At 34.1% G+C, this 50,968-nt stretch carries 61 protein-coding genes and 1 riboswitch; of the genes, 54 read left to right on the top strand and 7 right to left on the bottom strand.

The features are described from left to right. Positions 1–479: 479 nt before the first annotated feature. From AC1VAQ_RS12615 to AC1VAQ_RS12645, 7 genes are all read left to right on the top strand, one after another. Positions 480–1,019, top strand: coding sequence for a helix-turn-helix domain-containing protein (locus tag AC1VAQ_RS12615; RefSeq protein WP_302597595.1), 540 nt, complete (start codon positions 480–482; stop codon positions 1,017–1,019). A gap of 15 nt (positions 1,020–1,034) precedes the next feature. Then, complete coding sequence (gene potA, locus AC1VAQ_RS12620) at positions 1,035–2,090, top strand: spermidine/putrescine ABC transporter ATP-binding protein (protein WP_302597596.1); 1,056 nt, start codon at positions 1,035–1,037, stop codon at positions 2,088–2,090. Positions 2,091–2,093: 3 nt separating this feature from the next. Next, positions 2,094–2,906, top strand: coding sequence for an ABC transporter permease (locus AC1VAQ_RS12625; RefSeq protein ID WP_302597597.1), 813 nt, complete (start codon positions 2,094–2,096; stop codon positions 2,904–2,906). After that, positions 2,906–3,685: an ABC transporter permease gene (locus tag AC1VAQ_RS12630; protein ID WP_302597598.1), complete on the top strand. Its 780-nt coding sequence runs from the start codon at positions 2,906–2,908 to the stop codon at positions 3,683–3,685. Before AC1VAQ_RS12625 ends, AC1VAQ_RS12630 begins: the two co-directional genes overlap by 1 nt. A gap of 55 nt (positions 3,686–3,740) precedes the next feature. Further along, the gene (locus tag AC1VAQ_RS12635; RefSeq protein ID WP_302597600.1) at positions 3,741–4,802 is read left to right on the top strand and encodes an ABC transporter substrate-binding protein; all 1,062 of its coding nucleotides are present in this window, start codon (positions 3,741–3,743) and stop codon (positions 4,800–4,802) included. A gap of 591 nt (positions 4,803–5,393) precedes the next feature. Then, positions 5,394–5,774 carry a hypothetical protein gene (locus AC1VAQ_RS12640; protein ID WP_302597601.1) on the top strand — a complete coding sequence of 127 codons (381 nt, stop codon included), beginning with the start codon at positions 5,394–5,396 and terminating at the stop codon, positions 5,772–5,774. A gap of 128 nt (positions 5,775–5,902) precedes the next feature. Further along, the gene (locus tag AC1VAQ_RS12645) at positions 5,903–6,241 is read left to right on the top strand and encodes a DsrE family protein (protein WP_302597603.1); all 339 of its coding nucleotides are present in this window, start codon (positions 5,903–5,905) and stop codon (positions 6,239–6,241) included. Between the two features lie 113 nt (positions 6,242–6,354). Here the strand turns inward: AC1VAQ_RS12645 and AC1VAQ_RS12650 are convergent, their stop codons facing one another. Further along, positions 6,355–7,359: an alpha/beta fold hydrolase gene (locus tag AC1VAQ_RS12650; protein WP_303244013.1), complete on the bottom strand. Its 1,005-nt coding sequence runs from the start codon at positions 7,357–7,359 to the stop codon at positions 6,355–6,357. A 196-nt stretch (positions 7,360–7,555) separates the two neighbouring features. Between AC1VAQ_RS12650 and AC1VAQ_RS12655 the strand changes: the two genes are divergently transcribed. The 15 genes from AC1VAQ_RS12655 to AC1VAQ_RS12725 all read left to right on the top strand — a co-directional run bounded on the left by AC1VAQ_RS12655 (position 7,556) and on the right by AC1VAQ_RS12725 (position 25,525). Further along, complete coding sequence (locus tag AC1VAQ_RS12655; protein WP_302597605.1) at positions 7,556–8,725, top strand: exonuclease SbcCD subunit D; 1,170 nt, start codon at positions 7,556–7,558, stop codon at positions 8,723–8,725. After that, the gene (locus AC1VAQ_RS12660) at positions 8,715–11,813 is read left to right on the top strand and encodes an SbcC/MukB-like Walker B domain-containing protein (protein WP_302597607.1); all 3,099 of its coding nucleotides are present in this window, start codon (positions 8,715–8,717) and stop codon (positions 11,811–11,813) included. Before AC1VAQ_RS12655 ends, AC1VAQ_RS12660 begins: the two co-directional genes overlap by 11 nt. 104 nt (positions 11,814–11,917) lie before the next feature. Next, positions 11,918–12,856, top strand: coding sequence for a UDP-N-acetylmuramate dehydrogenase (murB, locus tag AC1VAQ_RS12665; protein ID WP_302597609.1), 939 nt, complete (start codon positions 11,918–11,920; stop codon positions 12,854–12,856). Between the two features lie 17 nt (positions 12,857–12,873). Beyond that, entirely contained in the window at positions 12,874–13,746 is an 873-nt protein-coding gene (rapZ, locus tag AC1VAQ_RS12670; RefSeq protein WP_302597610.1) for an RNase adapter RapZ, read from the top strand. A gap of 3 nt (positions 13,747–13,749) precedes the next feature. After that, on the top strand, positions 13,750–14,736 hold the full coding sequence (locus AC1VAQ_RS12675; protein WP_302597611.1) for a gluconeogenesis factor YvcK family protein: 987 nt from the start codon (positions 13,750–13,752) through the stop codon (positions 14,734–14,736). Between the two features lie 15 nt (positions 14,737–14,751). Then, complete coding sequence (whiA, locus tag AC1VAQ_RS12680; protein ID WP_302597613.1) at positions 14,752–15,714, top strand: DNA-binding protein WhiA; 963 nt, start codon at positions 14,752–14,754, stop codon at positions 15,712–15,714. Beyond that, positions 15,711–15,974 carry an HPr family phosphocarrier protein gene (locus tag AC1VAQ_RS12685; protein WP_302597614.1) on the top strand — a complete coding sequence of 88 codons (264 nt, stop codon included), beginning with the start codon at positions 15,711–15,713 and terminating at the stop codon, positions 15,972–15,974. The genes whiA and AC1VAQ_RS12685 overlap by 4 nt, the downstream gene beginning before the upstream one ends. A 505-nt stretch (positions 15,975–16,479) precedes the next feature. Further along, the gene (locus AC1VAQ_RS12690; RefSeq protein ID WP_302597615.1) at positions 16,480–17,457 is read left to right on the top strand and encodes a hypothetical protein; all 978 of its coding nucleotides are present in this window, start codon (positions 16,480–16,482) and stop codon (positions 17,455–17,457) included. Positions 17,458–17,530: 73 nt separating this feature from the next. Beyond that, the gene (locus AC1VAQ_RS12695; protein WP_479903981.1) at positions 17,531–19,117 is read left to right on the top strand and encodes a SpoIID/LytB domain-containing protein; all 1,587 of its coding nucleotides are present in this window, start codon (positions 17,531–17,533) and stop codon (positions 19,115–19,117) included. 414 nt (positions 19,118–19,531) lie between these two features. Continuing rightward, entirely contained in the window at positions 19,532–20,248 is a 717-nt protein-coding gene (locus tag AC1VAQ_RS12700) for a DUF5058 family protein (RefSeq protein WP_302597618.1), read from the top strand. 9 nt (positions 20,249–20,257) lie between these two features. Continuing rightward, positions 20,258–21,013 carry a hypothetical protein gene (locus AC1VAQ_RS12705; protein WP_302597619.1) on the top strand — a complete coding sequence of 252 codons (756 nt, stop codon included), beginning with the start codon at positions 20,258–20,260 and terminating at the stop codon, positions 21,011–21,013. A 196-nt stretch (positions 21,014–21,209) separates the two neighbouring features. After that, positions 21,210–23,018 carry a pyruvate formate lyase family protein gene (locus AC1VAQ_RS12710; protein ID WP_302597620.1) on the top strand — a complete coding sequence of 603 codons (1,809 nt, stop codon included), beginning with the start codon at positions 21,210–21,212 and terminating at the stop codon, positions 23,016–23,018. 19 nt (positions 23,019–23,037) lie between these two features. Further along, positions 23,038–23,475 (top strand): hypothetical protein, encoded by a 438-nt coding sequence (locus AC1VAQ_RS12715; RefSeq protein ID WP_302597622.1) that lies wholly within the window; start codon positions 23,038–23,040, stop codon positions 23,473–23,475. Between the two features lie 241 nt (positions 23,476–23,716). Next, a complete protein-coding gene (gene queA, locus AC1VAQ_RS12720; protein WP_302597623.1) occupies positions 23,717–24,739 on the top strand; it encodes a tRNA preQ1(34) S-adenosylmethionine ribosyltransferase-isomerase QueA in 1,023 nt (340 codons plus the stop codon). Positions 24,740–24,778: 39 nt separating this feature from the next. Further along, positions 24,779–25,525, top strand: coding sequence for an acyl-[acyl-carrier-protein] thioesterase (locus AC1VAQ_RS12725; protein ID WP_302597625.1), 747 nt, complete (start codon positions 24,779–24,781; stop codon positions 25,523–25,525). A 16-nt stretch (positions 25,526–25,541) separates the two neighbouring features. Here the strand turns inward: AC1VAQ_RS12725 and AC1VAQ_RS12730 are convergent, their stop codons facing one another. Both AC1VAQ_RS12730 and AC1VAQ_RS12735 read right to left on the bottom strand, forming a co-directional pair. Then, complete coding sequence (locus AC1VAQ_RS12730) at positions 25,542–26,354, bottom strand: hypothetical protein (RefSeq protein WP_302597627.1); 813 nt, start codon at positions 26,352–26,354, stop codon at positions 25,542–25,544. A 267-nt stretch (positions 26,355–26,621) separates the two neighbouring features. Then, positions 26,622–27,443, bottom strand: a complete 822-nt coding sequence (locus AC1VAQ_RS12735; RefSeq protein WP_302597628.1) for a hypothetical protein — start codon at positions 27,441–27,443, stop codon at positions 26,622–26,624. Between the two features lie 136 nt (positions 27,444–27,579). Between AC1VAQ_RS12735 and AC1VAQ_RS12740 the strand changes: the two genes are divergently transcribed. The 4 genes from AC1VAQ_RS12740 to AC1VAQ_RS12755 all read left to right on the top strand — a co-directional run bounded on the left by AC1VAQ_RS12740 (position 27,580) and on the right by AC1VAQ_RS12755 (position 30,088). Further along, positions 27,580–27,786 carry a hypothetical protein gene (locus tag AC1VAQ_RS12740; RefSeq protein ID WP_302597629.1) on the top strand — a complete coding sequence of 69 codons (207 nt, stop codon included), beginning with the start codon at positions 27,580–27,582 and terminating at the stop codon, positions 27,784–27,786. Between the two features lie 61 nt (positions 27,787–27,847). Further along, complete coding sequence (gene fliB, locus AC1VAQ_RS12745; RefSeq protein ID WP_302597630.1) at positions 27,848–29,020, top strand: flagellin lysine-N-methylase; 1,173 nt, start codon at positions 27,848–27,850, stop codon at positions 29,018–29,020. Between the two features lie 53 nt (positions 29,021–29,073). Next, on the top strand, positions 29,074–29,679 hold the full coding sequence (locus AC1VAQ_RS12750; protein WP_302597631.1) for a hypothetical protein: 606 nt from the start codon (positions 29,074–29,076) through the stop codon (positions 29,677–29,679). 79 nt (positions 29,680–29,758) lie between these two features. Continuing rightward, positions 29,759–30,088, top strand: coding sequence for a hypothetical protein (locus tag AC1VAQ_RS12755; protein ID WP_479903982.1), 330 nt, complete (start codon positions 29,759–29,761; stop codon positions 30,086–30,088). A 212-nt stretch (positions 30,089–30,300) separates the two neighbouring features. On the opposite strand, the gene AC1VAQ_RS12760 is transcribed toward AC1VAQ_RS12755, so the two are convergent. Both AC1VAQ_RS12760 and aroC read right to left on the bottom strand, forming a co-directional pair. Next, positions 30,301–30,876 (bottom strand): folate family ECF transporter S component, encoded by a 576-nt coding sequence (locus AC1VAQ_RS12760; RefSeq protein ID WP_302597632.1) that lies wholly within the window; start codon positions 30,874–30,876, stop codon positions 30,301–30,303. Between the two features lie 71 nt (positions 30,877–30,947). Further along, positions 30,948–31,048: riboswitch (THF riboswitch) on the bottom strand. 340 nt (positions 31,049–31,388) lie between these two features. After that, complete coding sequence (aroC, locus tag AC1VAQ_RS12765) at positions 31,389–32,483, bottom strand: chorismate synthase (RefSeq protein WP_302597633.1); 1,095 nt, start codon at positions 32,481–32,483, stop codon at positions 31,389–31,391. A gap of 247 nt (positions 32,484–32,730) precedes the next feature. Here aroC and tgt point away from each other — a divergent pair, with 247 nt between their 5' ends. From tgt to AC1VAQ_RS12780, 3 genes are all read left to right on the top strand, one after another. Further along, on the top strand, positions 32,731–33,861 hold the full coding sequence (gene tgt / locus AC1VAQ_RS12770; protein WP_302597634.1) for a tRNA guanosine(34) transglycosylase Tgt: 1,131 nt from the start codon (positions 32,731–32,733) through the stop codon (positions 33,859–33,861). Between the two features lie 18 nt (positions 33,862–33,879). Next, complete coding sequence (yajC, locus tag AC1VAQ_RS12775) at positions 33,880–34,284, top strand: preprotein translocase subunit YajC (protein ID WP_302597635.1); 405 nt, start codon at positions 33,880–33,882, stop codon at positions 34,282–34,284. A 148-nt stretch (positions 34,285–34,432) separates the two neighbouring features. Further along, on the top strand, positions 34,433–36,391 hold the full coding sequence (locus AC1VAQ_RS12780) for a GGDEF domain-containing protein (RefSeq protein ID WP_302597636.1): 1,959 nt from the start codon (positions 34,433–34,435) through the stop codon (positions 36,389–36,391). Between the two features lie 404 nt (positions 36,392–36,795). Here AC1VAQ_RS12780 and AC1VAQ_RS12785 read toward each other — a convergent pair whose 3' ends face one another. Together AC1VAQ_RS12785 and AC1VAQ_RS12790 are read right to left on the bottom strand one after the other, a co-directional pair. Next, positions 36,796–37,818, bottom strand: a complete 1,023-nt coding sequence (locus AC1VAQ_RS12785) for a tyrosine-type recombinase/integrase (RefSeq protein ID WP_479903983.1) — start codon at positions 37,816–37,818, stop codon at positions 36,796–36,798. A gap of 284 nt (positions 37,819–38,102) precedes the next feature. Further along, the gene (locus tag AC1VAQ_RS12790) at positions 38,103–38,423 is read right to left on the bottom strand and encodes a helix-turn-helix domain-containing protein (protein WP_479903984.1); all 321 of its coding nucleotides are present in this window, start codon (positions 38,421–38,423) and stop codon (positions 38,103–38,105) included. Positions 38,424–38,636: 213 nt separating this feature from the next. Between AC1VAQ_RS12790 and AC1VAQ_RS12795 the strand changes: the two genes are divergently transcribed. The 25 genes from AC1VAQ_RS12795 to AC1VAQ_RS12915 all read left to right on the top strand — a co-directional run bounded on the left by AC1VAQ_RS12795 (position 38,637) and on the right by AC1VAQ_RS12915 (position 50,906). Continuing rightward, a complete protein-coding gene (locus AC1VAQ_RS12795; protein ID WP_479903985.1) occupies positions 38,637–38,837 on the top strand; it encodes a helix-turn-helix domain-containing protein in 201 nt (66 codons plus the stop codon). A 1-nt stretch (position 38,838) separates the two neighbouring features. Then, positions 38,839–39,036 (top strand): helix-turn-helix domain-containing protein, encoded by a 198-nt coding sequence (locus AC1VAQ_RS12800; protein ID WP_479903986.1) that lies wholly within the window; start codon positions 38,839–38,841, stop codon positions 39,034–39,036. Between the two features lie 26 nt (positions 39,037–39,062). Then, complete coding sequence (locus AC1VAQ_RS12805) at positions 39,063–39,251, top strand: hypothetical protein (protein WP_479903987.1); 189 nt, start codon at positions 39,063–39,065, stop codon at positions 39,249–39,251. Next, positions 39,244–40,020, top strand: a complete 777-nt coding sequence (locus AC1VAQ_RS12810; RefSeq protein ID WP_479903988.1) for a Rha family transcriptional regulator — start codon at positions 39,244–39,246, stop codon at positions 40,018–40,020. The genes AC1VAQ_RS12805 and AC1VAQ_RS12810 overlap by 8 nt, the downstream gene beginning before the upstream one ends. Before the next feature lie 190 nt (positions 40,021–40,210). Beyond that, entirely contained in the window at positions 40,211–40,381 is a 171-nt protein-coding gene (locus AC1VAQ_RS12815) for a hypothetical protein (protein WP_479903989.1), read from the top strand. A gap of 1 nt (position 40,382) precedes the next feature. Next, positions 40,383–40,742 (top strand): hypothetical protein, encoded by a 360-nt coding sequence (locus AC1VAQ_RS12820; protein ID WP_479903990.1) that lies wholly within the window; start codon positions 40,383–40,385, stop codon positions 40,740–40,742. Then, positions 40,735–40,959: a hypothetical protein gene (locus AC1VAQ_RS12825; RefSeq protein WP_479903991.1), complete on the top strand. Its 225-nt coding sequence runs from the start codon at positions 40,735–40,737 to the stop codon at positions 40,957–40,959. Before AC1VAQ_RS12820 ends, AC1VAQ_RS12825 begins: the two co-directional genes overlap by 8 nt. Positions 40,960–40,997: 38 nt before the next feature. Then, a complete protein-coding gene (locus AC1VAQ_RS12830; protein WP_479903992.1) occupies positions 40,998–41,171 on the top strand; it encodes a hypothetical protein in 174 nt (57 codons plus the stop codon). Continuing rightward, positions 41,161–42,777: a hypothetical protein gene (locus AC1VAQ_RS12835; RefSeq protein ID WP_479903993.1), complete on the top strand. Its 1,617-nt coding sequence runs from the start codon at positions 41,161–41,163 to the stop codon at positions 42,775–42,777. The genes AC1VAQ_RS12830 and AC1VAQ_RS12835 overlap by 11 nt, the downstream gene beginning before the upstream one ends. 2 nt (positions 42,778–42,779) lie before the next feature. Further along, positions 42,780–43,607 (top strand): recombinase RecT, encoded by an 828-nt coding sequence (locus AC1VAQ_RS12840; RefSeq protein ID WP_479903994.1) that lies wholly within the window; start codon positions 42,780–42,782, stop codon positions 43,605–43,607. Continuing rightward, on the top strand, positions 43,594–44,415 hold the full coding sequence (locus AC1VAQ_RS12845; protein WP_479903995.1) for a PD-(D/E)XK nuclease-like domain-containing protein: 822 nt from the start codon (positions 43,594–43,596) through the stop codon (positions 44,413–44,415). Before AC1VAQ_RS12840 ends, AC1VAQ_RS12845 begins: the two co-directional genes overlap by 14 nt. Before the next feature lie 9 nt (positions 44,416–44,424). Next, complete coding sequence (locus AC1VAQ_RS12850) at positions 44,425–44,562, top strand: hypothetical protein (RefSeq protein ID WP_479903996.1); 138 nt, start codon at positions 44,425–44,427, stop codon at positions 44,560–44,562. A 30-nt stretch (positions 44,563–44,592) separates the two neighbouring features. Next, on the top strand, positions 44,593–45,348 hold the full coding sequence (locus AC1VAQ_RS12855) for a DnaD domain protein (protein ID WP_479903997.1): 756 nt from the start codon (positions 44,593–44,595) through the stop codon (positions 45,346–45,348). An 11-nt stretch (positions 45,349–45,359) separates the two neighbouring features. Beyond that, positions 45,360–46,151 carry an ATP-binding protein gene (locus AC1VAQ_RS12860; protein WP_479903998.1) on the top strand — a complete coding sequence of 264 codons (792 nt, stop codon included), beginning with the start codon at positions 45,360–45,362 and terminating at the stop codon, positions 46,149–46,151. 11 nt (positions 46,152–46,162) lie between these two features. Next, a complete protein-coding gene (locus AC1VAQ_RS12865; RefSeq protein WP_479903999.1) occupies positions 46,163–46,579 on the top strand; it encodes a RusA family crossover junction endodeoxyribonuclease in 417 nt (138 codons plus the stop codon). Positions 46,580–46,602: 23 nt separating this feature from the next. After that, positions 46,603–47,214 carry a hypothetical protein gene (locus AC1VAQ_RS12870; protein ID WP_479904000.1) on the top strand — a complete coding sequence of 204 codons (612 nt, stop codon included), beginning with the start codon at positions 46,603–46,605 and terminating at the stop codon, positions 47,212–47,214. A gap of 25 nt (positions 47,215–47,239) precedes the next feature. Continuing rightward, positions 47,240–47,533, top strand: a complete 294-nt coding sequence (locus AC1VAQ_RS12875) for a hypothetical protein (RefSeq protein WP_479904001.1) — start codon at positions 47,240–47,242, stop codon at positions 47,531–47,533. Beyond that, complete coding sequence (locus AC1VAQ_RS12880) at positions 47,530–47,745, top strand: hypothetical protein (RefSeq protein ID WP_479904002.1); 216 nt, start codon at positions 47,530–47,532, stop codon at positions 47,743–47,745. The genes AC1VAQ_RS12875 and AC1VAQ_RS12880 overlap by 4 nt, the downstream gene beginning before the upstream one ends. Before the next feature lie 26 nt (positions 47,746–47,771). After that, positions 47,772–47,990, top strand: coding sequence for a hypothetical protein (locus tag AC1VAQ_RS12885; protein WP_479904003.1), 219 nt, complete (start codon positions 47,772–47,774; stop codon positions 47,988–47,990). Positions 47,991–48,016: 26 nt separating this feature from the next. Next, complete coding sequence (locus AC1VAQ_RS12890; protein ID WP_479904004.1) at positions 48,017–48,361, top strand: hypothetical protein; 345 nt, start codon at positions 48,017–48,019, stop codon at positions 48,359–48,361. 32 nt (positions 48,362–48,393) lie between these two features. Further along, positions 48,394–48,552, top strand: coding sequence for a hypothetical protein (locus tag AC1VAQ_RS12895; RefSeq protein ID WP_479904005.1), 159 nt, complete (start codon positions 48,394–48,396; stop codon positions 48,550–48,552). Positions 48,553–48,802: 250 nt separating this feature from the next. Then, positions 48,803–49,108 carry a hypothetical protein gene (locus AC1VAQ_RS12900; protein ID WP_479904006.1) on the top strand — a complete coding sequence of 102 codons (306 nt, stop codon included), beginning with the start codon at positions 48,803–48,805 and terminating at the stop codon, positions 49,106–49,108. A gap of 31 nt (positions 49,109–49,139) precedes the next feature. Further along, positions 49,140–49,742 carry a hypothetical protein gene (locus tag AC1VAQ_RS12905; RefSeq protein WP_479904007.1) on the top strand — a complete coding sequence of 201 codons (603 nt, stop codon included), beginning with the start codon at positions 49,140–49,142 and terminating at the stop codon, positions 49,740–49,742. A gap of 29 nt (positions 49,743–49,771) precedes the next feature. Next, entirely contained in the window at positions 49,772–50,011 is a 240-nt protein-coding gene (locus AC1VAQ_RS12910; RefSeq protein WP_479904008.1) for a hypothetical protein, read from the top strand. Positions 50,012–50,165: 154 nt separating this feature from the next. Then, the gene (locus AC1VAQ_RS12915; RefSeq protein ID WP_479904009.1) at positions 50,166–50,906 is read left to right on the top strand and encodes a hypothetical protein; all 741 of its coding nucleotides are present in this window, start codon (positions 50,166–50,168) and stop codon (positions 50,904–50,906) included. Positions 50,907–50,968: the final 62 nt, after the last annotated feature.

Here is a 50,968-nt window from a genome sequence, read left to right on the forward strand (position 1 = left end):
CACTTAATTTGTGAGTTTATTTTGGGAAAATTCATTTGTCAACAATCTGAAAAGATATAACATATAAAGTGTTATATCTTTTTTTTGATATTGGATATGAATCTTTACCTTATTTTGGAGATAAGAAAGTCTGTTTTAGCTGTTTATTTATAAAAGAGGTATAACTAAACTTTTCATTTACACAAAGGAGATAAATTTAAGTGCATTAATTCTACATAAATACATATGCTACTAGATAAGAAAGCTAGAAAATCAATAAAAACAATGCAACTTATTACTAAACAAAATGTTTGGTATCCATAAATTTTACCGCATTTTATATTGACCTTTTCTGCATAAATATGTATAATCTTTAAGTATGTGTTTAATGTCTGTAAACAAAAAGTTTATTTATATACAGTGTAAACGCTAAAAATAAGATATAAACATACTTAATATATTTTACATATGAGATAAAAGTTAAAGAAGGAGGCAAAAAGATGGATATTGGTGCGAAAATTAACCAATTACGCAAAAAGAATGCGTTGACTCAAGAGGAGCTTGCAGACCGTTGTGAGCTTTCAAAAGGATTTATTTCACAAGTTGAACGTGGACTGACATCTCCCTCAATTGCAACGCTTATTGACATTCTTGAATGTTTAGGCACAAATCTTAAAGACTTCTTCAATGAATCCAGTCAAGAGAAGATTGTGTTTACAAAACAAGATGTTTTTGAAAAAGAAGATAAAGAAACAGGAAATATGATTACATGGCTCATTCCCAATGCACAGAAGAATGATATGGAGCCGATACTTATTAATATAGAACCTGGAGGAAAATCTAGCTTGCAGGCTCCTCATGAAGGTGAAGAATTTGGGTATGTACTTGCTGGAAATATTTATGTGCACTTAGGAAATAAGAAGTTTAAAGCTAAAAAAGGTGATAGCTTTTACTTTAGACCAACGGGTGATCATTATTTACAAAATACAGGTAAGACGAGGGCAACAGTGCTTTGGGTTGCTACCCCACCAAGTTTTTAAAGGAGTAGACGGAAAATGGCAGAACATAAATTAGAAAATGACTATATTATTGATTTAAAAAATATAAGCAAATCCTTTGGAGATACAATTGTACTTGATAAAATTAATATGTATATTAGACGTAATGAGTTTTTGACATTACTAGGGCCTAGTGGTTGTGGCAAAACGACATTACTTCGTATTATTGGTGGTTTTGAGGAAAGTACAGAAGGTGAAGTACTTTTCGAAGGACAAAATATTGCTAAATTACCACCTTATAAAAGAAAGATTAATACAGTTTTCCAAAAGTATGCATTGTTTCCACATATGAATGTAGGTGAAAATATTGCTTTTGGGCTTAATATAAAAAAGATGGACAAGAAGCTTATCGAGGAAAAAGTGAAGGAAATGCTTGAACTTGTGGGACTTAAGGGCTTTGAAAAAAGAAAAATCGATTCTTTAAGTGGTGGACAGCAACAACGTATCGCTATTGCGAGAGCCCTTGTTAATGAACCAGAAGTATTACTTCTTGATGAACCGCTTGGAGCACTTGACCTAAAACTTCGAAAAGGCATGCAAACAGAGCTTAAACGTATTCAGCAAAAGGTAGGTATTACATTTATTTATGTAACACACGATCAAGAAGAAGCTTTAAGTATGTCAGATACAATTGCTATTATGAATGCAGGAAAAGTACAGCAAATCGGTTCGCCAGTAGATATTTATAATGAACCCAAAAATGCTTTTGTAGCAGATTTCATTGGTGAAAGTAATATTTTACATGGCACAATGATTGATGATTTCCGTGTAAACTTCCACAATACAGAATTCAAATGTGTAGATGCTGGATTTGGGACAAATACGCCAGTAGATGTGGTTGTAAGACCAGAAGATATCCGCATTATTGAAGCAGAAAAGGGTATGATAAAAGGTGTAGTAGAATCTGTTACATTTAAAGGTGTACATTACGAAATGGTAATTGCAAGTAGCGATTTTAAATGGCTTGTACATTCTACAGCAATGTCACCAGTTGGCGAAACAGTAGGCATGGTTATTACACCAGAAGATATTCATATCATGAGAAGGAGATAAACGATGAATAAGAAGTCATTAGCGTATCCATATGTAATATGGGCAGGGATTTTTATCATCGTGCCTTTGTTACTTATTGTATACTTTAGTTTCTTTGTAGACGGACAATTTACATTCCAAAACTATACAAAGTTTATGGAAGACTATTATATTAAAGCAATGGTTAAATCAGTAAACTTTGCCTTTGTAAGTACAGTAATTTGCTTATTACTTGCTTATCCATTGGCAATGGTTTTAAATGGTAAAGACTTAAAAAACCGTAATGTGATTTTATTACTTATTATTTTGCCAATGTGGATGAATTCTTTACTTAGAACTTATGCATGGGCAAATTTACTTGAAAATAATGGTGTAATTAATAATATTCTTTCAGCACTTAACTTGCCAACAGTGAAGTTTTTATATGGAAGTGGTGGTGTAATCTTTGGAATGGTATATAATTTCTTCCCATTTATGGTACTGCCAATCTATAACTCACTTGCAAAGATTGATAAGGGCTTAATTGAAGCAGCTCATGACTTAGGAGCAAACAATGTAACAACATTTAGAAAAGTTATTTTACCACTTAGTATGCCAGGTGTTGTAACGGGTATTATTATGGTATTTATGCCAGCACTTACAACTTTCCTTATTACACGTTTATTAGGTGGTGGAAAGATTATGCTTGTGGGGAATATTATTGAAGAGCAATTTACAAGAACAGGAGACTTCGGATTTGGTTCAGCAGTTTCTATGATTCTTATGATTATTGTACTTATTACATTAGCCTTTATGTCACGTAAAGGTGCACTTGATGAAGAAGGAGGCTTATTCTAATGAAGAAATTTTTTAAGCGCTTCTACATCGCAATTATTTTACTGGTAATGTATGCACCAGTTGCTGTACTTATGGTGTTTTCATTTAATGATTCAAAGCTTCCTATTTGGAAAGGGTTTACAGTTAGATGGTATGAAAACTTAGCAAGTGATACAAGCATTCAGCAAAGTTTTATGTATACAATTATTATTGCACTTGTATCTTCTATTATTGCTACAATTATTGGAACATTAGCTGCTATGGGGATTCATCAAATGAAAGGGTATAAACGTAATCTCATGATGAATATTACGTATATTCCACTTTTGAGTCCAGATATCGTAATTGGTATTTCATTAATGATGCTATTTAATGTACTGCATATACCGTTTGGGTTACCAACGCTTATTATTTCGCATATTACATTTAGCATCCCATATGTGATTTTATCGGTTATGCCAAAGCTTAAACAAATGAACTTTAATATTTATGAGGCAGCCCTAGATTTAGGGGCAACACCTTGGTATGCGTTTAGACGTGTTATTTTACCTGAAATTATGTCAGGTGTAGTAGCAGGTGGTTTCATTGCATTTACATTGTCTATTGATGATTTCGTAGTGAGCTTCTTTAATACAGGAGCAGGTGTAGATACACTGCCTATTAAAATTTATGCAATGGCACGAAAAGGAGTTAATCCAACAATTAATGCCATTTCAACTATTATGTTTGCAACAATTATCATTATATTACTTGTAAGTAATATAAAAGCAAATCGTAAAGAAAAAGAACAAAGTATATAAACTATATAACAAACTTAACGCAGGCAAATTTAATTTAGCTAGAAAGGAAATGTTCATGAAAAAGACATTTAAGAAATTTTTAAGTGCCGGCCTTGTAGGTATGTTAGCATTATCTATGGCTGGATGTGGTAATACAGCAACAAATGGGCAAGTTGTTGTTTATAACTGGGGTGAATATATCGACCCACAAGTAAATAAAATGTTTACACAAGAAACAGGGATTAAAGTTGTTTACTCTGAATATGCCAACAATGAAGAAATGTATGCTAAAGTAGAACAAGGAAATGTATCATATGATGTGATTTTCCCATCTGATTATATGGTAGAAAAAATGATTAATAATGATCTTTTAGAGAAACTTGATTTAGCACAAATTCCAAACTATGAAAATATTGATGCAAGATTTAAAGATTTACCATATGATGCAAATAATGAATACTCAATTCCTTATATGTGGGGAACAGTAGGTATTGTTTACAATAAAACAATGGTTGATGAGCCAGTAGATAGCTGGGATATCTTATGGAACGAAAAATATAAAGATCAAATCTTTATGTATGATAGTGAAAGAGATTCTATCATGGTAGCCCTTAAGAAACTTGGTTACTCTATGAATACAAGAGATAAAGCTCAGCTTGAAGAAGCAAAAAATCTTCTTATTGAGCAAGCACCACTCGTACTTTCTTATGTAGGTGATGAAGGTAAAAATAAAATGGTAAATGAAGAAGCAGCACTTATGGTTGCTTGGGCTGGCGATGCAATGGTTATGTTACAAGAAAATCCAGACCTTGAATTCGTTATTCCAAAAGAAGGTTCTAATTACTTCGTAGATGCAATGGTTATGCCAAAGAATGCGAGCAATAAAGAACAAGCTTATGCATATATGAACTTTTTATGCAGACCAGATATTGCAGCAATGAATGCAGAGTACATTGGTTACTCTACACCAATTAGCGCAGCAAGAGAACTTTTACCAGATGAAATTAAAAACAGTGAAGTTGCTTATCCATCAGAAGAAGTAACTGGCGCTGACAACATGGAGATGTTTAACGATCCATCAGATATTATTGGGGAATACAGTAGTATTTGGACACAGGTAAAGGCATCTAATAATTAAGGATAGATATAGGGCTCTGGCACTAAGGTGGTGCTAGAGTCCTTTTTTGAATGTTGTGGTGGGTGTGGATAACATTGCGTATTTATTTTTCCTTCACCCTCACTGCGTTTGAAGGTGAGATAAAAATAAATACGCAATGTTACCCACGCCCGAATAGGTTGACGTAAAGGGCTCTAGCAACCTTCATGCCAGAGATATCTACCCCGACTAAGGTGGTGAATATTAGTTGGGAGCTGTGAATAATAGCCCTCACTGCGTGGACGGGGAAACAGAGAGGAGTATAGATGAGGAGGCGAATATTAGTTGGTGGCTGTAAATAATGGCCTTCACTGTGTGGACGGGGAAACAGAGGGGAGTAGAGATGAGATGGTAAATGTTAGTTAGAGCTGTGAATGAGTGCCCTTCCTGCGTGGACGGAGAAGTGGTGGTGAGAATAGATGAGATGGATTGTGGGAAGAATGTTGGTAAGATGGCGTTTTGATTTAGATTGTTTTTGTGATAGATATATGGATAGAAATGGGATATAATATGTAGTAAAGGTAAAGATTACACTTTGATGAAGTTAATTAAAGTAAGGTGGAGGCGAGTTGGATGAAAAATAAAGAAAAAGATGAAGTTCTTTTAGGTGAGGAACTACTAGATAAAAGTACATTGGCAGCATGTTTAGATGATGACTTATTAGAGGAAGAAGAGATTGCCACAGAGGGGCAAATTTATATTAGAAAGAAAAAGAATCCGGGTGCGTGGCCTTCTTTAATTTTAGGGATTTTAGGCTCTGTAGGGTGGATTGTGCCTATTATTGGATTACCTATTACTGTGGTTGGAACAGTACTTGGTGCCATGGGAATGGGCAAAAAGAGAGAATATAGAGGCGTGTCTATAGCTGGTTTTGTAGTAAATACTGTATTTTTAACAGCTGCTATTGCCAAAGGGATTGTAGATGTAGTGCTTTATTGCAAAAGACGTCGTTAAAAATAAAATAATCATATAAAAAAAGTTGCCTTAGGCAACTTTTTTTATATTGTGACATTATTATCACCTAAATTTTGCAACTAGCATACACTAGTATTAAAGAGCGACTATTTGAAGGAGGAGACAAGGTGTATAATGAGGTTGTTATTATTAATAGTGATACACTTGGGCGCGGTGATGAAGAGGTTGGTAGGACCTTACTAGGAACCTTTTTAAGAAAAGTGTTAGCTAGTTTAGATAAACCAGATGCAATTATTTTTTATAATTCAGGCGTTAAACTTGTGACAAGAGACTCTCATTTTAGAGATATACTAGAGGCTCTTGAATCAGGTGGCGTAGAACTTTTAGCATGCGGTACCTGTGTTTATAGTGTGTGTGGCAAACGTTCCCTAGCAGTAGGACGTATTACAGACATGGAAGAAATAGCAGACATTGTTTTAAAGGCGCAAAAAGTCGTTACCCTATAACAAACTTAAACTAAATGAACTTATGGCTAAATTTATTTGATTTAAGTTAGTAAAGAAATTAAGAAGCTCTTGAAAAAAATGGCTACTTGCACGAGATGTGCTGTAGCCATTTTTTAATAATTTTCTCTAGCTTCGCGAATAGAAGCTAAAAGTTCATTGATAACGGATAGTATTTGTGGAACATCTTGATTTTCAATGTAATCTACTGAACCAGTCATATAATACTGGGCAAAGTCTGTAGTTAAAGAACGCATAGAGTTTTGAGATTTGCCCCAGTTACTGTATGGACTAGCTTCAGAGGTGATAATACGAAGTGGAATATCTCCTAAGTCCCCATCATCTAAAATAGTTTGTGCATTTTCAGGTACTTTAAGTTTTTCTGAAATAATATTGCGATTCCAGAGTTTTTCTAAGTTAATACCTCTGCTAAGTAACTTGAGATGCTCAGGGAGTTCATTGTTCATACAAAGTAGTCTACTCACATAGTCTGTATTTTGGCCTAGTCGTAGAAGTCCTACGTTACGTGCGCCATTAATCATAAAAGATTCTACAATCATAATGTTATTGAATTCAGCACCAAAGCTAGGAGAAGCCCCGTCTATAAGAACAATACCAGCTACATCATCCGGATAAAGTTGGGCGTATCTTATGGCTTCAAATGACCCCATACCATGTGCCACATAAATAAATGGTTTAGAAAGTTCAGATTCCTCAAAGAGGGTGTGGATTTCATCTACAATGGTGTCAATATCTCGAGGGGCGGAAGTGTAATCACTCCAACCATAGCCTGGTTTGTCATATACAGCAACGCTAGTTTCGTTAGCAAGTGAACTATGAAGATTATAAGTGTCTATATAAGGCATTGTCTGCCCAATATCAGAAGTAAAGACAATGGGTAAGTCTCCATTACCAGCCGTATAAAGGTGCATGTTAACACCATTTACCTCGATAAGCGAGCCTACTCTCCCAAGCTTATCGGCATTATTATAAATGCCTAGGTTTTGATAAATGATGCCTACTAAAAGCAGTGATGCTATGATAATGTAGACTAAACGTTTTCTGATTTTTTCGTGTCTGCGGCTATACTTTTTTACAACCATTTTTTTACGTCTAATCATGGCGTAATCTCCTAATCTACTCCTTGATAGTTTGTTTAAGCACATTATATCACATTCGTGACATATGCCCAACGGGTTAAACAAAAAAATTACCAACAGTCTAATAAAAATTTTGTACAAAAAGCTTAAGTCTAGCATATAAAGGGAAAATAGTATAGTATGTAAATAAGAAAATAACAATAGGAGAGGTAAGAAAATGAGGATTTTGCATACTTCTGATTGGCATTTAGGTAGAAGTTTAGGTGGTTTTTCATTACTAGAAGACCAGAAATATATACTTGAGCAGATATTAGAGACTATAGAAAATGAAAAAATTGATATTCTGATTATTGCAGGGGATATTTATGATAAGAGTATTCCAAGTGAAGGTGCGGTAGAACTATTTAATGAATTTTTAAGCAAAGTTGTATTAGAGCATAAGATTTATACGATTGCCATAGCAGGAAATCATGATAGTGAAGAACGTATTGATTTTGGTAGTAAGTTATTTGAAAGCCAAAATCTTTATATCGTGGGGAAAAGTCCTAAAGGCTATGAAAAAATAGAGGTGAAGGTAGGTGAAGAAACAGCAGATGTCTTCCTTGTACCTTATATTGAGCCTTCTAAAGTAAGAGAAATAGCTGGCAATGAAGCAATCAAAAGACATGATGAAGCAATGGCTTATTTGGTAGAAGAGATGGAGAAGGAAAAGTCACAGCACCCAAGCATATTAGTAGCCCATGCTTTTGTAACAGGGGGCGAGGTTTCTGATTCAGAAAGAAGACTTAGCGTTGTAGGTGGGGCAGAGCTCGTAAATGCAGAGCACTTCAAAGATTTTAATTATACAGCATTAGGTCATTTACACAAGAGACAGGCTATGGGAAGAAATTATATTCGATATAGCGGTTCGCTTCTTAAATATTCTATTTCAGAAGCAACACAAGCTAAGGGTTATGTTTTAGTAAATCTTGCACAAGATGGCGGCGTAGAAATTGAGGAGAGAAGTTTTAAGGTACTGCGAGATGTGCGTATTTTAAAAGGTAACGTAGAAGAAATTATTGCAGCTTCTGAAAATGATACGCATAAAGAAGATTATGTATATGCCAAACTGACAGGAAACTATGTGCAAGATGTAACAGCAAGGTTGCGTCATATTTATCCTAATATCCTAGGCAGCGAATGGGTTATTGAAGAAGGTAGCAATAATAATGGAGAAGAAGTAGCACCAAAGCAAAGTGCAGATTTCCTAAAGACGAAAGAGCGTACCATTACAGAAGTGTTTATGGAATTTCTAGAGTTTATTGGTGAAACGGATTTTGAAGCAGATGAAATTGAAATGATTGAAGAAATCGTGAAAGAAATAGAGGAGGGTAAAAATGAGGCCTAAATTATTAAAGATGACAGCCTTTGGTCCTTATGGCGGAGAGCAGGTAATAGATTTTACGCAGCTAGAAGATGCAAATATGTTTTTAATCTATGGTCCCACAGGTGGCGGAAAAACGACTATTTTAGATGCCATATGCTATGCCCTTTACGGAGAAACTAATGGGGGAGAACGTAGTGGGGAAAATATGCGTAGTAAGTTTGCAAAAGAAGGGACTATTACAGAGGTAGAGCTTTTCTTTGAATTACGTGGACAAGATTATCGAATTGTAAGACGCCCACAGTATGAACGCGCGCCTAAAAAAGGGAAAAGTGATAAGCTGGTAAAGGTAGCACCAGAAGTAGAGCTTTATAAGAAAGAAGAGGACGAATATAAAATTATAACCTCTAAATATAATGAAGCAGCTGAAAAGATTAATGAGCTTCTTCACTTTAATATTGGGCAATTTAGACAAGTTATTATGATTGCTCAAAATAAGTTTAGAGAGCTTCTTACTGTAAGTAGTAAAGAAAGACAGCAAATCTTGCAAGATATATTTGAGACAGGTGTTTATCAAAATGTAGAGAAGGCACTAGATGTTTTATCTGGGAGTGCAAAGGAAAAATTACATGATAAAGAAGCAGACTATAAGGCTATTTTAAATACCATTGATCCTTTAGGAAATGAGATGCTGCTAACTTATATGCAGACTAAGGTTATTTATAATGCACCTGAGGTATGTGAAATCTTAGAGATAAGTTGTAAAGAAAAGCATAATGAAAACGAAAAGTTAGAAGCGCAGCTTTTAGAAATTAATAATGCAATTACTGTAGCACGTGAGAAGCTTGGAAAGCTGACACAAATGAGTGAAGATGCAGCAGAGAAAGTTAAGATGCAGAAAGAGTTAGAAATCTTAGAAGCACAAAGTGAGCAGTATACAGCCTTAAGAGGCCGTATTGAACGTGCAGAAAAGGCAATGGGTATTGAGCGCACAGAACAGATTGTACAAAAGTTAAGTAGCAGTGTTAAAGACAAACAAAAGCAAAAAGAAGACTATAAAAATGCATTAGAAGTGACAACAGCCAACTTAGAAGAAAAAGATAAGCTTCTAAAGCGTGAAGAAAAGTTAGTAGATGAAGTGGACAGTCTTAAGAAGGAATATAGTATTTTAGAAACTTATGTGCCTAAGGTAAGTACTTTAAATACAGCTTACAAAGAAAAAACAAGGCTAGAAGAACTGCTTCAAAAAGGTGAAACAAGGTATGCTCAAATTGAGGAGGCCTTAGAAAGTATTCAAAAAGGATTTACAGCTAAAGAAGAGGCTTTAAAAGAAAAAACACCTTTACAAAAAGCTTTAACCAATGATTATATTGTGCAAAAAGAAATGGAAACAGTTTTAAAACTTAAAGCAGAAAAGGAAAGAAAAGAAAAAGAAGCACAGACATTATTTACTTCTTTAGAAACATTATATAGTCAAATTGAGGCACAAAATAAAGTTTATGGTGAAAAAGAGGTAGCTTATAAAAATGCTTTTGCTATATGGTTTAATGGGCAAGCCGCAGAACTGGCACAAAATCTAAAAGAAGATAGTCCTTGTCCAGTATGTGGTGCATTGCATCACCCTCAAAAAGCTGTACTGACTAAAAATCATGTTACAAAAGAAGAACTAGAAAGCATGGAAGTTGCTAAAAAGAATGCAGAGGAAGCACTTAATAAATTAAAACAAGAGTGCAGTGCAAAGGAGCAGCAATGTAAATTACTAAAAGACCTTATTGCCGAAGATGAAAAACAATTAACTGGTAAAGAAGAGATTACAGCAGAGGCTAAACTTAAGCTAGATGAAGCACTTAAGCTTAAAGAAGCAAAGCTAGAGCAGCTAGAAACTTTACAACAGACGTTAGAAGAAGAACAGAAGCTATTAAAGGATTATGAGGAACGAAAAACAAAAGGCAAGAAATTCATTGATGATACAAAGATAGAGATAAGTGAAAATACAGCTTATATTAAGAGTATCGAAAGCGATGTACCAGAAGCACTGCGCCAAAAAGAAGCCTTAGAAGAAAAACTAAGTACGCTTAAAGCAAGTTATGAAAGTAAAGAAAAGTATTATAAAGACTTAATAGCAGAAGTAGAGAAGTTAAAACAAGAACAGAGGGAATCAGCAACTAGGCTGCAAGAAACTGAAAAACATATGGCGGAGCTTATAAAACAAGGAGCAGAGCAAAAGCAAGTTTTAAATGTGGCAATTAAAGAAGCTGGTTTTGTGGATATGGCAGATTATAAGGCAAGTAAGATGGGGGCAGAAGAAATAAAGTCTGCTAAAGAATCTGTGGAAAACTATGGGAATAAAAAGATAGTTTTGACTAATAAATGTAAGGAGCTTGAAGAAAAGACTAAGGACTTTAAAAAAGAAGACTTAGAAAAAGCACAAGAGACATACGATGAAATCTTCAAGCAAAATACAGATTTAAGCGTAGAAAAAACAAAGCTTACCCAGTATCTTCAAACGCATGAAAAGATTATTGTTGGTTTAAAAGCTATTTATGAGGAAGCGACAGCGCTTTTAAAACGTCAACGTGTTCTTGATAAGATTAGCAGCTTTGCAAAAGGGAAAAATAGCAAGGGGCTTTCATTTGAACGTTATATTCAAAGTAGTATTTTTGAAGAAGTGCTAGCAAGTGCTAATAAAAAACTTAAACCAATGACATTGAATCGTTATGAGCTTTATCGTACAGATGACCTCTCTAGAGCAAATGCACAGGTAGGGCTTGATATTGGCATTAGAGATTATTACAGCAATGAGACAAGGCCTGTAAATACCCTTTCAGGGGGAGAAAGTTTCATGGCAGCACTTGCTTTAGCCCTAGGACTTTCAGAAGTGATTCAAAGACTTGCAGGTGCTACGCCGCTGGATACATTGTTTATCGATGAAGGATTTGGCAGTTTAGATGAAGAAGCGTTAGAAATGGCTATTAAGACGCTACTGAGTATTCAAGATACTGGGCGACTCATTGGTATTATTTCCCATGTAAGAGAGCTACGTGAACAAATTCCTGTAGGCCTTGAAGTAAGTACAGGACCAACAGGAAGTAAGGCAGTTTTTCGCCTTTAAAAATCAAGGGCTAAAAATACTATCATTATAAACGAAAATATTGTATATTATTAATTATAATAAGGCGTAGAATCGAGGTGGGATTCACGCAAGGAGTTGAAATGATGGACATAAATTTAATAACAGAGATTTTATCGAATAAGATATCGAAAGAAAATATATTACAAAAGCAACTAATGAAGGATTATACAACATTTAGAGTGGGAGGCCCTGCAGATCTTATTGTAAAGCCTAGTACAATTGAAGAAGTACAATTTGTTGTAACAACATGTAAAGAAAATAATGTACCGTTTTATGTAATAGGAAATGGCAGTAATCTACTTGTAGATGATTTAGGTTTTCGTGGTGTAATCATTCAGATTTACAAAAACTTAGCGGATGTAACAGTATCAGGAAACGTAGTAACAGCTCAGGCTGGCGCACTACTTTCAAAAATTGCAACTAAGGCAGCGGCGGAAGAACTTACAGGCTTTGAATTTGCTCATGGCATTCCTGGAACACTAGGGGGCGCTGTGACGATGAATGCAGGTGCATATGGCGGTGAAATTAAAGATGTCATCGTAAGCAGCAAAGTTATGGACCAAGATGGCAATGTATTTGAACTAAATCGCCAGCAGCTAGAGTTAGGATATCGTAAAAGCATTATTGAAGCTAAAGGTCTTATAGTTTTAGAAGCTACGCTTAATTTACAAAAAGGCAATAAAGAAGAAATTTTAGCAGCAATGAAAGACTTTAATGGCCGCAGAAGGGATAAACAGCCACTTGATAAACCAAGTGCAGGAAGTACGTTTAAAAGACCTATCCCTAAAGAAGGCGAAGGACAGCTTTATGCTGGCAAGCTCATTGAAGATGCAGGACTTAGAGGCTTCCGTATAGGTGGTGCTGCTGTATCCGATAAACATTGTGGCTTTGTTGTGAATGAAGGCGGAGCCACATTTGAAGACCTTACTAAGCTGATTAAACATGTACAAAGTACAGTAAACACTAAATTTGGTGTATACTTAGAGACAGAAGTTAAAATTATTAAAAACCAAGACAGATAAATATTAAGGAGGCTACTATGAATTTTATTATTGTAACTGGAATGTCAGGTGCTGGCAAAAGTAGTGCCATAAACTTTTTCGAAGACATGGGTTATTACTGTGTGGATAACCTTCCGCCTACATTAATTAAAAATTTTGCACAGTTGATTGTAGCCCAACAAGAGAAATTAGACAAAGTGGTATTAGGGATTGATATACGAGGTGGTAGTTTATTTGCAGACCTTTTTAGTAGCCTGAATGAATTAGCAGTTCTCGGTCATACTTATGAAATCTTATTCTTTGATTGTAGTGATGCAGAACTTATTAAACGTTTCAAAGAAACAAGGAGACTTCATCCACTTGCTCGAAGTGAACGAATTGAAGAGGGCATTGAAAAAGAAAGAAAGATTTTAAAAGAAATCAAAGAAAAAGCAAATCATATTATTGATACATCTTATATGTTACCTAAGGATACAAAAGAAGTACTCTTTAAAATTTATAGCGAGAAAAAAGATTTCAATAGCTTAATGGTAACGATTGTATCCTTTGGCTTTAAATATGGTATTCCAATTGATGCAGATCTTGTGTTTGACGTAAGATTTGCACCAAACCCATATTATAATCCTGAAATGCGTCCCTTTACAGGCAATGATGCGATTGTAAGAGATTATGTGCTAAGTTTTGATGTGACACAAAAATTTCTTGCTAAATTAGAGGATATGATTGACTTTTTAATACCAAACTATAAACAAGAAGGTAAGAATCAAGTTGTGATTGCTATTGGATGTACAGGTGGTAAACATCGCTCTGTCACAGTTGCCAATGCATTATACGAATTTTTACAAAAAGAGGGGCATACAGTACTTAAACAGCATAGAGATATAGAGAAAGATAGTAAAAGAGGAAAATAAACAATGAAAATAAGGCAGCAAGACCTAAAAGTTGTTGTAATAGGTGGTGGCACTGGATTATCAACTATGCTTAAGGGACTAAAAAAGTATACTTCTCATATTACAGCAGTTGTAACAGTATCTGATAATGGTGGCGGTTCAGGAAGATTAAGAGCTGAAATGGGTATGATACCACCAGGTGATATTCGTAATTGCTTGGTAGCTCTAGCAAATACCGAACCTATTATGGAAAAGTTATTACAGCATCGCTTCAAAGAAGGTGGTTTATGTGGGCAAAGCTTTGGTAATCTGTTTTTAGCAGCACTTACAGAAATCACTGGAAGCTTTGAAGAAGCTGTGAAGGTTACAAGTAATGTTTTAGCCATTACAGGTAAAGTGCTTCCTGTTACTTATGAAGATGTACATTTACAAGCAGTTTTTGAAAATGATAAAAAGGTGATTGGAGAAACACAAATTGTTGATTATGGCAAAGAGAATCTTGTTGATATAAAGGAGATTTCTCTTCAGCCTAAATCTCCACAACCTGCAAAGGAAGTAATGACAGCAATTGAAGAGGCTGACCTTATTGTGTTTGGACCTGGAAGTCTTTATACAAGTATTATCTCAAACCTATTGGTAGAAAAGGTGACAGCACAAATTGCAAAGTCTAAGGCTGATAAAATTTATGTGGCAAATGTCATGACACAACCAGGTGAGACAACAAACTTAAGTTTGGAAGATCATATTACTGTTTTAGAAAATTATATGGGAAAAGGTATTATTAATCTCGTTATTGCGAATAATGCCACTATACCAGAAAAATATTTGAAGCAGTATAATGAAGATGGTGCGAAGGTTTTAAAAGTAAATGAAAAGCATGAAATATGGACGCGTATCTTAAAAGTTGAAGCACCCCTTGTATCGATTAATGAAGAAAAAGGGCTTGTTAGGCATGACTCTACAAAGCTAGCCCAATGTATATTTGAATCAGCACTCACTAAAATTACATAAGATGAGGTGAACAATATGTCTTTTTCCTCCAATGTAAAGAAAGAGCTCACATGTGTACCATTAGGTGCTAGACATTGTATGATTGCGGAAATAGCAGCAATGCTCATTATGGCGGGAGAAATTAAGTATGAAAGTCAGCAGTTTTCTATAAAATTTCAAACTGAAAACGCAGCCATTGCAAGAAAATACTTTACAATGGTTAAAAAAACTTTTAATATAAATACTGAGGTAGTTCTTAAGACGAATAAAAAGTTTCACAAAAAACAAATATATGTACTGAGGCTTAATGATACAAAAGCAGCAGAAAAAATATTACGTGCAACCACATTACTTAAAGAGGAGCATGGAAGAGACACATTAAGAGATTATGTGGATTTAAATGTGATTCAAAGTACGTGTTGCAAAAGAGCTTATCTTAGAGGTGCCTTCTTAGGAGCAGGTTCAGTAAGTGATCCGGAAAAAGGTTATCATTTGGAATTTGTAAATCCTTCCCTTAGGCACGCAGAATTTTTACAAGAAGTAATGACGCTTTTAGAAATGGAACCTAAAGTTGTCCCTCGTAAAAACAACTATGTATTGTACTTAAAAGAGGGAACACAAATTGTTGACTTACTCAACATTATGGGTGCACATATAGCCCTTATGGAGCTTGAGAATGTGCGCATTGTAAAAGAAGTAAGAAATAATGTCAATCGCATTGTAAACTGCGAGACGGCAAATCTAAAAAAAACTGTATCAGCTGCTGTAAGGCAAATGCAAGATATAGAATATGTACAAAATACAATAGGCATCTCAGCATTACCTGAGAACTTACAGCAAGTAGCTACTTATAGATTAGAATACCCAAGTAGTACATTAAAGGAGTTAGGTGAACTGCTTAACCCACCTGTAGGAAAATCAGGCGTTAATCATAGACTTAAAAAAATAAGTGAAATCGCGGAACAATTAAGGGAAACCAGAGGAGGAAATGTAAAATGATTAAAGAAGTACTTAAATTAGAATTAAAGAATGGGTTAGAGGCTAGACCTGCCGCATTATTTGTTCAAATTGCAAGTAAATACGAAAGTCATATTGCAGTAATCGTTAATGAAAAACAAGTTAACGCAAAAAGTATTATGGGTATGATGTCACTTGGTGCTATTAAAGGTCAAGAAATTGAAATCAGAGCTGAAGGTGAAGATGAGAAAGAAGCTGTTGAAGCTTTAATTAAATTCTTAACTACACACGAAGTTGAATAAAAGATAAAAGATAATTTTAAATACATGGTAGTAGAAGAGGACCGCCGGTAATGCGGTCACTACTAGCTGCACTCTACAGAATTTGTGAGCATCTAAAGCTAAAAATTCAAAGAAACGGTGTGAACTCGCTTACGCTCGAACAGCACACCTAAAACCTCTTTGAATTTTTAGCTAAGATGCTCATCAAATTCTTCCGAAGGCAGACTAGCAGTGACCGCATTACCGGCTTTTCTACTATCATCCTATTTTAAATAGAGCGGAGGAGGGCAGAGAAAGAGAATGTCTTCTGCTTGAGAAGAAAATATAGTGTGGTAGCGGCCGCATTACCGGCTTTTCTACTATCATCCTATTTTAAATAAAGTGGAGAAGAGCAGAGAAAGAGAATGTTTTCTGCTTGAGACTTGCGGGGATGAGGTGGAGGCATAGTTTGGGAGAATGGGCATATAGTAGAGATAGAGAGGAGATTTTTGGTAAGTTGTGGCTAGGAGAAGAAGGGGAATGAGATATGGGGAACATAAATATTCTTATGTACGGAGGAGGAAATTGTGAAATAGGTGGGCAGCTAGGTGAAGCATTTGAGAAGATAGATTACATTGCAGATGGTAAGAATGTTAGGGTGTTTGGAAGAGCTCATGTGTTTAATAAGAGCTGTCTTAATATATATGGACGTTTTGAGGAAATTAAAAAATACATAGGCCTTGGTAATAATAGTGGACAAGGAGGAATCTATGAATATTTTTATAATGGAAATCAAACAATTAAGATGTGTGAAATGAAAATACAGCCTGTGACCAATGAGAGCTTTGAAGCGTTTTTAGCTATGGGTAATGAGCGGCTAGAATCAGAAGAAATTGTTTTAATATTGATGGGACAAGGAAATCTGAAGGGGATGTTTATGGATTTTGCCTTAGAGGCACCTGGCGTATTAGGATATGAAAAGATTTTTAAATGCATTGGAGAAGTGCTGTACCCTAGAGTGCCTAGAATTCATTTGGTGATTGATATGGCATGCTGGCATTATATGCAGTTGCCACTTTTATTATTAAGGTATCCATTTTTCAAAAGTGTTTTCATTTATAAAAGACCACAGACTTACGACCTTTTTCCAATCGAGATATTTATTCAAGGCCTAGAATCATTGGGTGTATACGGTAGCTTAAGGCAAAAGGAGATAAGTGGCTATTGGATAGACCTAAGTTCTAGAAAAGCATTTGAGCAAGTTTATATGCTTTGGCGGGCCTATAAGAAAAAGAAGATAGATGTAAGTATACTCGTTCAGTACTATGCCCAGATTGTAATGGCAATTCATACGGGAAATATAGGTGAAAGAGCATTTAAAGAATTAAGTCAGCTGGATGGAAGAGAGGTATTTAACGAGGTTGAGGATTATTTTAGATTAGAATATGGCATAATAGTAGATGAACAAAATTTAAATGAATGGCTAGAGAGTTTAAAAATATGCACAGATTATCATAAGTTGTAGATTTTTGGTAAACATTTCTATATAATAAAATCAGTAAACGAGTTTATTCAAAAGAGGAGGAGTGTAAGAGAACATGAGAACGGCACTAAAGAAAAGCCTAATAAGTTTTGTAGGTTTGATGTTTGTTTGCTGTTTTTATACATTGGCCTATTCTAAGGCACCTGCAACGATTAAAGTAGGCTTAGAATCAGTTTATAAAAACGTAGCAAGCGTGAGCTTGTCAAGTGATTCTAATATACAGATTGGATATTATGATGAGACAGGATTTGATGTAGAAGGCGTTTTAAATGCAAGTGAGGTCACCATTCGCTTAAATAAAAATAACTATTATGATTTAGGTGTGACATTTAGTGAGTTTGATGAGGCAAAGAGTTTTGCGAAGGAACATGGAAATGGCGCAGTACCAGTTTATATCAATGAAGGTGTATATGGTGTATATACTACAAATAATGAAGGTGGCCTAAAAAATGGGCAGAACTTTAATCGCAGTATTGCAGTATATGATAATGCTGGAACATTGCTTTTAATTAGTAATGAGGATATTAAACCACTTGTGATGAGAGGTTATGATATAGCCAGTGGTTTATCATTAACAACAGTAGGTGGTACGAAGAAATATCGTGGTGCCATTGGAATGGGTGGTACATCAGGGCTGACACCATATAATATTCTAGATTTAGAAGAGTATTTATATGGGGTGGTGCCTAAGGAGATGCCAGCTTCATGGCCAGAGGAAGCCTTAAAGGCACAAGCTGTAGCTGCTAGGTCTATTGCAACCTTCCAGTACAATCGTTACGCAAGTAGTGGTTATAATGTAGTAGACACGACGACAACACAAGTTTATGGTGGCTATCTTGCAGAAATGCCATCTACAAATAAAGCCGTTAATGCCACAAGCGGAGAAGTAATTCGTTATAACGGTGCGGTAGCAGAAGCTGTATATTTCTCAACTAGTGGAGGGACGACAGAAGATGCTAAAAATGTGTGGGGCAGTGATGTAGCCTATTTAAAATCAGTAAAAGATACTTATGAGACAGAACCTTCACAAAAACCTTGGACACGTACGATTACCCTTAGTGAGTTAGATAGATGTCTTGCAAACTATGGTGCGAATATAGGTAGCGCAAAAGGCGTGCAAATTGTAAGTCGTACAAATTCGGGGCGTGTACAGGAACTGAATATATTAGGTTCAAATGGCAATTACACTGTAAAGGGTGAAACAATACGTAGCTTCTTTGGAAGTAGCAATGAAGGCTCCTTAAAAAGTAGACTTTTTAGCTTTACAGGAACGATTAATAGTGGCAGTTCAAATACAGTAGCAACCAATAATGAAGTAACCGTTATTTCAGCTAATGGCAAAGATACAATGCCAAGTAAGAATTTGATGGTAATGTCAGCTACGGATTTAGGCACGATTGCAGAGAGCTTTACTGTACAATCTGCTACAGATAAAGTACAGATGACTACCACAGTAAATAATGCTGTGACTGAAACTGTAAATAATGATTTAGAAACAGTATGGGGTGATTTCACCATTTATGGTCAAGGATTTGGACATGGTGTAGGTATGTCACAAAGCGGTGCAAAAGGCATGGCACAAGAAGGATTTTCTTATACAGATATATTAGAATATTACTATATGGGTATTACTGTAGATTAATTTAAACACATACTTGTTGAGTGGTATAGATTTCACATTTATAAAATTTAGTTATTCATAGTTTTTAGTAATGTGAAATCATTGGGAGAAGCTAATTTACTTACATGTATATTTCAAATTTTTAGCTGGTTTCTCTATAATTAAGCGTAAAAATAAATAACCTTATAAGAGAAAAAGGAGTATCTGATGTATTAATTCAGATGCTCCCTTTTCTTTTAGAAATCAAAAAAAAGATTAAATATATTTAATTTTAAAACTTGAAATTATATAATTTATAAAATAAAATATATTATATTATTTTTCAAAAACAAAAGAATGCTCCTAAGAAAAATTATAGGAGAGGAAGTGAACTTTTAAAATAGCAGTAATATATTACTTAGAAGAGCATCAATAGTAAGTTGGGGGAGATTTTATATGATATCAATGAAAGAAATGATTACGAGCCCATTATTAGTTGGTTTAGTTATTGTTGGACTTCTTTATATAATAGGGTTTTCACTTGCTTATTTAAGAAAGGCTTATAAACATTGTTTAGAACTAGGTATTTCAAAAGAGACTGTACATAAGGTAATTAAGTCTAGCCTTGTATTTTCTATTGTACCAAGTTTGTCAGTAGTAGTTGGTTTGTTTGCCATTATACCTGTATTGGGAACTGTATGGAGTTGGTGGCGCCTTTCAGTGATTGGGTCATTATCTTATGAAACGATGATTTCAAGTAGTGTGGCTTCAGCTTTACATTTTGAGACAAGTGCGCAAATGCTTGAACAAGCTACAGGGCAGCAGTTTGGCATTGTGATGATTTTAATGAGTGTTGGGATGTTAAGTGGTTTCTTAATCCTCATTCCTTTTGGTAAAAAGCTTGCTATGAGCGTTAATAAGTCAGAAAGTGCAAGTAGCTGGAAATATGTATTAAGTGGGACGTTTATGCTATGTTTATTCGCAGTATATATTCCAGTGTTATTAATTGGAGATACCATTCAAGCAGCTGTTATGCTGACAGGCCTTGTAATTGCCCTTATCCTTGGGGGGCTTTCTAAAAAGCCAAAGCTTAAGTGGCTTGGGGAATTTATTATGGCGGTTTCTATGATTGGTGGAATGATTTCTTCTCTTTTATGGACAAAGATTTTTTAGGAGGTTAATATGATGCGTCAAGAAAAAGGTAAAATTCAAATCACAGACTCCTTTCAAATTTGGTGTCATAAATGGGGGCGAATAGGCACTGTAATTGCTTTAGTTTATATGATTGCTTTACCATTTATTGTCCTTAGATATTATGATTGTATGCCTAAATTTGAGGAAGTGTTTAATCTTAGCACCATTAGTATTTTAATGATTTATATTCCAGTTGGTTTTTCAGAAGCTATTAGCTATACACCAATTTTAGGGTCTTCTTCGTATTTGACCTTTATTACGGGGAATATTATGAATTTAAAACTACCATGTGCAGTAAATGCCATGAAACTTGCAAATAAAGAAGCTAATTCACCAGAGGGTGAAGCAATTGCATCTGTTGCCGTTGCAGTATGTTCTATTATGACAGTACTGATTATTGCATTAGCAGCTTTAATGAGTACATGGATTAGTCCAATCTTTGAATTACCAGCCGTTAAAACAGCTTCTAATTATTTAATTCCAGCCTTATTTGGTTCGTTGACATTAGGCTTATTTGCAAGTACAAAATCAGGCAAAAAGGTTGTAAAAAATGGGGTTATGGGTGTAGTACCCGTACTGATTATTGTTACGATTTTGGCATTAGTTGCTCGCTTTTTTGCCGGAATATCTTTATTTGGTATGATTGGTTTTCTAATTCTCTTTATGTTGCCAATCGCTATTATTTCATCACGTATTATGTGGAAAAAGGGAATTATTAAAGTAGAGGACCAAGAAGAAGTTTGAATACATAAAAATCGGTATTACGGCGTTATTCAGTAATACCGATTTTTTATATAAATAACCGTTTAATTTATTCTTATTAATGATGCATGTGGTATATTAAATAGAATTTTTTGATAGATTATTCTATAATAGAAATGATTATAAGATTGGAAGATATTTCAAGTAAAGGCGGCTTTGCGTTTTAGGGGGGATTAAGATGAGTAATTGGTGTATTGAGCGTGCTAAATATATAACGACGTATTTAGAAACAAATAAAGAAAGTGAGGAAAGTGAAAAATTAAAGTTTGCAAAGGCTGTAGGGTATTATTTAAGTCATAGGACACCGGTAGTGCTTGAAAATAACTTATTGGCAGGGACAATGACGTATAAAAAATGGGGAACGCACTTGTATCCTGAAATAGGTGACTTGTCTATTTGGCGTAATTTGAGAAGGCAGGAGCTTACAGCTGGAGAAGTACAGCTGCTAAATGAGCAGATTTTTCCTTACTGGATGGAGCGAGATTTTACAACATATTATGATGAGAAATGCAAAGAAGTAAAGCAGCTTAAGGCATTTAAAGATCAAGGGTTTTGTGAAATAAGTGTATATAGAGGTTTTGTGCCCGATTTTAAGAGACTATTAGATGAGGGCCTTATCAAGTTATTAAAGGAAGCTAATGACAAGGCAGTGGCAATTAGAACGAAAATGCCAGCCTTGGAGGAACATTTGCTGGCAGAGGCGAAGGCACAAGTAGTGTTTTATGAAAGTGTAAAGGCTATTGGAGAGGGACTTTTAGAGTATGTAAAGCATTTAGGAGAACATGCAAGGGGGCTAAGTGAAAAAGCTACTGATGAATTACAAAAGCAAATTTATTTAAAGATGGCAAGAAATTGTGAGGAGATCCCCTTTCAAGGTGCTAAAAGTTTTGACCAGGCAGTGCAGAGTATATGGTTTTCAGTGATTGCTATGGGGGCAGAGTGTGATCTTAAAGGGATGAGTTTAGGACGACTTGACCAAATATTACAGCCTTACTATGAAAGAGATTTGCTAGAAGGAAGGATTACAGAGGAGGAAGCACTTATACTGGTTAAGGAGTTATGTCTGAAGCTATATTATAGCGAAAGAGATAAGAAGGAGAACAGTATAGGTATAACGATAGGTGGTATTAATGCCTTAGGTGAAGATGGGATAAATGCAGTGACTTATTTGTTTTTAAGGGTTATAAGTAGTTTAAAAGGAGAATTCCCTATCATAACAGCCAGAGTACATAGAGAAAAGAATGAACCAAGCTATATGAGTAGAGTGAGTGAATGTGTAGGAGAAAGAGTGGTCTTACAAGAAGATATGGCGTGTATTAAATGGCTGGTAGGAAAAGGAATAAGCTTAAAAAATAGCCGAAACTATGTTGGACTAGTAGGGGGAATCTTAGGTATACCTGGATTAAGTTATGAAGGATGTCAAAAGTTAAGTATTGATTTGAAAAAGATATTGAGTTTAGCCATAAATAATGGGAGACAACAGATGACAGGAGGGAGACAATGGGGGCCTTTAACTGGAGAAGCGGAGAATTTTGAGTGTATGTTAGATTTTATAGAGGCCTTTAAGAAGCAAGGGGCGTGGTTAGTTGAAAGAAGTATAGCATGTTTAGAAGCAGCAGATCAGGTGGCAATAGAAAGGCTACAATGGCCATTTGCATCATTATTCTTTAGAGGATGTATGGAAAGAGGAGAAGATATTATAGCTGGTGGAAGTATTTATGCAGATATTGCTATAAGATACAATGAGTGTGAAGAAGTGGTAAAGCTATTAGCTTATGTTGCACAGAATATAGATAAGGCGGAGAATAGACGGCTTGCTATAAGAAGTTTAAAAAAAGCCGAGGTATATAAGATGGATGTACTTAATATTAATATAAGTACAGAAGTAGTGCTAAAACATAAAAAATGGCTAAGTGCTTTTTTACAAGATTTACTAAAGGGCTACAGTAATTCACGAGGCGGTAGGTACTTTTTGAATATGCAATAGGGCTTAGGGGGGAGAGTCTATGAGTAAATTTTTAGAAGTACTGATGGGAAGAAGATTATTAACTAAAAAACAAGAAAAGCTTTTAGCGGCATTAAATGAAAAAGGTAAAGAAGCTTTTTTTAAGAATCTGTTAGAGGTGATGTATTTAAAGTCTTCTAAGGATGAGGCCTATAGAAAAAGCATAGAAAATTTTTCGGCGACTTATGTTTTTGAGGGGGAAGGAAAATATGATGTGGTGTATTTTAAAAGAGGAAAATTAATGCTCTCTCAAAAAGAACTAAAAGGAGAACCTGACTTTAAGGTAGCATTTAAAGATGAAAAGGGACTTTATAAATTTTTGCTAGGGGAAGATAAGGAGTATGAGGATATACTTCAGAGCAATGATATTAGTTATAAAGGTAATATTAATTATATAAGAAGATTTACCTTTATGGCACGAGAAGCACTTATAAGTTAAATAATGAGGGAATCTGAAATGTTTCAATTTATTTCAGGTTCCCTTATTTAGTAATTTAATTCCCTCTTTTTTTATGGCTTGATAGTTATAGGGGGAAATGCTATTATTTATAGTAGATTTTAGCAAATGACAGGGACGTAATGTCATATTTACTAGAAAATAAATACCACAAAATGATCCGATAAGTATGATGAAAGCTTATTGTAGGGACAAAGGGTATATAAACATATAGGAGAGCGTTATGAAAACATCAGATTTTTACTTTGACTTACCAGAATCACAGATTGCACAAGTACCACTTAAAGATCGTACAACTTCTAGACTTATGGTGCTAGATAAGGTAACAGGTGAAACAAAACACCAGCATTTTTATGATATTATCGATTATCTTAATGAAGGGGATTGCTTAGTACTTAATAACACACGAGTTATTCCGGCGCGTTTATTTGGTGCACGTCCTTCAGGCGGTAAGGTAGAATTCTTACTTCTTACACGTAAAGATGAGAAACGTTGGGAAGTACTTGTAAAACCAGGTAAAAAGGCTAAGATTGGCGATCAGATTATCTTTGGTGAAGGCCTTTTAACGGCTACTGTAGAAGAAATCATTGAAGATGGTAAACGTATTGTAAGCTTTGATTATGAAGGAATCTTTGAAGAAGTATTAGATAGACTAGGGGAAATGCCACTTCCACCTTACATTCATGAGAAGTTAGAGGATAAAGAGCGTTATCAGACAGTTTATTCTAAAAATGAAGGAAGTGCAGCTGCACCGACAGCCGGTCTTCACTTTACCAAGGAACTTTTAGCTAAGATTGAAGCAAAGGGTGTAAAAATTGCTTATGTTACACTTCACGTAGGGCTTGGTACATTCAGACCTGTTAAGGTAGAAGATGTCTTAGAGCATGAGATGCACTCAGAGTTTTATATCATTGAAGAAGATGATGCTAAAATTATTAATGAAACAAAAGCAGCTGGTGGCAGAATTATTCCAGTAGGTACAACAAGTACACGTACATTAGAATCTAATGCAGATGCAAACGGTATGATTAAGGCTGGTAGCGGTTGGACAAATATCTTTATTTATCCAGGTTATACCTTTAAATGTATTGATGCCCTTATTACAAATTTCCACTTACCAGAATCTACACTTATTATGCTTGTAAGTGCCCTAGCTGGTAAAGAACATGTACTTGCAGCTTATAATGAAGCAGTAAAAGAGGGATATCGTTTCTTTAGTTTTGGAGATGCAATGTTTATTAAATAGATATATTTATTAAATCGAAGTGAAATTAGGGAGAGAAAGATGAAAGTACAATTAAAAGAAACATACGAAGTAGAAATAGATGATATAGATTTTTCTAGTCATATGAGCTTAATAGGTATGGCAAAGTATATGCAAAATATTGCTGCCCATCATGCAACAGAGCTTGGATTTGATTACTACAAAAATGGAACAGAACCTAAGTATTATTGGGTTTTATCAAGAGTAAAGTATGTACTTCATAAAAGCATCAAATGGCAGGATAAGTTTAGCTTAACAACTTATCCTGGAGGCTGTGATAAGTTATTTGCAGTAAGGCTTTTTGATATTAGAGATGAAAACAATCAGCCTATAGGCCATATTATTGGTGATTATATTTTAATTGATACAGCTAAAAAACGCCCTACACGTATTACGGCAAAAGAACCTGTTTTTGAAGTGCTTAATTTCAAATATGAAGGAGAGCAGCTAGATAAACTGGCACTACCGGAAAATATTATTGCAAGAGAAAGACGCAAAGCACGTTATTCAGAGATTGATGTAAATGGGCATATGAATAATACACAATATATTAAATGGATTTTAGATATGCTGCCATTAGAAACACATAAAGAAAAAGCAGTTGAAACTTTGCAGATTAATTATAATACTTCTGTGATGTATCAGGATGAGGTTGAGGTTGTTATAGGAAATGCTGAAGATGAAGGCTATCTTGTAGCAGGAATGAGCATAGATGGCAAGACAAATTATTTCACAGCCTATATGACACTTAAAGCACGAGAGGAATAAAAAAATAGCCGCACTACTAATAGTTAGTATGCGGCTGTTTTTTTCTACACTGAAAGTCTAAGGCCATATAAGGACTTGAATCTTGTAGGGCGCAGCAGTAGATGAGCTGGTTAGAAGAAAGGTCATAAATAAGCAGATAGTTTGCATAAGAAGGATGGGTTGGCGAAAAAGTAAGTAATGTTAGAAACTCATTTTGCAATGTAGCCTTAATGAGTAACAGATTGTCTTCAGGAAGAGGAAGCTGACCAGAAGCGATAGGCCTGTCAAGAGACATATCTAACTGCGCATACTTTAAGTTGCTGTTATTTAAATGTAAAGCTATTGTTTGAAGTCCTTGAGATACAAGAAATGAAGGGGTGAAATCAAGTTTGATAAATTCTTTGGAAGTATGTGTCATATCAATGTGTATGACGCCTTCTTGAGTCGTAAAAAAGATGTGCCCTTCAGCATTTAAACTTGACTGTTCCTTATAAATGGTAAGAGGAGATGTCTGAAATTGAATAGAATCTATTACCTGAAGACTTGCAGCATCTACTATATAGCATATCCCCATATATTCTCCTACAATATCCCCTAATAAATAATAGACAGTGTTTTTTCGTACAACATGATTAAGATAAAACTTTTCAAGTGGTAGAATAGTGTCCTTTGGAAATCTTACTGTATGCGTAGCTTGATCAATAAAGTAAATCTGAGATAAGTTGCCTATAGGCGCTATAATCTCGTAATCTGCATCCTTATAATAATTATAAAAATAATTTAAAGGGATATGAGGCGTTATCTGGGTATTAATTGTTTGTAAAATGGACTGTTGTTGCTTGCGTGGCATAAAACCCTCTGTATAACTGGCGAATCTTGTGGGAACCAGGGTAAGATGATCATTCTTTAAAGCATAGCAGCGTACATAATTTTGATCACTATAGTAGAGGTTTATATCAAGAAGCTCCATTTGCTTAGGTGTAAGTAGATTAATAAGTGGCGTAAGCAGTGGCGTCGTATGGGGATTACAAAAAAGAAATCCCCGTGTAAGTACAAGTATGGATAGGATACCAATAAAGAGAAGAAAATGTTTTTTAGTGTGTAATAACTGCATAGATTACCAAACCTTTTCTGGATTAAAACCATAAATTTGTAGTACTTCTAAAAGAGGGCTACTAGCCAAACTTTTAGGGGTGACAAAAAGACCATCTTGTGCATCTAAATCATAGCCAAACTGATAAAAAGCTTGCCATATTAAAAGTGCACATTGTGTTTTTGTAGGAATCAGTGAGGAATCTGAATCTTTTTGAGCTAATAAATGATAGGTAGCACTTTGAAGGTTTGCATAGGCCGTATGAGAGATGCGATTTAATTGTTCTAAGGAGGTATTTTTTAAACGCATCATCTTAAATGTAGGATAATACTGCCATTTGCTAATGTTTTGAAGTGCACAGCCAGAGCCCATATGAATAGCTTCTAATGTTTTGCCATGGGCTTCATCAACGACAAGGCCACAGTGGCCATGATGCCAGAAGGCAGAATGAGCCGCCTTAGTAAATAGAATATAGCCATTGTGATAAGGACCAAGTTCAAAACCGATTGTATCTAAGCCATTTTGGTCAATGAGTCGTTCTTCGAAGGTGACAGGAAATATATATAGCCAACGTACTTTTTTCTTCTTGAGATAGTTAGCTTGAAATTTTAGCATTTTTTCTGTAAAATGAGGCATGGTTTGAAGTTCCTGTGTAAGGGGCTTTGCAATGCCAGTTTGCGTATAAATAAGGGCATAATCTTCATCTGTAAGCGTGCTCTTTGTAAGAATAGGAGAAAGATCTATGGCATTCACGCTAGGGGTATAAAATGCATTATGCACCGTGATATAAAAAGAAGCTGTAAGGCAAAAAACAATGATTAATAAGCTATATTTTTTTAAGGACAAGATAAAGCCCCCTTATGATACGAAATATAATCATCAATAGTATTGTTACAATATATCAAAAGTTTAACACATTAGCGTATAAATTATAGATGGTTTATGATAAAATCTTAATACCAACAGTACAAGGAGATAAATAATGAGCAGTAAAGAAACATTAATTAAAGATATTTTAAGTATCCGTAGAAGATTAAGCCGTATCCCGACGGATGAAACAAGGGAAATTGAGAGATTTGAAGAGCAGCTTAGTAAATCTCTAAGACGTGTCGACCAAGTAAGTTACCTTGCAAAGAAATTTGACTATGAAGAATTAGAAGCAACTAAAGAATCTTACCAAGGTTTATAAAAAGCATTTAGGTTTATATAAGGGGCTATTACAGCCCCTTTTCTTAGGAGGAGAAAGTTTTATGAAAGGTAAAGTGATAGGGCCAGGCCAAATAAAGGACTTTAAATGTATAGGTGCAGCTTGTGAGGATACGTGTTGTGCAGGGTGGTACATTGGCATTGATGAGGCAACTTTTAAAAAGTATAAAAAAGTCAAAGATCCAGTGATGAAAAAACGCTTTGATAAAGAATTAGTTGCAAAGGGTGCATCTGTGGAACATGCAGCTAAGATTAAACTCAAAAACAATCGTTGTGCCTTTTTATCAAAAGAAGGCTGGTGTGATATTTTCACCCAGCTAGGTGAAAGTTACTTAAGTGAAACATGTACATTGTTTCCGCGTACTTTTAATGAGGTAGGCGAGCATGTGGAATATTCTATTGCCCTTTCTTGTCCAGAAGCAGCAAGAATGATTTTATTAAATGAAGCGGGCTTTAAGCTTGAAGGAGTAGAAGCACCCAATCATTATAAAGTAAGTGGAAAACTGCCTATAAACGAAAAGAAACCTCAAAAATGGCAAGACTATTTATTAGAGATTCGTAGTATATTAATGGGGCTTATTCAGAATAGAAATAAGTGCTTCTTTGAGCGATTTAGTGATGTTGAAGACTTTCTGCTTAAGTTAGATAGTGTAAGCCGTAAACAAAGTGTAAAAGAAATACAAAACCTTTTAGTAGCATATAAGGACTTAGATAAGCTACCAGCTTCTTTAAATCATCCTTTTAAAGATAAATGGAAAAACAAAGCACTAGCGCTTGTCATGAAGCTAAAAGTTTTACGTTGCGAGAAGAAATGGCCTTCAACCTTTTATGAAAATAGCTATAATGACTTGCTTGAAGGTTTAAATTTAGTAGAAAAAGATGACTTAAGGGCTGCTAAAGTGTGTCTTGAAAAAGGAGAAAAAAATTATTTGGAGCCTTTTATGAAGACACATGGCTATATTTTAGAAAATTATTTTGCAAACTATATATTTGAGCGCCTAGTACCATTAGATGGTGAAAATGTATTAGAAAGCTTAACAAAGCTTGAAATTTATAAGCATCTTATTTTTACCCATTTAATTGCTATGGGAAATGTCAAAGAAAAAATAGATGCACATGAAGTGGTGGCATTTATTCAGGCGTTTTCAAAAGTTTTTGACCACAATGAAATTTATATGTATAAGTTACTTAAGCTTGAAAAAGCATCTAAGCAGTAAATGATAAAAATACAAAGCACTAACATTTAAAGCAGTGCTAAAAAGGAGTTAATATGGAACAACAATTACAAGGCTGTACAGCAGAAGAAATCTTTGAAAAAGTAGGCGAAGGGAAAACACTTAATACAAAAAAGAATATTTTAGAATACATGGATAAAATGCGTGAACTTAGTAAAAGTGGTGCATTAGATGAAGAGCAGATTAAAGAAGTATATGAATTCATCGAAAATAACATTATGGCAATGAGTGAAACAGTTAAAGCTAATACAATTGTTTACCTCAAAAATGAACTCAAACTTAAACTTGGTAAGTTTGCAAAAGTAAGTGCTACAAAAGATAATGCTTTTATCACTTTCTTCAAACAAACTTATGAGAGTAGTGTTAAAACAAAAGAATACACATGGGTACTTGCAGACCAAACTAAAATTAGAGAACAACAGATTTTAGATACTTTAAAAACAATCAATACTTACTGTTTCAAATCAAGACTTACAGATAGTGAGAAAAAGGATATCTATCCTATGATTGAACGTATCGTTGATACTCAGAATGTAAGACTTATTAATCAAATAAGAAGTATGGAAGGGATTCGTAAAGCATTTAGAATTAAAGTTGTGGAAGAAGAGCATCGTTATAAAATTATTAAGATAAAGAGATAATAGTGAGATAGGTGGAAAGGTCCGCAGGGGCATCCACTAGTGACTAGCTGCACTCTCCGCAATTTGTGATAGTTTAAGCTTGAATATTAAAGGAACGGCAGAATTGAGTGCGTTGGAATATGATAAAAGTACTTTTAATATATTATTAGCACATCGACCTGAACTATTTGAAACCTATGTGAAAGAGGAGATGGACTTAGTGCTTACGGGACATGCACATGGCGGGCAGATAAGGCTGCCTTTAATTGGAGGACTTGTTGCACCAAATCAAGGCTTATTACCTAAATATACAAGTGGTAAGTTTGTAGAAAATGAAACAGCTATGATAGTAAGTAGAGGCATTGGCAATAGTACTTTCCCATTTAGAGTCAATAATAGACTAGAGCTGGTAGTTGTTTCATTACATTAAAAAAGACGTTCCTAATTTTGGTACGTCTTTTTTAATGCAAGAATATTTAAGATAACAGTTACAAGTATAGAGAAACCAACTAAAACCTTGAAATATGCATGTAGGTAAATAGGTTTCTCCCAATGATTTTACATGGCTCAAAACTATGAATGACTAAAATTTATAAATGTGAAATCTATATGAGGATAATGGTCAGTAAAGATCATGTACCATTAGTGTGCGATGCGTAGTTTTGTTTTTGATAAAAGTGTTTTGGTAGCCATGAGGACGATGTAGAGTAAGATAATTTCAAATGGAAGTAATGAAATATTCTTAATGAAACGTGGTCCTATGATGGCACTGATGGCATCACCGTAGAGAAGGGCGCCCCAGTAAGTATTTAGGCAAACGTTAAGGAAAATGTTAATACAGGTTTTAGCAGAGATAGTACGCCAGATGTTGCATTTGCCTTTGTAGAAGAAGAGACCATAAATTATACCACCTAAAATAGCTGTGACGGTGTAGCCTAGGAAAAACGGACCTGTTGGTTTCAAGAAGAATTTAATGAGGTTGGCAAGACCATTTCCAATACCGGCAGCAACTGGACCATAGAACATGCCCATAAGAGCTGTGACTAGGAAACCAATACCGATTTTAAGTGTTGGGGTGATTTGAAAACTAGTGACATAAGAAACTACAACGCTTAAAGCGATGAGCATAGAAAGACCCGTTAAAGAGCGGGTGTTTGTAAGTTCTTTATAAGAGCCTACAAAAGAATCTTTAAGATTTGAAAATAATTTATTGTTCATAGCAGATACCTCCTTGTCTAAAATTTGCTGTACAAGATCTATAGGTAACTACTACCAATTCTTGAAGATGTAACAGCGGGATGCGGTGAATAAATCGCAAGCTTAAAAACTTTTCGTTCCGTTAGCAACTCCCCGTCTAATGGACACTTAACGTAAATTCACCTACTCTGCGTATGCCAGTTTATTATAGCAGATAAATGATTAAAATAAACCATAAAATTATAAAAATTAATTAAAAATGAATAATTTTGTTTATTTTAAAATAATTAATTGATAATAAGGCAGAATTTATTGCATATTATCCATAAACTTTTTGGAGTATATAATAATAAGGTGTTTCTAGTATGCTGAATATATAGTCCTGATTTCCACTGAAGGAACATATATTCTTCACCATTAATTTTTTTAGGGTATAAGTGCTGGCTGTTTAATCATTTTCATGCAGATTAATTTTAAAGGAGTGTTATGAAATAAGATGAATATTTCATAACACTCCTTTAGCATCAATAAGTTTAAGTTAACTTTAAGATATTATTCATATTTGACCCAAGGTTGCAGAGAATAAGATCTGCAAGGGCAATAGCTGCCATAGATTCTACGACAACTACGGCACGAGGCACGATGACAGGATCATGGCGTCCTGTGATTTCAATAGTTGTTTCTTCTAAATTTTTAGTGATGGTGTGCTGCATTTGAGCAATAGAAGGCGTTGGTTTAAAGTGCGCTTTAAAGAAAATGTCACTACCATCGGACATGCCGCCTAAGATGCCGCCAGAATGATTGGTTGTTTTACTTACTTTGCCATCTTTGATGCAAAAGGCATCGTTATACTGTGAACCTAAAAGCTTAGAGGCTTCTATGCCACTACCAACTTCGAAAGCTTTGACACCACCGATTCCCATGATTGCATAAGCTAGGGAGGCATCAAGTTTGTCAAAGACTGTTTCACCGATGCCAGCAGGAACGCCGCTAATGATACATTCTACACTACCACCAACGGAATCTTTTTGACTACGCATTTGTGCAATGAAATCAAGAGCTTTTTCTGCTGTTTTATTGCTTGGCATGTTTACAGGATTTTCTCTAGCCTCTAGAAGGTTGAAATCATCCTCGCTTACTTCAATAGGGCCTATAGAGCGGGTGTAAGCCGTAACAGAAATACCAAGTTCTGCAAGGAAGCGCTTAGCTACAGCGCCAGCAGCTACTCTAGCAGCTGTCTCACGGCCAGAAGAACGGCCACCTCCACGATAATCTCTAATGCCATATTTTTGATCAAATGTATAATCTGCATGGGAAGGACGGTAAACATCTTTTATATTGCTATAATCATGAGATTTTTGATTGGTATTGCGAATAAGGAGAGCAATAGGCGTACCAGTCGTAACGCCTTCAAAAGTGCCAGAGAGTATTTCAACAAGGTCATCTTCTTTGCGCGTTGTCCCAATTTGCCCATTGCCAGGCTTTCTCCTATCCATATTCTTCATAATATCTTCTAATGAAATCGGTATATTAGAGGGGCAACCGTCAATGGTAACTCCTAAGGCAGAGCCATGGGATTCACCAAAGGTAGAAACTCGAAATATTTTACCGAAAATTGAACCAGACATATAAATGCTCCTTTCTTAAAATAATAGTAAATAAAGATAATTTTAACACAATCCCCTATAAATCTTCAATGAGAAGTGTTTATAATAATAATAAATGTTCATAATAAAAGTATTATAATAACATAGATGTTAGTAAGTACTGTTAGTAGGTATTAGAAAAATGTTAAAAATAAAGGGGCAATTGTTGAAAAAATAGGTAATTTCTTGTACACTATATTTTAGAGTATAAAAAGATTGGAGATACTAGATGTATGAATTACTAAAGGTAGAAGGCCGTGCAAAAAGAGGACGCTTTCATACACCACATGGTGTGATTGAAACGCCTGTTTTTATGAATGTTGCTACAGTAGCAGCAATTAAAGGGGCACTTTCTACAGAAGACTTAGAAAGAATTGGCACACAAGTTGTTTTATCAAACACTTATCATTTACATTTAAGACCAGGGGATAAACTAATCAAAGAATTAGGTGGACTTCATAAGTTCATGGTATGCGATCGCCCAATCCTCACAGATTCAGGCGGATTTCAAGTATTTTCCCTTGCAGCAATGCGTAAGATTAAAGAAGAAGGTGTATACTTTTCTTCACATATAGATGGTAGAAAGATTTTCATGGGACCAGAAGAAAGTATGCAAATACAATCTAACATTGGTTCAACGATTGCTATGGCATTTGATGAATGCCCACCAGCGCTTGCAGATCGTAACTACATTATTCCATCTGTAGAACGTACGACAAGATGGCTTAAACGTTGTATGGTAGAAATGGACCGCCTAAACAGTCTTGAAGATACAGTCAATAAACAGCAAATGCTTTTTGGTATTAACCAAGGGGGCGTACTTCCAGATATTCGTATTGAGCATGCAAAAGTGATTCGTGAGTTCGATCTTCCAGGCTATGCTGTAGGTGGACTTGCAGTAGGTGAATCACATGAAGAAATGTACAATGTGCTTGAACATGTAGTACCATATCTTCCACAAAATAAACCGACTTACCTTATGGGTGTAGGGACACCAGAAAATATCTTAGAAGCAGTAGAACGTGGAATAGACTTCTTCGACTGCGTATTACCAGCTAGAAATGGTCGTCATGGACATGTTTACACTAACCAAGGGAAACTTAATTTATTCAACCAAAAACATGAAAATGATATGACACCAATTGCAGAAGATTGTCAATGTCCAACATGTCAGAAGTATAGTAAAGCTTATATTAGACATTTATTAAAAGCAAAAGAGATGTTAGGTATGCGTTTATGTGTTATGCATAACCTATATTACTTCAACAATCTTATGACAGAAATTAGAGAAGCGCTAGACAAAGGCGAATTTGCTAAATATAAGAAAATGCGTCTAGAAGGATATAAACAAAACAAATAATAAACGGAGGAATCAAAAATGAGCACAGTTTTATTAACAACAGCCGGTGGCGGTATGATGGGTATTGGTGTAACGATTGCGTATATGGCAGTATTCTTTGGAATTATGTGGTTCTTAATCATTAGACCACAAAGAAAAAGAGAAAAAGAAGTTGCAAGCATGCAAGATAGTATTAAAGTAGGTCAATACGTACTTTTAAATTCAGGTGAATATGGTAAAGTTGTAGATATCATTAATGATTTATTCATTATTGAATTTGGTCTTAACAAAAGTGTACGTATTCCTGTTAAAAAAGTTGCTGTAGCAGCAGTTCAAGAACCAAATCTTTCAGTAGGTAAAAAAGCTGAAGATGAAAATACAGAATATGAATATGTTGAAGTAGAAGTTGAAGTAGACGAAAACGGTAACGAAATTAAAAAATAATACCAAAAAGGATTACTGCATTTAATTATGTAGTAATCCTTTTTTACATTTATACAAAAGAATTAGCATTTAAAACAAATATAATATAAATTTCAGGAAAAAACTGGTATAATATGATGCGAAAATATAGCCGGAGGAGATTAGCTTGATGAGGAGAGTGACAGAAAAGGTACTCGAGAGTAATATAATAAGAATACTTATTTTAATCATAGCTATTGGTATTCTTGGGTTAGGATGGATTATTAATAATTCTAAAGTTTTAAAGACTAATAAGTTGGTACGTGCAATCGAAAAAAATTATCTCGAGGAAGAAAAAATAGATAATGAATTATTTGAGAGTATTTTAAGCTATATTAATCAAAAGCAAGAGGAAAGTTTTATACTCGATGAAAAGGACTACTTTATATTAGGGTATAAATATTATCAAGAGGACAATAAGGCATTGGCCATAGAAAACCTTCAGTTATCTAGTGAATTAATGAGTGAAAAAACAGATACTTTTATTAAGATTTATAATGGTACAATATTAAGTGATTTCTTTTTAGGTCAGGGACAATATGAGAAAGCGGTTATAAGTGCACAAAACACTTTAGAGCAGATTAGCCCTCAAGAATTTGGAAAGAGATATGATGAAGTTATTAAGATTATTGGCATGATCCTATATATTCCAGGTGGAAGAGAAGTTGGTATAGTACAATTAGAAGAAGTACTGCAAGATGCTAGCAAATTAACGATAGAGCAGATTTGTGATATAAAAAATAAGTTAGCAGTAATGTACTTATATAATGGGAACTATGCCAAAGGATTTGAAAAATGCTTAGAAGTAATAACAATGAAAGAAAAGATATCAAATCAGTATTATGTAGCGAAAGCCTATGTGGACTTAGGCATATTATATGGAAGTTTAGGGGATACACAATCCTCTAAAGGAGCTCTAGAAAATGCACTCAATATAGAGATTGAAGATGCCAAAGAAAATGCATTAATTAAATCCTATGCACTCATTAATTTGTATTCCAGTGCAGCTATAGAAGAAAATTATGAACAGCTTATGGAAATAGATAATAAGGTTGAGGAGTATAGTAGTTTATTAAGTACAGAGGTATTGCAATCGATTCAAGTCATTAATAATGCCATGTTAGTAGGTCATTACTCAGCGAAAGGTGATATTTCTAAAGGAGAAGAATTGCTTAGAGAGTTAAAAGAAATCTATGGGGAAATAGAGGAACCAGCATTTTCAGATATTGATATATTTTATTACAAGGCAATAGGTGATTTTATGCTTGCGAGTGGAAATATAGAAGAAGCCGTTAAAAATTATGATAAGGTACTTGATATGTGTGAGAATAATGGAAATCCAAGTACAGCAAAAGATACATTAACATCTTTAATAAGTGGACTAAATGCAGTAAAACAATATGAGCGGGCAAATATATATGAAGAAAGACGTCTAAACTTGCTTGCAGAGGAGGCAATACTTGTTAATAGAGACTATTCGGAATATGCCCTATATAAATATGAATTTGAAACAAAACAAATGCGGATGACAGCAGAAAAGATTCGAAGATATATTATAGTGTTTATAATTATTTTGGTAAGCTCTATTATATGGGTAATTGCATATATGAAGTATACAGCACTTGAAAAGTTACATAAGACAGATGCGCTGACAAAGGCCTATAATAGATATTACTTCAATGAGCGTTATAAGTTATTGGTAGAATCGATGAAGGATTTTCAAATGATTATGTTTGATATTGATAACTTTAAACGTATTAATGATAACTACGGACATACATATGGTGATCATGTGATTAAGACGGTAGTAAATCTTTGTCAGGGGGTAATAGAGGATAAAGGTGATTTATATCGATATGGTGGAGAGGAATTCGTTGTTGTTTTGGAAAATGCAACAATAGAAAAAGCAATTGAAATTGCAGAAGATATGAGAAAAGCTATAGCATATCATAAATGGGAACAAGAAAATAAAATTACTATAAGTATAGGTGTTGCAGAAACAACGGAAACGATAAGAGATATATTAGAGAAAGCTGACAAAAAGCTTTACTGCTCTAAGAAAACAGGCAAAAATAAAATTACATATTAATACATATTTTATAAATTAATTTATATATAAGATAAAATAAAAGTAAATGGTGATACATTTATTTACAATTAAGGGATAAAAATCAACATAAATTTCATCACAGATTCATATTTTGTTAAAAAACATGGGGTATTATATATATCGAGCAAGAGATAATCTTGCTTACAAAATCTCCCCATAATATATCTATTTTCCTGTTTATAAAATATGAACGGAACGAAAAGAAGGCCAAACCCCAATGGCCTTCTTTTTTTATTGTTTTTTATTGACTATCAATTAACTATAAAGTTAGAGAAATATCAAAAAAGTTAATAAATAATAGAAATATCATATCTGTTACTAACAAATTTCTAACAAGGAATATTTAAAATAAAAAGGATATAGCTACAAAAAGTAGCTATATCCTAATATTTTATTTTAGATATTTCTGTTCTTAGTTGTTCTAGTTGCCTATGCGTGTAGACTCTTTCTGTTAGATCGTCTATTGCATGACCTACTATAAGTTTCAAGCAATATTCATCAACTACAGCTTCTTTAGCTCTTGATATAAATGTGTGTCTTGTTTCGTGTGGTTTATGGTCCATGTTTAATTGTTTCATAATTTTTTTATATGAATATCTGTATTGCTCATAATTAATATTAAATAGAGTTGTTCGTGCTGTTTTCAACCTGTTATTTATTAGCTGCATAATAGCACTATGAATAGGCACAACTCGATTTATGCCATTATCAGTTTTAATACCTCCAATCATAGTACCTTCTTCTAAATTAACATTGCTAGTTTCAAGCTCTGTTAATTCACTTGGTCGCCATCCGCTATATATTCCAATTAGAATTATATCTACATTCTCTATATCTATATTATCCCATAATTTTTGTATCTCTTCTTTTGTGAATATAGATATTTTCTTTTCTCGTTCATATTTACCTACTGGATTTATAAGAGAAGAGTAATCTTTTCGTACAATATCGTTTTTCATAGCATATTTGTAAAGCTGATTAAAAAGACTCTTGATATGCTGTTTAGTTGCTTGACCAATATCACAATTATTCAATACACCTTCTAAATGTGCAGCTTTAATATCTTTAAATTTCATGTTATAGAGCAATGTACACTTAGAATATGCGGATCTAGTTCCACGTATTCTAGAATCACTTATTTTTTCAAAGTGTTCTATTGACCATTTATCATACAGTTGAGAAAATGTAACATTAGCAGCATCTATATCATAAGGATTTTGATTATAATCTGCTAATGCCTGAAGAGCTATATCACGCTTTTCAAAATAACCAAGTGTTGAAATAATTGGCTTATAAGTACTTTTTTCATCATCAACAGTCCATCCAGTTGTCACACGTGCAATCCATGGTTTGCGCCTCTTCCCTTTGAGTTTGTAACATGTCCCGTATCCGTTTGGTAGTTTCATTCAAGTCATCTCCTCGTGTGTAAATTTTTTTTGTGTTAATTTCAAGTGTAAGTATAGAGCTAAACATATTTGTAAATCATCCCCATTTAAAATTTGTAACATAGAACATATGTTTGATTAGATTTAAAATAATTGTAACAAATGTAAAATAATATATCAATAATAATTTATATATTACTAACTTAACTTAATTTTATATAAAATTTTGCATATATCAAGTCTGCAACTATAGTTGCATGACATATGTAAATGTAAGCATAAAAAAAATAGCACTCATTTAAGTGCTATTTACCTATAAACTTTTTAAAGAATTCATATGCTTCTTTTTCAGTAATTGGTTTTTCTGATGTTATTTTAATGTTATTTCCATCTATATTTATTTCAGTTACATAAGCTAAGCTATTATCAGTACGACATAACAAGTAATCTGTTGTGCAATTAAATATGTCCGCCATCGCAGAAAGTGTGTTACTAGGAGGATTACTAATATTTTTCTCATAATTACTTATTTGCCTATCGTTTACTCCTAATATTTCTCCTAGTTTTGCTTGCGATAACTTTTTCTTTTTTCTTTCGTCCTTTATTCTATCGCCTAATGTATTCATAATTCCCTCTATTCTATGCGTATCAATCATTTTATATAACATAATTATAATAAAAAAATAAAAAATATCAATAAAACTTTAAAAAAAGTATTGACTACCCAATTAAATTGGGATAATATAAGCATATCTCCAGCGAGAGTGGAATATAAATATAGGTTAAATATTTTTTTAAACACCACTTCCAATTTAATTGGGGAAAAAGGGGGCGTAAAAATGAGCGTTGTACTAAGCACTATTGTAGGTCTTAGAAAAGCTAGAGGATTTACTCAAACAGATATTAGCAAGGAACTTGGCATCACTTATGTTGCTTATAGCAAAAAAGAGAATGGTAAAGTTGATTTTTCATCAACAGAAATAGGGACAATGGCTAAAATTTTTGGGGTTGATCCAGGTAGATTTTACAAGGAGTTATAACATGGTAAAGCTAGAACAGTACAGAAAAGCTAACTTGTTAAGCATTAGGCAATTATCTTTAAAAACTGGCATAAGCAGAACTTATCTAACTCAGATTGAGAGAGGGGAAAAGGTTCCCACATTAACGATAGTATGCACGCTATGTAGAATTTTTAAAATAACACCTAATGACTTTATACCAGAAATTTATTACAAGTAGCTGATTAACTAGAAGGGGGATTTAGCATGAAAAAAGTAACAGTTGCAGAAGCAGCAAGAAGAATGGGGAAAGCACCACAGTTTGTTAGATTATGTTTACAACGTGGACTATTACCTATAGGAATTGCAACTAAAACAGGTAAGAAAAATTGGAATTATTACATAAGCCCTAAGTTGCTTGATGAATACATAGGAAAGGAAGATGTAAATGAATAAACAAATGACAAATGCATTAGCACAAGGTGATAATACACCAGTTGTTTTAAATGGTGTTTCAAATGAAGTATATGTTATTGAAGTGAATGGACAAGCAGTAGTTAGCACTAGAAACGTAGCTGAAAAGTTTGGAAAGGAACATAAGCATATTCTTAGGGATGTAGAAAATATTAAGGGAAGTGGGGTAGTCCAAAATTGGGCAGACCTATTTATATCAAATAAATATCAGCATCCACAAAATAAGCAGTGGTATCCGGAGTATTTGCTAACTAGAGACGGATTTACACTTTTAGCAATGGGATTCACGGGAAAAGATGCTTTGGAATGGAAGCTTAAGTACATAGAAGCATTTAATAAAATGGAGAGTGCATTATCAAATCCATATAAAGATGCTTCACCAGAATTACAAGCTATTTTATTGCAAGACAAAAAACTTCAAGTAGTTGAGAACAGAGTGGACAAGCTAGAAAACAAAATGACTATTGACTATAGCCAGCAATGTGAAATTGAACAGAATGTTTCTAAGCGTGTAATAGCTATTTTAGGTGGAAAAGATGCACCAGCTTATAAAAATAAGACAGTAAGAGCGAAAGCATTCTCTTATCTGTATAGGTCACTTAAAAGAGCATTTCAAGTTAACAGCTACAGGAATATAGCAGTAAAAAATTATGAAGAAGCTATTTTAATTATTAAGAATTGGGACCCTGATGAAGAGCTGAACTTAATGATTATTGGTGCAAATTCTCAAATGGTATTAGAGGGGAAATGATTATATTGAAACTAAAGATAGAGTATCTAATAGCAATAGCTATAGGCATCTTAGTTACACCAGGAGCAATATTTAATGCGTATATAGAAAGAGGATGCAGGGCTTACGGAGGAGAATTGCTAATCATACCTGCGCTATTACTTCTAGTATTTCTAGTTAATCAAATAAAAGAAATGTGGAGGTGTGTAGGTTGGGAAAAGCAGAAAGAAGATTGATGAAGCAAGAAAAAAGAGAACAAGTAAAACAGCAAATAAAGGTACTACAGTTACAACTTAGAAAAGCTTTAGCAAATGGACAAGCTGGTCTAAAAGATGTAGCTGACATAACAGATAGAATTAAAACTTTAAGGGGTGAGTTATAAAATGTGTCTTACAAAAGAAGAACATGATGCATACATAAACATGATGATTAAGAATCTAGCTTATGATGAAGCTGCTTATAACATTGACCACAAATTAAGCTTCAGAGAGCCAAGCGATGTTGTTGGTGTTATTTTTGAAGAACTTGAAGAGACTGAAGAAGCATTAAAACAGCTTAATGCTAGTATAAGAGATTTCTTTGAAAACATAAGGTATAACTCAGATCAAGAAGTAATACTTGCTAGATTAGCAACGATTAGTTTAAATGCAGAATTTGTAGTAGGAGAAGCAGTACAAGTTAAAGCAGTTGCTATAAAGGCCTTAAAGCAGTTACAACCAAAGGAAGTGGTTAAAGATGCTTAATCCATGTAATCCGATATGCAAGGCAAGTTGTACATGTCTTTGTACAAAAAAGAAGAAGTATCTTGATTTTTTGGAAGACCATGATGAAGACCTTATTATTTGTAAAAAGAGAAAGAGGGCTTTAAAAAAAGTTGAAATTTTCAATAAGAATGGCATTCCAATAGATAGAAAAAGGCCCATAAGTAGCGGCAACTACAAAGGGGCCATAAGTAAATAATTTACAAACTTATTATAGCACAATAAAGGAGAAGTGCAATGGCAGAATCCTATATAGAGTGGGCAGATGAAGTGGCCGCTAAAAGCAATGTAGATTCAGGAATAGTAATTATGAAGCTAACTAAAGAGTTAGCAAAAGGAAGGAAAGTAGAGGAAGCAAAAGTAATAGTAGCAAATGCAATTATTAATGGAGGGAAAATACATGAAAATTAAAAGAATTGGTATTTCAAATTTTTTAGGTGTAAGAGAATTAGAGTGGTCACCAAGTAATGGTGTAAATCGTATCGAAGGTGTTAAAGGTAGTGGTAAAACTTCTATTGTAGAAGCTATTGAAACAGCATTTACAAATGCCAAACGCAGAACAGAAGTTGTAAGACATGGTGAAAATGAAGCAACATTATATGTTGAAACTGATACAGGAATGGAGATTGATAGACGTATCAGAACAGAAAAAGCTGACTACTTAAAAGTTAAAGGAGAAGGTACAAAAAGTACAGAGACATTCCTTAGAAGTCTTATATCTGGTGATGTGTTTAGACCACTTGACTTTGTAAATGCTTCAATAAAAGAACAAACTCAGGTCATTCTTAACATGATAGATGTTAACTGGACAATTGAAGATATAGAAAAGTGGTTTGGTGAAGAAGTACCAGGAATCAACTATGACAAACACATTTTACAAGTGCTTAAAGATATAGAGATTAAGCTTTACAAGGAACGTGAAGAGGTTAACCGTCAATCGAACGTATTGAAGGTACAAGTTGATGCAATTAAGAAGGAACTTCCAGGTAACTATGATGGTGAAGAATGGCGTACTAAGAATATTCAAGAGTATTATAGCAAGATAGCAGAGGCACAGAGTATTAATAATCTTATTGATAAAGCTAGGGCATTACAAGAAGGAATCGAAAATAAGGTGTCTGCTATTATGAGTGAGGCTGAATCTGAAAAGAGCAAAGTTGTTCTTAAGTACAAAGAGGAAGAACAGGATCTAAAAGACATTATTGATTTATCTAAAAAGAAGATTGATGATGCACAAAGTACAATAGACAATGCTAGTGAAAGAATGTCATTGAAAAGTCATGAGCTTGAATTAGAGAAGCAGCAAAGAATACAAGAACTTGAAAAAGAGTATCATGACAAAATGTGTGAGCTTGAAAAGTTAATATCTTTAGAGGTTCAAGAAGCTAAAGATATTATAGAACTTCAAAACAATAAAATTAATGTTAATAACTCTAAGATTGTAGGGTTAGTAGATAAAAAAGAAATAGAACTTAAGGCGATTGATGATCAGGCAGCAGAGAAGGTTGAAACTGAAAAGGCTAGAGTTGGAAAAGCCGCTGAATACATAAATAATCATAATCAAGTAGATATTGAACCATTACAAAAAGCAGCAGATGAAGTAGCTAATATGCAAAGTTATCTTAGAGAGTGGGATAGAATGAAAGGCATTATGGATGGAGAGTTAAGAGATAAGCTTGAATATAGTGATTCTCTTACTGAAAAAATAAAAGTAGCACGTTCTAAACCAGGAGACTTATTAAAAACGCATGAACTTCCTATTGATGGAATCTCAGTAGATGAAAAAGGACAAATTCGTATCAATGGAACATTACTAGATGGACTAAGTGATGGTGAAAAGCTAGAGGTTGCATTTAAAGTAGCGCTTAAAAGAATGGGAGAACTTCGCGTGATGTGCCTAGATGGATTTGAGAAACTTAATCCAAGTGAGCAAGATAAGGTGTTAGCTATTTGTGAAGAGAATGATGTACAGGCATTTGTAACAGTTACATGTGAAAAAGAATTGGAGGTTAAATAATCATGGCAGATAAAAAAGAATTGGTTTTAAAGGAGACACATAGCAAGTTAAATCAACTATTAGTAGCGAAGGTGGATGCTATGCCACAGGACTTCAATCAAACACGCTTTTTACAAAACTGTATGACTGTATTGCAAGACACAAAAGGTATTGAAAATTGCAAGCCAGTTAGCATTGCAAGGACACTTCTAAAAGGAGCATTTTTAGGCTTAGATTTCTTCCAAAAAGAATGTTACGCAATTCCTTATGGCGGTGATTTGCAGTTCCAAACAGACTATAAAGGCGAAACCAAAATGGCTAAGAAGTATAGTATTAGACCTATTAAAGACATTTATGCAAAGGTTGTCAGAAAAGGTGATGAATTTAAAGAGGAGATTGTTGCAGGTCAACAAGTTGTAGATTTTAAACCACTTCCATTTAATGATGCTGAAATTATTGGAGCATTTGCGGTAGTACTCTATCAAGATGGTGGAATGGAATATGAAACCATGAGTACAAAACAGATAGAAGGAATTAGGGAAAACTTCTCTAAGATGAAAAACGGATTAATGTGGACAAAGACACCAGAAGAAGCATATAAGAAGACAGTACTTAGAAGACTTACTAAAAAAATCGAGAAAGATTTTGCAAGCATTGAACAAGCAAAGGTTTATGATGAAAGTTCAGATATGGATTTTAAGCAAGAACAACCTAAACAAGAAGCTAATGATCCATTTGCAACAGTTAAAGAAAATGCAATTGATGTTGAATTTAGCGAAGATAAAACAGCACCAGGACAAATGACATCTGATGAATCTATGAAAGAAGGTGAAGAAGATGGAACTAAATAGAAAAAATTACTTTTCAAAAGAAGCTGAATTACTCTATATGGGTAGTTCTAGCTTCAAGGCATGGGATATTTTACATACAGATGGTTGTGAAGCTAGAGAACTGGCTAAACGTAATGATGAGTGGCAGGGAGAAGAGAATGATGCATTTTTACTTGGTAGCTATGTACATTCATGGAATGAAGAAGCTATACCAGAGTTTTTAGCTGAACATCCTGAAATGTTTAGCAGCAGGGGAGCTACTAAAGGACAATTACTTGCTAAGTATGCATTGGGTGACAAGATGATTGAAACGCTAAGAAATGATGAAAAGGTACAACAGTTTAGAGAAGGTGCAGAGAAAGAAAAAATATTTACTGGTGAAATTGCAGGAGTTCCTTTTAAAGTTCAAGTTGATATTTTAAATATTGAAAAAGGTTATTTTGCAGATATTAAAACAACTAAGAACTTATCAGAGAGTTATTACAACGCTAGTGAGAAACGCAGAGAATCATTCATAGAAAAATATGATTATTTTACTCAGATAGCAATATACGCTGAAATACTACGTCAGAACTTAAATACTGACACATACTTAGAACCTTATTTAATTGTAGTGGACAAGCAGTCAACTCCTGACCATGCAATTATTGATATGGGGACAGGATGGATTGAAGCGAAGCTTGAAGAAATAAAAGGTAGGCTGCCAAGAATCCTGGCAGTAAGAAATGGGGAAGAGGAACCTATTGGATGTGGTAAATGTGATTACTGCAGAAGTAAGAAGAAAGCAAAAGTAATAACATTAAGAGAATATATAGATTCTTTAGAGTAGGTGATCAATATGCCTGATACGGAGAAACTTATTAAGGCATTAGATGAATTTCTTAGTGAGAGGTGCGTTGGTTGTGACCAATGTTCCTCTACAGAGGAAATATGCAAACTGGTAATAGAACTAAAGATTAAGTTAAAAAAAATGTAACAAATAATTAAATGAAAGGAGGTATGGAAATTGGCAAGACCACAAAAACGAACTGCTGATTACTTCCCACATTACATAACAGCTACAAGTAGAACAGTGTTTGTATTAGAAGAAAAGTACGGAAATGATGGTTATGCACTATGGTTTAAATTGCTTGAATTATTAGCAAGTACAGATGGACATTACTTAGATTTCAATGATGAAACTGACTTTGAATTTTTTGCAGCAAAGGCAAAGATAGAGACAGAAAAGGCAATTGAAATAATAGATCAGTTAGCTAAATTAAAAGCAATAGATAGAGAGTTGTGGAAACATAAAATTATATGGTGCCAAAAGTTCGTAGATAATCTTTCAGATTTATATACAAGGCGAAGAGTTTCATTGCCTAAAAAGCCAACTTTGGAAGAGATAACGAATGATGAAGAACATTATATTGAAAGTATGGAGAATGAGGGAAGTGAAATAGTAAGTGATGATAAAACTACCTCTTTTCAAATTGTAAAAGAAGTATATGAACAAAATATAGGAATGTTGTCAGGAACAGTAGTTGAAATAATTAACTACTACATAGAACAAGGTATGCAAGCTGAACTAATTGCAGAGTCAATTAAAAAATCTTGCATGAACAACAAGAGGACAATGAGTTATGCAGAAGGTATTCTAAAAAATTGGCTTAAAGAAGGAATCAGAACGATTGAGCAGTATAATGCATCAGTAGTAGAGAGGGAATCTAATAAAGGAATTACAAAAGATTGCAGGTATACAGATGATGATTTACCTTGCTAGGAGATGAAAATGTGAGAAGTATTCAAGATACAGTAAATAGAATAAGGCTAAGAGCACAGATGGAAAGTATAGACTACAAACCTAGTTACAAGTGTAGTAAATGCAAAGATACAGGAGTTATCTTAGTAACAAGTAATGGAGAAGAGGTAGCAAGTACTGAAGTACCACAGAGCCAACAAGGGAGTTGTAGAGCTAAGAAATGTACATGCAATATTGAAAGTACAATAAAAAAATGTATAGCAAGAAGTGGGATTGATATAAAAGAGTTTGAAGCAAAAACTTTTGAATCGTTTAAAACAGCAACTGAAGAGCAAAAGAAGATGAAGCAGATAGCACAAGACTTTTTAAATGATAGAAATGCTATTGGATTTGGATTATTTGGGAAAAGTGGAACAGGTAAAACACATATCTCAATAGCATGTATCAATGAGATATGTAAAAAAGGAACAAGCGTTTTATATTTTAACTATAGAAGAGACATTCAAGAATTAATAGCGAATAAGTACGATACTATTAATTATAACAAGTTATATGGTAACTGGGTAAATGTGCCTGTGCTGTATATCGACGATATGTTTAAGTTTGTAGTAGGTAATAATGGACCAGCTATGGAAGAAATGAGGATAATGTTTAGCTTACTGAATGACCGCTATATTAACAAAAAGAAGACATTATTTTCAAGTGAAATGACTGGTGCTGAACTTATAAAGTTGGATGAGGCTATAGGGAGTAGAATTATTGAAATGTGTGGTAAGTACTGTATGAGATGTACAGGAGAAAACAGAAGAATAAAACCATGCTAGGAGGAAATACATTGATTAGATTTATAGTACCAGGTGAGCCAACTGGAAAGGGGAGGCCTAGAGTATTCAAAACAAATGACATAAGTAGGGCTGTAACACCACAAAAAACATTAAATTATGAGAATTTAGTCAAGTGGATAGTTAGTGAGACAATGCAAGTAAAGCAGCTTAAAGGCGAAATTGAAGCAGATATAAAGGCCTACTATTCAATACCAAAGAGCATGACAAAAAAAAACAGACAACTTATTGAAGAAGGCAAGCTACATCCTACTAAAAAGCCAGACTTAGATAATGTGGCCAAGATTATTCTAGATGCACTTAATGGAATAGCGTACAAAGATGATAGTCAAGTGGTTAGATTACACATAGAGAAAGAATATGCAATTGATGATAATCCAAGGGTTGAAGTAACGCTAAGTGAACTGTGAAAAAAGTAGAGTACATATAAGTATTGGACGAATTTGGAGAGGTGATAAGGTTGAGGGCAAATCATGGTAAACCATGGACTGAAGAAGAGAAACAGATTCTTAGAGAACAGTTTGGAAATGTAGACGTGATGACACTTGTGCAAAAGCTAAAACGTTCTCCAAAGTCAATTACAACTAAAGCATATTCCTTAGGAATAACAGCTAGAGAAAATAGTGAATTAGTATCAGCTATAGATGTTGCTAGGCTATTTGGAATGAACTATAGCAGAACAGTTATAAAATGGTGGATTGGGAAGTATGGATTGAAGGCAAAATATATAAATATCGAAAGATGTTCAAAAAGAAAACTAATAATGATAGATACAAGAGACCTTTTGGAGTGGATGAAGAACAACCAAGAAAGGTATACTACGATACACTTAGAACTTAACATATTAGGCAGTGAGCCGAATTGGCTCAAAGAAAAACGTAAAGGTGATATTAATAAAAGGAAAACAAGATATTGGACAAAGGAAGAAGAGAACAGGCTAATTATGTATTACAGAAAAGGAATTAGCTATGCAGAAATGGCAGATAAATTCAAAAGGACACCTTTAGCTTGCAAGAAAAAAATCGCAAAATTATTTGCTGCATAAAATCAATTTTTGAGAGGATGGTTGTATGGAATATATCAATTTTGCAGAAAGAGCTGCAGAAGCATTAAAAAAACTTTTAGATAGTGAAGAATTTAGAAATGCTTTAGATAAACTTCGTGATTTAGCAGTAACTTTAGAAGATGCACAAGCGTATATCGAAGAGATTAAAAAGAAAAGACATACATACATTCGAAAAATGAGTGTTATTAGCAAGAAAGCACTTAACATGATTAACTCTAAGGTTGTTAGAAGAAAAACGAATACAAGGGCACGTGAGAGCCATAAAAAGACTTTTAGTGAGGAGGAAGATGATGAATGAAAGAAAGAGTTATTCAAGTAAAGATACAAGCATCTGATAACTATTGTACAAGCAGAGACACACAGAAAAGATGTAAACACATGAAAGAAACATATATGTGTAATCAGTTCTGCCAAGTGTTTAGAAAGCAGCTTGATTTTGATGAAGAAGAAAAAGCATATATCAGGCCAATTGAATGTATAGGCGCTGAGCAAGGGACGTTTTTTAAATAAAAGTTGATTTTGAGGAGGTAGTGTAAATGAATATTAAACAAGAAACAAAATGGATTGTTGATGATGATATTGAATTTAATGTTGATGATGATGTTGAAGTAATTTTAACAAGCGGAGAAAAAATTATAGGTACAATTGATTGGATGGATGGCGGAGAAGCTACTGTAGACAGCGAAAAAATGGGTAATGTAATGATTAGTATAGATGATGTTGAAGAAATATCACATGTTGATTTAAGTAATTAATAAAAGATAATTTTGAGGAGGTACATATGAGTAAAACGATATTTAAAGCAGGGCAAGAAGTAGTAGCAAATAAGGATTTTGATGTAGAAGGTTTCTTTGATGAAGAACCTATTAAGGTAAAGAAAGGAAGTAAGGCGTTTATTTCAGCAGATGGTTTCTTACATCATACAACAGGTGCAGCACGAGGAAAGATTCAAAAACTTTCAGAAGAAGCATTTGAGGTTAAAGGTTATGACCATGAGAACATTGCAGTAATGGTGCTAGATAGACTTAAATTGTATTTTCCTATAAATGAATTCATTGATGACTATGATGTATCAGAAAAAGAAATGCTAGATCAAATAGAAGATACATTAAGAGAGATTCTTTAAATAAAAGTGTTTTTTGAAAGTAGGTGATGATTATGCCAGTACCTAAATGTATTAAATGTGAATATGTAAAAGAAGCTAAGTATAATGTACAAACATATAGAAGATGCGAAAATGAAAAAGTAGGAGCAAGATACATAAGAGGTAACGAACATAAGACAAGTCCTAAGTGGTGCCCACTTAGAAATAAATAAAATGACTTTTTGGTGGTGCTGGTACAGTGCCAGCACCGGAAAGGAGAAGTATGGATACGATTGAAATGTGCAAGCACTACTTGCTTAAGCCTATAAGACTTAAGTACAGATACATAATTAATAAGTGTAGCAGGAGGAGAAAATGAAAATAGCAATTATAACAGTGATTGTTGTAGTAGTAGCTTTTGGTATGTGGGCACTTGTAAGAATTAATAAGTATTAAAATTTGCTTTTGAGAGGATGTGTATAAATGAGCTTAGAAAAAGTATTAAACCAAGTAAAGGTGTTTGATCCATCAAGAAAGTTATTTGAGTTTGACAACGGAGACAAGTTTTGGGTTGTTGCTAAAAGCCAAGAAGAAGCTACAAAATGTTTAGTTGAAGACTATAACGAGGAAAATGTAGAAGAAATGGATGTAATAGAAATTCCTAGAACAGAACATTTTGAAATAAGAGATGATGAATATAGCAAGATAGATATTTGGGACATGATAGATATAGATGCAGCTGATGAATGTGTTGAAGTTCCATACATGGTAGCAAGTACAATTTGTTAATTGAAATTAATATTTGAAAGGTTGTGAAAGTATGAAATACATATCAGTAGAACAGTTTAGAAGTGCTGGTGAAAAAGTTACAAAGTGCATTATTGAATGGTGGGAACCAGAAGAAAACGACTTAGTTAAGGGTGTTAGTGGAACACACTTTTTAGGAGATGGATTTGTTAAAGGTGATATATGGGTTAGTGGTATTGGAAGTGTACCAACAGAAAGGATAAAAGGATATATACCTTTATTAACAACTAGTCATTTAATTGACTTTATAGAATGGAGAACAGGATATGCTATTGAAAAAATTGAATATGGACCAGCTGGTTGTTATTGGATTCAATTATTTGATGATTTTGGTTGTGATTCTCCAAGATGGGTAAAAGAAGAAATGTCTTTCAATGATAAAGAATTAATACAAGCACTATGGAAATGTGCATGTGAAGTCGCAACAGATACTTATTATGATAAAACTGAAGAAAGTAGGATTAAACATTTATTTAATGTTATTGAAAGATTAGAAGATGCAGGTATGCTCGATGTTGAAATTGAAGTATATACAGATGGAGAGTATAAGACAGTAGAAGATTTAGTTAATTCGTTAGAAGATGAATTAAGTTATGCAGCTGAAAGTTGTGAGTAATCAAATTGACTTTTGAATGGGTTGATTAAATGTTTAAAGAACATGATGTATTCCTGCAATACTACTTCATAAATGAAAATCAAAAATCCATGATGACATGCGCATTTTTTGAAGTTAAGACTTTATTTGATGAAGTATCAAAGAAGTATAACGACTGTGAAGTAGTAAATGCAAGATACAAAGAGAAAGAATCAAGTGTTAAAACGGTTGGAGAATTTAAAGACTGGATATTTTGGCAGAGCAAAAAGGAACAAATGAGTTTATTTTAGAAGGTGTAAATTATGAAAAATATAGAGAAAAGGAGTAATACCTAATTCCTAGTAGACTAGGTTATCCCACTGTGACGTCTGGGATGTAATTGATATAGACATGGTGCACCGCACAAGGAAGTTATCCACTACCGAATTAAGGTTAGTGGTTGGTATGAAACATGTAGTGTTATTTTCAGGAGGTTTAAGTAGTGCATATGTAGCTTATTTGGTGCTACAGGAACAAAAGAAAGAGGATGTGATTTTACTTCACACACCTACATATAGTGAAAATCATGATGCAGATACATTTAGACATGAGGTCGCAAGACACTTAGGAGTGCCTATAACAGAATGGGGATTAGGATTAGATATATGGGAGCTTATAGAAAAGAATAACTGTATACCAGGTCAATTTATACCATTCTGCACACAGCAGCTAAAACAGAAGATGAAAGAACAGTATTACAAATATCTTAAGTCTATTGGTGAAGAGTTCATTGAATATGTTGGATTTGGTGTAGAAGAATGGAAACGTGTACAAAAGGCTACAGCAAGAGCAGAAAGTATAGGAAGAAGAATAGAGTTTCCTATATTTGAACAGAAGATACCAGGTGAAGAAGTAAAACGTATCATAACAGAAGAATGGGGCATTAAGTTACCAAAGGCATACGAACATCTTAATCATAACAACTGTATACCATGTTTTAAAGCAGGAAAACAGTGGTGGAAGATTTATTGGAGACATTATAGAGAGCAATTCGATAAGGCAGCAGAGTATGAGGAAAAGATAGGATACACAGTATTTAAAGGTAAGTCGCTTAAGGAATTAGCTATAGAGTGGGAAAATGAAAGGCTAATTGAAGAAGAACAGGTAAATCTAAGTGATTTAATACCTTGTGAGTGCTGGTTATAAAGTAATCAAAATGAATTTTGATATGTTCCCGATATCTGTGTCGGGAACATGAAGATAAAATA

This window comes from Cellulosilyticum sp. (assembly GCF_982396655.1).

Coding starts and splice junctions, on each gene's coding strand:
- AC1VAQ_RS12615 (WP_302597595.1), top strand. CDS start 480: ATGGATATTGGTGCGAAAATTAACCAATTACGCAAAAAGAATGCGTTG.
- potA (WP_302597596.1), top strand. CDS start 1,035: ATGGCAGAACATAAATTAGAAAATGACTATATTATTGATTTAAAAAAT.
- AC1VAQ_RS12625 (WP_302597597.1), top strand. CDS start 2,094: ATGAATAAGAAGTCATTAGCGTATCCATATGTAATATGGGCAGGGATT.
- AC1VAQ_RS12630 (WP_302597598.1), top strand. CDS start 2,906: ATGAAGAAATTTTTTAAGCGCTTCTACATCGCAATTATTTTACTGGTA.
- AC1VAQ_RS12635 (WP_302597600.1), top strand. CDS start 3,741: ATGAAAAAGACATTTAAGAAATTTTTAAGTGCCGGCCTTGTAGGTATG.
- AC1VAQ_RS12640 (WP_302597601.1), top strand. CDS start 5,394: ATGAAAAATAAAGAAAAAGATGAAGTTCTTTTAGGTGAGGAACTACTA.
- AC1VAQ_RS12650 (WP_303244013.1), bottom strand. CDS start 7,359: ATGATTAGACGTAAAAAAATGGTTGTAAAAAAGTATAGCCGCAGACAC.
- AC1VAQ_RS12655 (WP_302597605.1), top strand. CDS start 7,556: ATGAGGATTTTGCATACTTCTGATTGGCATTTAGGTAGAAGTTTAGGT.
- AC1VAQ_RS12660 (WP_302597607.1), top strand. CDS start 8,715: ATGAGGCCTAAATTATTAAAGATGACAGCCTTTGGTCCTTATGGCGGA.
- murB (WP_302597609.1), top strand. CDS start 11,918: ATGGACATAAATTTAATAACAGAGATTTTATCGAATAAGATATCGAAA.
- rapZ (WP_302597610.1), top strand. CDS start 12,874: ATGAATTTTATTATTGTAACTGGAATGTCAGGTGCTGGCAAAAGTAGT.
- AC1VAQ_RS12675 (WP_302597611.1), top strand. CDS start 13,750: ATGAAAATAAGGCAGCAAGACCTAAAAGTTGTTGTAATAGGTGGTGGC.
- whiA (WP_302597613.1), top strand. CDS start 14,752: ATGTCTTTTTCCTCCAATGTAAAGAAAGAGCTCACATGTGTACCATTA.
- AC1VAQ_RS12685 (WP_302597614.1), top strand. CDS start 15,711: ATGATTAAAGAAGTACTTAAATTAGAATTAAAGAATGGGTTAGAGGCT.
- AC1VAQ_RS12690 (WP_302597615.1), top strand. CDS start 16,480: ATGGGGAACATAAATATTCTTATGTACGGAGGAGGAAATTGTGAAATA.
- AC1VAQ_RS12695 (WP_479903981.1), top strand. CDS start 17,531: ATGAGAACGGCACTAAAGAAAAGCCTAATAAGTTTTGTAGGTTTGATG.
- AC1VAQ_RS12700 (WP_302597618.1), top strand. CDS start 19,532: ATGATATCAATGAAAGAAATGATTACGAGCCCATTATTAGTTGGTTTA.
- AC1VAQ_RS12705 (WP_302597619.1), top strand. CDS start 20,258: ATGATGCGTCAAGAAAAAGGTAAAATTCAAATCACAGACTCCTTTCAA.
- AC1VAQ_RS12710 (WP_302597620.1), top strand. CDS start 21,210: ATGAGTAATTGGTGTATTGAGCGTGCTAAATATATAACGACGTATTTA.
- AC1VAQ_RS12715 (WP_302597622.1), top strand. CDS start 23,038: ATGAGTAAATTTTTAGAAGTACTGATGGGAAGAAGATTATTAACTAAA.
- queA (WP_302597623.1), top strand. CDS start 23,717: ATGAAAACATCAGATTTTTACTTTGACTTACCAGAATCACAGATTGCA.
- AC1VAQ_RS12725 (WP_302597625.1), top strand. CDS start 24,779: ATGAAAGTACAATTAAAAGAAACATACGAAGTAGAAATAGATGATATA.
- AC1VAQ_RS12730 (WP_302597627.1), bottom strand. CDS start 26,354: ATGCCACGCAAGCAACAACAGTCCATTTTACAAACAATTAATACCCAG.
- AC1VAQ_RS12740 (WP_302597629.1), top strand. CDS start 27,580: ATGAGCAGTAAAGAAACATTAATTAAAGATATTTTAAGTATCCGTAGA.
- fliB (WP_302597630.1), top strand. CDS start 27,848: ATGAAAGGTAAAGTGATAGGGCCAGGCCAAATAAAGGACTTTAAATGT.
- AC1VAQ_RS12750 (WP_302597631.1), top strand. CDS start 29,074: ATGGAACAACAATTACAAGGCTGTACAGCAGAAGAAATCTTTGAAAAA.
- AC1VAQ_RS12760 (WP_302597632.1), bottom strand. CDS start 30,876: ATGAACAATAAATTATTTTCAAATCTTAAAGATTCTTTTGTAGGCTCT.
- aroC (WP_302597633.1), bottom strand. CDS start 32,483: ATGTCTGGTTCAATTTTCGGTAAAATATTTCGAGTTTCTACCTTTGGT.
- tgt (WP_302597634.1), top strand. CDS start 32,731: ATGTATGAATTACTAAAGGTAGAAGGCCGTGCAAAAAGAGGACGCTTT.
- yajC (WP_302597635.1), top strand. CDS start 33,880: ATGAGCACAGTTTTATTAACAACAGCCGGTGGCGGTATGATGGGTATT.
- AC1VAQ_RS12780 (WP_302597636.1), top strand. CDS start 34,433: ATGAGGAGAGTGACAGAAAAGGTACTCGAGAGTAATATAATAAGAATA.
- AC1VAQ_RS12785 (WP_479903983.1), bottom strand. CDS start 37,818: ATGAAACTACCAAACGGATACGGGACATGTTACAAACTCAAAGGGAAG.
- AC1VAQ_RS12790 (WP_479903984.1), bottom strand. CDS start 38,423: ATGAATACATTAGGCGATAGAATAAAGGACGAAAGAAAAAAGAAAAAG.
- AC1VAQ_RS12795 (WP_479903985.1), top strand. CDS start 38,637: ATGAGCGTTGTACTAAGCACTATTGTAGGTCTTAGAAAAGCTAGAGGA.
- AC1VAQ_RS12800 (WP_479903986.1), top strand. CDS start 38,839: ATGGTAAAGCTAGAACAGTACAGAAAAGCTAACTTGTTAAGCATTAGG.
- AC1VAQ_RS12805 (WP_479903987.1), top strand. CDS start 39,063: ATGAAAAAAGTAACAGTTGCAGAAGCAGCAAGAAGAATGGGGAAAGCA.
- AC1VAQ_RS12810 (WP_479903988.1), top strand. CDS start 39,244: ATGAATAAACAAATGACAAATGCATTAGCACAAGGTGATAATACACCA.
- AC1VAQ_RS12820 (WP_479903990.1), top strand. CDS start 40,383: ATGTGTCTTACAAAAGAAGAACATGATGCATACATAAACATGATGATT.
- AC1VAQ_RS12825 (WP_479903991.1), top strand. CDS start 40,735: ATGCTTAATCCATGTAATCCGATATGCAAGGCAAGTTGTACATGTCTT.
- AC1VAQ_RS12830 (WP_479903992.1), top strand. CDS start 40,998: ATGGCAGAATCCTATATAGAGTGGGCAGATGAAGTGGCCGCTAAAAGC.
- AC1VAQ_RS12835 (WP_479903993.1), top strand. CDS start 41,161: ATGAAAATTAAAAGAATTGGTATTTCAAATTTTTTAGGTGTAAGAGAA.
- AC1VAQ_RS12840 (WP_479903994.1), top strand. CDS start 42,780: ATGGCAGATAAAAAAGAATTGGTTTTAAAGGAGACACATAGCAAGTTA.
- AC1VAQ_RS12845 (WP_479903995.1), top strand. CDS start 43,594: ATGGAACTAAATAGAAAAAATTACTTTTCAAAAGAAGCTGAATTACTC.
- AC1VAQ_RS12850 (WP_479903996.1), top strand. CDS start 44,425: ATGCCTGATACGGAGAAACTTATTAAGGCATTAGATGAATTTCTTAGT.
- AC1VAQ_RS12875 (WP_479904001.1), top strand. CDS start 47,240: ATGGAATATATCAATTTTGCAGAAAGAGCTGCAGAAGCATTAAAAAAA.
- AC1VAQ_RS12880 (WP_479904002.1), top strand. CDS start 47,530: ATGAAAGAAAGAGTTATTCAAGTAAAGATACAAGCATCTGATAACTAT.
- AC1VAQ_RS12885 (WP_479904003.1), top strand. CDS start 47,772: ATGAATATTAAACAAGAAACAAAATGGATTGTTGATGATGATATTGAA.
- AC1VAQ_RS12890 (WP_479904004.1), top strand. CDS start 48,017: ATGAGTAAAACGATATTTAAAGCAGGGCAAGAAGTAGTAGCAAATAAG.
- AC1VAQ_RS12895 (WP_479904005.1), top strand. CDS start 48,394: ATGCCAGTACCTAAATGTATTAAATGTGAATATGTAAAAGAAGCTAAG.
- AC1VAQ_RS12900 (WP_479904006.1), top strand. CDS start 48,803: ATGAGCTTAGAAAAAGTATTAAACCAAGTAAAGGTGTTTGATCCATCA.
- AC1VAQ_RS12905 (WP_479904007.1), top strand. CDS start 49,140: ATGAAATACATATCAGTAGAACAGTTTAGAAGTGCTGGTGAAAAAGTT.
- AC1VAQ_RS12910 (WP_479904008.1), top strand. CDS start 49,772: ATGTTTAAAGAACATGATGTATTCCTGCAATACTACTTCATAAATGAA.
- AC1VAQ_RS12915 (WP_479904009.1), top strand. CDS start 50,166: ATGAAACATGTAGTGTTATTTTCAGGAGGTTTAAGTAGTGCATATGTA.